The organism is Aeromonas piscicola (assembly GCF_000820005.1).
Lineage (GTDB): Bacteria > Pseudomonadota > Gammaproteobacteria > Enterobacterales > Aeromonadaceae > Aeromonas > Aeromonas piscicola.
The window spans coordinates 382,377-430,083 of the sequence record NZ_CDBL01000052.1; the positions used below are offsets into that span (position 1 = coordinate 382,377).

The following is a 47,707-nucleotide window of genomic DNA, read 5'->3' on the forward strand; positions in this document are numbered from 1 at the left end:
GAGAAACCCTTTCCCGCCTGTCTGGAGGAGCGCAAGCTGTTGATCCCAGGGCGCCGTACCGCCATGGGCCGCCAGCTGACCCAGTGGTTCGAGCAGCAGGGCATATCCCCCAGCATCCTTGGGGAGTTCGACGATGCGGCCCTGATGAAGGCCTTCGGTTTCTTCAATCAGGGCATCTTTATGGCCCCCACCATCTATCGGGAGGAGATCCTGGAAGGGGAAGAGGTGATGCTGATCGGGGAGACCCAGGATCTGATGGAGGAGTATTACGTCATCTTCGCCGAGCGCATGATCCAGCATCCGGCGGTGAAACGGGTGTGCGAGAGCGATTTCTCCTTCCTGTTCGCGGGGCAGGAGGACTTCACCACGATTCAACCGGCAACCCTGTCATTTTAAATCGGCGGGTCACAGAGTATGATTCTTGCCTCGGACGAGAGGGGATGAGATGCAACTGGAAGAGATGGAGGCGAATGCGAGCCGGGCTGTGGCGCTGCTCAAGGCTCTGGCCAACGAACGACGACTGTTTATTCTGTGCCAGCTGCAGGATCGGGAACTGTCGGTGGGGGAACTCAACGAGGTGCTCGGATTGAGCCAGTCAGCCCTGTCACAGCACTTGGCCGTGCTTCGGCGGGATGAGTTGGTGGAGACGCGAAAAGAGGCCCAGACGGTCTACTATTCGCTGCGCAGCCATGAGGTGCGCGAAATGATTGCCCTGCTGCACAAGCTTTACTGCAGCGCAGATAAATAAAAACCGGCACTGAGGCCGGTTTTTTTAGCTTTATACAGCCGAAGCTGATTAAGCCATAGCTTTGATCTGGGCAGACAGGCGGCTCTTGTGACGAGCAGCTTTGTTCTTGTGGATCAGGCCTTTGGTAGCCATGCGATCCATGATCGGCTGAGCGGTAGCAAAAGCAGCAACGGCAGCAGCTTTGTCGCCAGAAGCGATGGCAGCAATTACTTTCTTCAGATAGGTACGGGTCATTGAACGACGGCTGGCGTTGTGTTGACGACGTTTCTCTGACTGAATCGCGCGCTTCTTAGCAGATTTGATATTAGCCAAGGTAAAACTCCTAAAACTGTCTTAGCGAGTGTATTGAAAAGGCCCGGAAATATGCCTTCTCAACCACATATTGTCAAATGATTTGTGCAAATAAACACCGCCCCCCGGTGGTGTGTCTGTTGGGAGGCGGTTAAACTGTCGGCCGATTCTACCAGCATTCTTTCCATTCTGACAGTTCCAGAGGCTTCGTCTTGAGTAAGAAATTGATCAAATCCGGCATGATTGTGTCCGCAATGACGCTGGCGTCCCGTGTGATGGGCTTGGTTCGCGATGTGGTTATCGCCAATCTGCTCGGCGCCGGGGTGGCCGCAGACGTCTTCTTCTTTGCCAACCGCATTCCCAACTTTCTGCGCCGGCTGTTCGCCGAAGGTGCCTTCAACCAGGCGTTTGTTCCCGTGATGACGGAGTACAAGAAAAAGGGCGATGAGCGTGAGGTGCGCGAATTGCTGGCCGCGGTGGCGGGTACGCTCGGTGGCATAGTCACCGTGGTCACCCTGCTCGGGGTGCTGGGCTCGGGCGTGTTGACGGCCCTGTTCGGCTGGGGCTGGTTCTGGGACTGGTTGCATGGCGGGCCGGCGGCCGAGAAGTTCGAGCTGGCCAGCCTGATGCTCAAAATCACCTTCCCCTATCTCTGGTTCATCACCTTCACCGCCATGGCGGGAGCCATACTCAATACCTTTGGCCGCTTTGCCGTCTCCTCGTTTACGCCTGTGTTTCTCAACCTCACCATGATAGCGGCGGCCTGGTGGATAGCGCCCTTGATGGAGCGGCCAGAGATAGCCCTCGCCATCGGTGTCTTCCTCGGCGGTCTGGTGCAGTTCCTGTTCCAGTATCCCTTCCTGCGCCAGATCAACATGCTGGTGTGGCCCAAGTGGGGTTGGCATCATCCCGGGGTGATCAAGATCCGCACCCTGATGATTCCGGCGCTGTTTGGCGTCTCGGTCAGCCAGATCAACTTGCTGATCAACACCATGCTCGCCTCCTTCCTCGCCACCGGCGCCATCAGCTATCTCTATTACTCGGATCGCCTGCTGGAGTTCCCCCTCGGCCTGTTTGCGGTGGCCATCAGTACCGTGATCCTGCCTGCGCTGGCCAAAAAGCATGTGGATGCGGACCCGGCCGACTTCTCCCGCACCATGGACTGGGGGGTGCGCATGGTGATGCTGCTCGGCCTGCCGGCCATGGTGGGCATAGCCGTGTTGCGCGAGCCCATACTGCGAGTGCTCTTCATGCGTGGCGAGTTCGGCATGCACGAGGTGGCCATGTCCAGTGCCAGCCTGCTGGCCTCCACCACAGGCCTGCTCTCCCTGATGCTGATCAAGGTACTGGCACCGGGCTACTATGCCCGCCAGGACACCCGGACCCCGGTGCGGATCGGGGTGATGTCCATGGTTGCCAACATGGTGTGCAACCTCATCTTCATCTTCCCTCTCGGCTATGTGGGGCTGGCGCTGTCGACCGCCTGTTCGGGCACCTTGAATGCGGCCTTGCTGTTCAAGGGCTTGTATCAGCAGTCGGTCTACCGTCCGTCCCGCAATACCGGGCTGTTCTGCCTCAAGCTGCTGGTGGCGACCGTGCTGATGGGGGGGCTGCTTGGCTACCTGTCGCCGGATCTCGCTCAATGGGGCGCCTGGGGCATGGGCAAGGCCAGCATGCAGCTGACCATGTTGCTCTGTCTGGGTGGGGCCGTGTATGGCGTCATACTGCTGGCGTTGGGCATTCGACCAAGACACCTGAGATCGGGTCAGTAGCCGGAGTGACCCTGCTGCACCATACGGGATTGCCTCGGCGGGCAGGGGATCTGGGCAAGATGCCTGAAATCGGGCCATGAGGGCTGACCCTGCCTGCTGGCTGATATATAATCCGCCGATTTCCATGGCAGCAACGCACAAGGCACTGATGGAGCTTATTCGCGGTATTCACAATATCAAGCCCCGTCACCGGGGGTGTGTATTGACCATAGGCAACTTTGATGGGGTCCATCAGGGTCACCATGCTGTGCTGGCACGCCTGCAGGAAAAAGCCGTCCAACTCGGTCTGCCCGCCTGCGTCATGCTGTTCGAGCCCCAGCCCCTTGAGCTGTTTGCCGGGGCTGCAGCGCCTGCCCGCCTCAGTCGGCTGCGGGAGAAGTACGAGGCGCTCAGGGGCATGCAGCTCGATCGCATGCTCTGCGTGCGTTTCAACCATCGCTTCGCCGAGCAGTCCGCCGTTACCTTCATCGAGCAACTGCTGGTGGAGAAACTAGGCGTGCACTATCTGGTGGTGGGAGATGATTTTCGCTTCGGCAAGGGGCGGGAAGGGGACTTCCAGCTGCTGGAGGCGGCGGGGCAGCGCTTCGGTTTCGAGGTGATCAGCACCCAGAGTTTCCAGCTATCCCGCCAGCGGGTCAGCAGCACCCTGGTGCGCGAGGCCCTCAAAGCCGGTCGGATGGCGGAGGTGGAGCTGATGCTCGGCCGCCCCTATACCATCAGCGGTCGGGTGGCCCACGGTGACAAGTTGGGCCGCACCATAGGTTTTCCCACCGCCAATCTGGCGCTCAAACGCCAGGTGATCCCGGTCGGTGGCGTGTTCGCGGTGGAAGTGGTATGTTCCGGCAAGACCTTCCCCGGTGTCGCCAATGTGGGTGTACGGCCGACCTTGAGCGGTACACAAGCCAGATTGGAAGTACATCTATTTGATTTTTCTGGCGATCTATATGGTCAACAGGTCAAGGTGCTGCTTCGCCACAAGCTGCGCGAAGAGCAGAAGTTTGCCTCTTTCACCGCCTTGAAAGAGCAGATCGAACGAGATGCCCTGGCGGCCCGAGCCTGGTTCGGGCTGCCACTACTCAATTTACCCAGCACTCTTTTAGAAAAGAAGGGAACCCAGGACTGATGAGCGACTATAAACATACCCTGAATCTTCCGGAAACCGAGTTTCCGATGCGTGGCGATCTGGCCAAACGCGAACCCAACATGCTGAAACGTTGGTACGATCAGGATCTTTACGGCGCCATTCGCCGCGCCAAAGCGGGCAAGCCCTCCTTTATTCTGCATGATGGCCCTCCCTACGCGAACGGCAGCATTCACATCGGTCACTCGGTCAACAAGATCCTGAAAGATGTCATCATCAAGTCCAAGGGCCTCTCCGGCTTCGATTCTCCCTATGTGCCCGGCTGGGATTGCCACGGTCTGCCCATAGAGCTGAAAGTGGAAGGCATGGTTGGCAAGCCGGGCGAGAAGGTTTCCGCCGCCGAGTTCCGCGCCGAGTGCCGCAAATATGCCAAGACCCAGATCGAAGCGCAGAAGACCGACTTCATCCGTCTGGGGGTGCTGGGTGACTGGGAACATCCCTACCTGACCATGGATTTTGGCACCGAAGCCAACATCATTCGCTCCATGGCCAAGATCGTCGAAAACGGCCACCTGCACAAAGGCTCCAAGCCGGTGCACTGGTGTACCGACTGTGGTTCTGCGCTGGCTGAAGCCGAAGTTGAGTACTACGACAAGAACTCCCCCTCCATCGATGTGCGTTTCAAGGCCGTTGACGAGGCTGCCGTTGCCGCCAAGTTTGACTGCCCCGAAGGCCACACCGGCAAGGGCCCGCTCTCTGTGGTGATCTGGACTACCACCCCCTGGACCCTGCCGGCCAACCGCGGCGTCGCCATGCACGCCGATCTGGACTATGCCCTGGTGCAGGTGGATGGCGAGCATCCGGAGCGCCTGATCCTGGCGGCCGAGCTGGTCAAGGACGTGATGGACCGTGCCGGTATCGAGCAGTTCCACAACCTGGGTTATGCCAAGGGCGCCGCGCTCGAGCTGCTGCGCTTCAACCACCCCTTCTACAGCTTCGACGTGCCGGTTGTACTGGGTGATCACGTCACGCTGGATGCCGGTACCGGCGCCGTTCACACCGCCCCTGGTCACGGTCAGGAAGACTTTGTGGTCGGTCAGAAGTACGGTCTGGAAGTGGCCAACCCGGTTGGCAGCAACGGCGTTTACCTGCCGGATACCGAACTGTTTGCCGGCCAGCACGTGTTCAAGGCCAATGCGGCCGTGGTCGAGGTACTGAACGAACGTGGCGCCCTGCTGCACCACATGGTGTTCAATCACTCCTACCCGCACTGCTGGCGTCACAAGACCCCGATCATCTTCCGTGCCACCCCGCAGTGGTTCATCAGCATGGAGCAGAAGGGTCTGCGCAAGCGCGCGCTGGAAGAGATTGAGCGCATCGAGAAAGATGGAATTGCCCTACATGGCCAGAGCGGCTGGGTACCTGCTTGGGGTAAAAATCGCATTCAGGCCATGGTCGAGAACCGTCCTGACTGGTGTATCTCCCGTCAGCGTACTTGGGGCGTGCCTATCTCCCTGTTCGTTCACAAGGAGACTCAGCAACTGCACCCGGAATCCGTGCGCCTGATGCATGAAGTGGCCAAGCGGGTCGAGCAGGCCGGCATCCAGGCCTGGTGGGATCTGGACAAGGCCGAGCTGCTGGGTAGCGACGCCGACATGTACGACAAGGTGCCCGACACCCTGGACGTCTGGTTTGACTCAGGCTCAACTCACTCCTCAGTGGTCGATGCTCGTCCCGAGTTCAACGGTCACTCCGCCGACCTCTATCTGGAAGGTTCCGACCAGCACCGTGGCTGGTTCATGTCCTCCCTGATGATCGGCGTGGCCATGAAAGACAAGGCTCCCTACAACCAGGTGCTGACTCACGGCTTCACCGTGGATGGTCAGGGGCGCAAGATGTCAAAGTCCATCGGCAACGTGGTTAGCCCGCAAGACGTGATGAACAAGCTGGGTGCCGACATCCTGCGTCTGTGGGTCGCCAGTACCGATTACACCGGCGAGATGACGGTCTCCGACGAGATCCTCAAGCGCTCCGCCGATGCCTATCGCCGCATCCGCAACACAGCCCGTTTCCTGCTGGCCAACCTGAACGGCTTCAATCCGGCAACCGACATGGTGGCTCCGGCTGACATGGTGGTGGTGGATCGCTGGGCAGTGGGTCGTGCCAAGGCGGTACAAGCCGAGATAGTGGCGGCATTCGATGAGTACAACTTCCACGGCGTGACCCAGAAGTTGATGCAGTTCTGCTCCATCGAGATGGGCTCCTTCTATCTGGATGTCATCAAGGATCGTCAGTACACCGCCAAGGCAGACAGCCTGGCTCGTCGCTCCTGCCAGACTGCGCTCTATCACATCGTGGAGGCCATGGTGCGCTGGATGGCGCCGATCATGAGCTTTACCGCCGATGAAATCTGGGCCCTGCTGCCGGGTGAGCGCAGCGAGTTTGTGTTCACCGAGGAGTGGTATGACGGCCTGTTCAGGCTGGATGCTGGCGAGCAGATGGGTGATGCCTTCTGGGCCGAGATCCTGACCGTGCGTGGTGAAGTGAACAAGGCGCTGGAAGCGGCCCGTGGTGAGAAGCGCATCGGCGGCTCCCTGCAGGCCGAACTGACCCTGTTCGCCAAGCCTGCCCTGGCCGAGCGTCTGAATGCCCTGGCTGACGAGCTGCGCTTCGTGCTGCTCACCTCCAAGGCCAAGGTCGTGGTGGTTGACAGCGCACCGGAAGGTTCCGTTGCGACGGAGCGTGATGACCTCTGGCTGAGCGTGGCCCAGTCCGCCGCCGCCAAGTGCGACCGCTGCTGGCACCATGTGGAAGATGTGGGCACCATAGCCGGTCACGAAGAAATCTGTGGCCGCTGCGTCACCAACGTCGAGGGTGACGGCGAAACACGTCAATTTGCCTGATGAACATGACTCATAACAAGAGCGGCCTGCGTTGGCTGTGGCTGGCGGTGCTGGCATTCGTACTGGACCAGGCGAGCAAGCTCGCCGTGGTCAAGCTGCTGCCGTTTGGCTATCCGGGGGTGGAGATCACCCCCTTCTTCAATCTGGTGCATGTCTACAACAAGGGCGCTGCGTTCAGCTTCCTGGCCGATCAGGGGGGCTGGCAGCGCTGGTTCTTCGCGGTGCTGGCGTTTGCCATCTGCGGGCTGCTGATCCACTGGCTGCGCAAGCAGTCGGTCACCCAACGCTGGAGTGGCATCGCCTACTCCCTGATCATCGGCGGTGCCCTTGGCAACGTGTTTGATCGGCTGGTGCTGGGCCACGTGGTCGATTTCCTCGACTTCTACTGGCAGCGTTCCCATTGGCCGGCGTTCAACCTGGCCGACAGCTTCATCTTCATCGGTGCCGCCATGATAGTGCTGGAAGGCTTCCGTTCCGAGAAGAAGAAGGAGGAGGTGGCATGAGTCAGCCTATCGCCACCGGGATTACGGCCAACAGCAGCGTGCTGTTTCATTTCGCCATCAAGCTGGAGGATGGCTCCGTTGCTGACAGCACAGCGCTGCACGGCAAACCGGCCCGTCTGCGGATGGGAGATGGCAGCCTGACCAACACCTTCGAGCAGTGCTTGCTGGGCCTGCAACAGGGTGATGCCAAGAGCTTCACCCTGGCGCCGGAGCAGGCGTTCGGCCTCGCCAATCCCGACAACATCTACCATCTGGACAGAGCCAAGTTCGGCGCCGATGTGGAGCCCAAGGTCGGCACCATCATACTGTTCGACCAGCCCAATGGCAGCGAGCTGCCCGGCATCATACGGGCGGTGGAAGGCATGTCGGTGACGGTCGATTTCAACCATCCCCTGGCCGGTCATACAGTCACCTTCGAGGTGGAGATCCTGGGCGTTGATGACGAGGAAGAGGTGCACTAATGGATATTCTGCTCGCCAACCCTCGGGGTTTCTGCGCCGGTGTTGATCGTGCCATCAGCATAGTCGAGAGCGCGCTGGAGAAGTTCGGTGCTCCCATCTATGTCCGTCACGAAGTGGTGCACAACCGCTATGTGGTGAACAAGCTGAAAGAGGCGGGGGCCGTGTTCGTCGAGGAGCTGGACGAGGTGCCGGACGACAGTATCGTCATCTTCTCCGCCCACGGCGTGGCCAAGACGGTGCGCGAGATGGCCAAATCCCGCGCCCTCAAGGTATTCGATGCCACCTGCCCGCTGGTGACCAAGGTACACATGGAAGTCCATCGCGCCAGTCGCAAGGGCTCCGAAGCCGTGCTGATCGGTCACGCCGGTCACCCCGAGGTGATCGGCACCATGGGCCAGTACGAGAACCGCGAAGGCGGCATGTATCTGGTGGAGACGCCAGACGATGTGGCCAGGCTCAAGGTGAAGAATCCGGATGATCTCTGCTTCGTCACCCAGACTACCCTGAGTGTCGATGAGACTTCGGACGTCATCGATGCCCTGCGCAAGCAGTTCCCCAAGATCCAGGGGCCACGCAAGGACGATATCTGCTACGCCACCCAGAACCGCCAGGATGCGGTGCGGGAGATGGCAGGGCTGGTGGATGCCATGCTGGTGGTCGGGTCACGCAACTCTTCCAACTCCAACCGTCTGCGCGAGCTGGCCGAGAAGGTGGGGGCTCGCGCCTACCTGATCGACGACGCCTCCATGATCGAAACCGGCTGGCTGGAGGGGGTCGAGCGCATCGGGGTCACGGCCGGCGCCTCGGCACCGGACGTACTGGTGCAGAACGTCATCGCCCGCCTGCGTGAGTTGGGCGGCAATATGGTCGTCGAGCACCCGGGTCGCGAAGAGAACGTGGTGTTTGAAGTACCGCCCGAGCTTAGAATTATTTGAGTGCAGCCAGGAAGGCTTAAGAATAAAGTATGATGATATTGACGCCGAGTTTGTCGTGGTGACAGGCTCGGCGTTAAACTTGTAACGCGGTCAATCACCAAGGATGGGATATGATTGGGTTCTTTCGAGGCTTTTCTCTTATTGAGCTGATGATTGTCGTCGCTATAGTCGCGATTCTTGGCACCATCGCTTACCCCTCTTATCAGCAGTACCTGCTGACCAGTCACCGTGTTGATGCCAAAAAGATGTTGCTGGACGCTGCCAACCGGCAGGAAACCTACTTTATGGATTTCAACCAGTATGCCTCTTCAGCGGCTGCTCTCAATATTTCCGAGAACTCTGATTCCGGATTTTACCATCTGGTCATTTCTGCAGCCAACAACACTTATACCGTGTCTGCAACGGCCTCTGGTGCCCAGGGCTCAGATAAGGACTGCATCATTTTCTCCATCGATCAGAATGGTACGAAAAGCGCGCAGAACATCAGTAACAGTGCCAACAGTGATTGCTGGGACTAGCTTATGATTCCACATACGGCCCCACCCAGAACCGGATTCAGTCTGCTGGAAGTGATGATAGCCGCTGTGGTGCTCTCATTTGGCTTGCTGGGCTTGGTCGCTTTGCAGACTACCTCGAAATTTTCTGGCTATGAGGCTCGACAAAGAACAATAGCCAGTTGGCTAGCCACTGATATCGTAGAACGAGCAAGGATAAATCGTTCCGTCTGGGAGTTGCAGAGTACACAAGCCTGGATGGTAAGTGCAGGATCAGCCATTAATAAACCCAATTGCGGCAATGTGGATGGTACCATGGTTAGTTGTAGTCAAAGCGACCTATTTACATTGGATATGTTCAATTGGCAGCAGTCATTATTGGGTGTCGGTGTATCAGGATCCTCGTCTTCAATGCAAAACCCTTTGGGTTGTATTATTCGTGGAAATAATAACGCAATGACAGTGGTATTAACATGGCAAGGTCGAGAGGCATTATCAGATGGTACCTCCGCCATCTCTAACAATGTTCGCAATCTATGTGGTTTTGGTAATATCATGATTCAGTCTCGGCATTATTACATGTTAGAGACCACACTATGAACACCAGAGGATTTACACTCGTTGAATGGTTGATTGCCATGGTTATTGGGATCTTTCTGTTGGGTGGTGTTTTGAGTGTGTTTGTTGCGTCTCGGGCAACGACAGAAGATGTATTCGATCAGAGTGAGTTGCAGGAAAATGGCCGTTTAGCTATGCGTCTTGTTACTCAGGATCTGCGTTGGGCTGGTTTTTGGGGCGATTATACTGGCATGCCTATGCAGAGAGATGTCGGTGTCAGTTTGAGCACTGGTGCCGTTGTTTCTACTACCAGTGATTGTATCGATGAGAGAGGGGAGGGAAGTCTTCCTTCTGCCGCGACGGTCACTCGTGCACTTTGGGTGGGGCGGGTTGATGCCAGTAAAAGCATGAGTGGTTTTTCATGTATTACCGCAGCCTCACGGATCGCTAACTCAGATGTTATCAGTATCAAACGATTAATCGGACAACCCTTAGTGAGCGGCTTTGATACCAATCGATTTTACATGGCCACAACGACTCAAGCTGCCTATATATTTCGTGGGAATGAAGCTGCTCCGACGGAGGCTGCGATGCCAACTCGGCAAATATGGGAGTATCAACATTATATTTATTATCTTGCACTTGGTACAACAGGTATTCCAGAGCTACGCAAGAGGATATTGACTGCAAATGGCGGTTCTTTTTTGATCACGGGGCCAATGGCAGAAGGTATTGAATATATAGTTGTTTTGTATGGTGTAGACACAACCCTTGTACAAGATGGTCAGATTGATAAGTATGTTGGAACTGCCAATGTATCGGCACAAGAATGGAATGAGGGGCGAGTTATCTCTGCCAGGATATTCATTTTGGTGCGTTCTCTACAGGCCTCTAGAAAATATAAAAACAACAATACATATCAAGTAGGTAATGTATCAGTTTCTGGGGGGAATGATGGCTTTCGCCGACTACTGTTGGAAAGTAGTGTAGCTATTCGTAATCCGGCGGTGATCGCGGGAGGCGGAAAATGAAGTCTATAGATGGAATTGCATTGATTGTAGCATTGGTTATTTTAGTACCATTAACACTCATTGCTGTCGTTGTAATGCAATCTAGCGGTATTGACTTAAGAATGGCAGGGGCTTCTGCCAGCATTCAGCAGGCAGAGCATCAAGTAGAAGGGGTTATTGAGAATGCGTTGCAGCAGAATGGCCTATCTACTCGCATTTCAACAATGGGTGCCAGTGCAGCCTTGAGCGTATCCGGCAACAATATTGCTACAACTGTGAATATGACGCGGCGGGCGGAAACAGTATGCAAGCGTAAATTTAATGCCAGTAGTCAGAATGTGATCCCCTCCTGCCGTTATATAGAGATGCAGGCAGGTGTTAATTATGGGAAGAATTCCCGTCCTTTGAGTTGGACAGCAGGTATTGAGCAACCATTGCTCAAATCTGAATAAGGAGCATAGGCTATGCTTAAATATATATTCACATTATTATTTTTTTGCCTGATAGCGGTCATGCCGGCTATAGCAACAAATAGTTACTCTGATGATACTGAACTTTTTATCTATGACTTCTCAAAGGCCGGTGATTTCAGGCCAAAGATACTTATTATTTTTGATAACTCTGGTAGTATGAGTGAAACGATGGAGGTAGTGAAAGAGGAGTATAACCCTCTGACAAGTTATGCTGCATTAAACAGTGATCCTGATACTGCCAATACTAAAAAATATATATATTACTCTACGGATGGTACTGTCCCTGATATTTCTAGTAAGAAACGATTTTCTGATAAAATAAATGCCTGCGCTTCATCAAAAACTCCACTGAGTAATATAGGGTATTTTCAATCTCAGGTTTGGAGTTATTTATTTTCAAGTTTTAACAATAGTGGTGTGCCACGGCAGGGCTCTTGGGTTTCAGTTTCCCCTTATGTAGAGAGTCAAATGTATTTGGTTGACTGCAAACAGGACATTACAGCTAGAAATACAGCAAACCCATTTACTGGGACTTTACCAGTAGGAAGTGTTACCACTGGCTACCCTGTAAATAAAACAGCCAATAACTCAGGCACTTGGTACTATACTGCCAATCTTGCCAATGCAGCTTCTGGTAGCAATACTAGCGTGACGCTTTACTCTGCTAACTATATTCGCTGGTATTATGGCCCTACAGGTTATAGTGTTCAATCACGCTTGAAAATTGCCAAAGATGCGGTAAAGGGAATCATTTCTTCAACTCCTGGCGTCGATTTTGGATTGGCTGTATATAACTACAATGATAGTAATGGTGGCAAAAATGGTGGGCGTGTAGTTAGACGGATACTAAGTAATGATGAAGATATGGGGGGAGGGGTTACAGCTGAGAAAAATTTATTGTCAACAATAGATAGTCTCGGCGCTGAAACAAACACTCCATTATGTGAAACATTGTATGAAGCATATCGTTTCTTTGGTGGTCAGAGCGTTTTTTACGGTGATGATGATGGTTCACGTACGCCAGCAAGAGATACGTTAGCGGAGAATCCTGTAGGAATTTATAAATCACCTTATGACAAGTGCTCTAATAATGGATATGTTATTTATATTACTGATGGTGAACCAACACAAGATACAGCAGCAAATACATTAGTCCAGGGTCTTATAAATACTCTTGGTAGTGACGAAAAAGCGGCTTATGGTACGACGGTTGGTTATGGTTCAAGTGGGAGTAAAAGCTATTTAGCTGCTCTTGCTGGGTATATGAAACACAAGGATGTTAATAGTGGTTCGCCCGGCGTGCAAACTGTTACTACTTTTACTGTAGGGTTTGGTGATGATGCAGTCAGCGGAGCTGGGAATCTGTTGGCTGAGACAGCTAGACGTGGTGGTGGGACTTATTATCCTGCGACAGATTCAACTGCATTAACTCAGGCTCTGAAATCATCTTTATTAGCGATTTTACGGATTAATACGTCTCTAGTTTCTCCAGCTATTGCAACTAATAATTTTGATCGTACACGTAGCCTGAACAATATCTACTATGCCATGTTCGAGCCTGATTCTGGCCCGCGTTGGAAAGGTAATCTCAAAAAACTTATATTTTCAAATAAAGGATATGTTGTAGATGTCAATGATCTACCCGCAATAAAAACTGATGGGACAATTACTGATAGTGCTCAAACCTATTGGTCAGATGAACGTGATGGGAATGTTGTGGTTAAAGGTGGGGCGCAAGCTATGTTGGCAGATAAACCCTCAAGGAGTTTATATGTTATCAATGGTTCCCAAGTGAGGCTTGACGCTCTTAATCGAACTAGTCTGGAAAGTATTGCAGGCAGTGCCTCTTCACTGAATACTCATCTCCAAGTGGCTGACTCAACAGAGGCAGACACATTGATTAACTGGACTCGTGGGGTTGATGTTGACGATGAGGATTTTGATACGACGACGACGACTCGCCGTTTTATTCTTGGTGATCCGTTGCACTCCCGGCCACTTGTTATTAACTATGGTCCACCCTCTGGTAATGTAAATGACAGCCCAGATTTGAGAATTCTTATGGGAACCAATGCTGGTTTCTTACATATGTTCAAAGACTCAGGAGTTAGTATTGATGAAAGCTGGGCCGTCATTCCATATGAATTCATGGCAAATCAACAAGCTCTTAGAAAAAATGTGGAATCGTCAAGCCACATCTATGGAGTTGATTCGTCACCTGTCGCCTTAATTAAGGATGCGAATAAAAATGGTGTTATTAAGTCTTCTGAGGGGGACTTTGCTTGGCTGTTTATGGGATTACGAGGAGGAGGGAAAAGTTACTACGCTTTCAATATATCAAACCCAGATGTGCCAACGTTGAAGTGGAGCATTAATAGTCAGAGTGCTGGTTTTAGCCAGTTAGGGCAAACTTGGTCGGTACCAGAAGTTGCTTTTGTTCCCGGTATTACTGATCCTGTTCTGATCTTTGCTGGGGGTTATGATCTTAACAAGAGCAGTATTGGCTTGGGAGTGAGTGATGGTTCGGGTGCAGGCATATATATGGTAAATGCCAACACTGGCGCTTTGATTTTCAGTGTAACTCCTTCTTCGGGCTCCACGATCAATCTGAGCATGCCCGCGATGGCAGATAGCATGCCTGGCACTGTTGCTACGTTGGATAGTGATGGTGATGGAAAAATAGATAGAATTTATGCTGGAGATACTGGTGGTAATATCTGGCGGGTAGATCTTCCTTCTGCCAACAAGGCTGACTGGAGTGCTTTCAAGTTTGCTAGTTTAGGTTCTGATTCTGTACAGAGTGCAGATCGCCGCTTTTTTACTCAACCAGTCATTGTGCGTACCCTCAATAAGGAAGTGACCCGAACGATAGTAAATGGGATGGATCAATATACTTATAAGGAACGCCCATTTGATGCCGTACTGATTGGTAGTGGAGATCGCAACAGGCCATCCTCTGAGTCTACTGTTCAGAATGCTTATTTCATGCTGAGAGATTATAATGTTGTTGCCAAAGATTATAAAACTAATACCCCAACTGCATTAGTAATTTCTGATCTCTATGATGTGACCAGTGATCCTTTTGTTGGCAAGACCACTGATTATGAAATATTAAATGTGAGAGCTGCAATAACTATTAAAAAGGGATGGATTTACTGGTTAAATGAATCTGGAGAGAAATCCATGGGCGCTGGTGTTGTATTGCAAGGGAAGCTTTACTTTACTTCATTCTTACCTCAGGTTCAGTCATTTCAAGAGTGTACTATCCAATCGATAGGTGCCATGCGTCAATATATGATTGATATGCATTATGGCACTACATTTAGGTATATTGTCGACCAAGATGGAAATGAAACCCCAGTTCGTTATGTAGAGGTTAACAATAAAGTCGCAGACGACCTTGTTGTTCATGCTGGTGATGACTCTAAAGTGCGTATTATTGGTGGTGCTCCGGGCGAAGAGGTTATCCTCAAGGATGAAGGTAATGGTGAGCCCGAGCGTTGTACCGCTGAGGGGGAATGTTCTCAAGGTGCTGATGAGGCTGAAATGGACATGGCACCCAAGAAAATATATTTATATGAAGGAGTACAGTAATGAACGCTTTATATGGATTGTTATTACTTCTTTTATCCTTCTCGGTCATGGCCACTGATATAAAGTGCTATGTAGAACTGGATAATGGGCAGAAGGTGGTTTTGCAGAGTTCTGTGGAAGGCAGCAATCAATCGGAGATTTATAAGCACTTTCAAAAGAAAGGTTTTGAATATAATGGTCAGATAAGCAAGGTAAAGGAGATCTTGGAATGTGTGGCTGTAAGTAGTCCATTTAGCTTGGATGCGGCGTTACACCAAGAAAAAATTCAGCCTCGTTAGTGTTCATGGGCATAGATTAGCTTGAGGTGAGCTGGTGCTACGCCCTGATTGGGCGGTGACAAGATTTATCTGAGGTTGTCCTGTTTCACATAGGGAAAGGGTGGCGTTGGTGCCGATGCTGGTGCCATCCAAACTGTAAGTTGTGGAAATTCTGTTTGCTGTCGCAGTGATCCCATCAGCCAACTGTTGGCTACGTGATAGTAGTGTTTCTCCAGAATTAAGTTCATTGTTGTTATTACTGTCTATGAAGACGAGATAGTAGGCTGGATTATTTTGCACACATTTATTTGATGCATCGGCTAAACAAGCGGTTACCATTTGCTGATTGTCAATCGCTTGGGATCGAGCAAACCTCATATGCTTTAACAGCATTTGTGATTGAAATGACAGGCTATTGTCACTGAGCAGACTTTTGAGGGATGGGATACCTATCCCAAGAAGAATAACCAGTAATGAAATCGTGATCATCAGTTCTAGCAGGGTAAATCCGTTATTTTTCATATGAACCTGAATATGTAGTTCCATGACTCTCTACAGCTTATCTCCCCCGTGGGCTGCTGTCACACTGAACTCCTGACTTGAACTGGCAGATTGCCCCCCTTTTCTTTATCATTCCCCATCATTTTCGATTTTAAGATGCATCGCCATGGCAAAAGCCCTCTCTCTGATGCTTGCCCAGTTGAATCTGACGGTAGGCGCCATCGAAGATAACTGTGACAAGGTGCTGGCTGCAGCCGCCCAGGCCGAGCAGCAAAGTGCTGATCTGCTGGTGTGCTCCGAGCTGGCCCTGACCGGCTACCCGCCGGAGGATCTGCTGCTGCGTGCCGATCTGATGATCCGGGTCGATGCTGTGCTGGCTCGTATCGCGGCCTGGCAGGGCAACTGTGCCATTCTGGTGGGTCACCCCTGGCGTGAGGGGGCTTCGCTCTATAATGCGGCCTCTCTCTATGAGCAGGGCAAGCTGATCGCCCGTTACTTCAAGCAGGATCTGCCCAACTACGGGGTATTTGACGAGAAGCGCTACTTCACCGCAGGCACTGATAGCTGCGTGGTGCCCTTCCGTGGCCATCAGCTGGGATTGCTCATCTGCGAAGACCTGTGGCAACCGGGCCCGGCGCTGGCCGCCAAGGCCGCAGGCGCCGAGCTGCTGCTCACCATCAATGCCTCGCCCTACGATCAGGAGAAACCCTGGATCCGCCATGAGTTGATGACGACCCGCTGTCACCAGACAGGTTTGCCGCTGGTCTATCTCAACCAGGTGTGCGGCCAGGACGAGCTGATCTTCGACGGTTGTTCCAAGGTGTTCGACGGTCGAGGCGAGCTGACACACAAGCTGGCCCCCTTCGACGAAGAGCTTGCCCTGGTGCGTTTTGCCGCCGGGCAGCCGCTGAAAGAACGGGAGCCTGCCGCGTCGCTCGACCCCTTGGCCGAGACCTATCAGGCACTGGTGCTGGCGGTACGTGATTACATCACCAAAAACGGTTTCCAGGGCGCCGTGCTGGGTCTGTCCGGCGGTATTGATTCCGCCCTGACCCTGGCCATAGCGGCCGACGCCATCGGGGCGGACAAGGTGCAGGCGGTGATGATGCCGTTCCGTTATACGGCCCAGATGAGTGTGGAGGATGCCAAGGAGCAGGCCGAGCGGATGGGGGTCGAGTTCGACATCATCTCCATCGAGCCCATGTTCGAAGGTTTCATGAACCAGCTGGCGCCGCTGTTTGCCGGAACCGCCCGGGATACCACGGAAGAGAACCTGCAGGCTCGCTGTCGCGGCGTGCTCTTGATGGCGCTCTCCAACAAGCGTCGTCGCATAGTGCTGACCACCGGCAACAAGAGCGAGATGGCCGTGGGCTATGCCACCCTGTATGGTGACATGGCGGGCGGTTTCGACGTGCTGAAAGATGTGCCCAAGACGCTGGTCTTCAAATTGTGCGAATATCGCAACTCGGTAGATTACGTGATCCCGCAGCGGGTCATCGACCGTCCCCCTTCGGCAGAGCTGGCGCCAGACCAGGTGGACCAGGACAGCCTGCCCCCCTACGACATCCTGGATGCCATCCTCAAGCGCTACGTTGAAGAGGATGCCTCGGTCGCCGATCTGGTGGCAGAGGGATTCGAGGAGGCCGTGGTACGCAAGGTGATCCGCTTGGTGGATCTCAACGAATACAAGCGCCGTCAGGCCGCCGTCGGGCCCCGAATCACGGCCCGCAATTTTGGTAAGGATCGCCGTTACCCCATCACATCCGGGTTTGGCAAACAGAACTGGTAAGGAGTCACCATGAAGAAGATTGAAGCCATCATCAAACCGTTCAAGCTGGACGATGTACGCGAGGCCCTGGCCGAGATCGGCATCAACGGCATGACGGTATCCGAAGTCAAAGGCTTCGGCCGCCAGAAGGGCCATACCGAGCTCTATCGCGGTGCCGAATACATGGTGGATTTCCTGCCGAAGGTAAAGGTGGAGCTGGTGGTGCAGGACGAGGACCTCGATGCCTGCCTGGAAGCCATCCAGAACACAGCCCGCACCGGCAAGATAGGTGACGGCAAGATTTTCGTCTGCGAGGTGGAACGTGTCATTCGTATTCGTACCGGCGAAGAGAACGAAGACGCGATTTGATGTGATGCATGTGCCTCGTAACGCTCAAGAGAACGAAGATGCAACACGGCTGATGTCATGGATGCGCCTCGCTGCGGTGGCCGGCCTGCTGGCTGGCCTGACCGCATGTAGTACCCGGCCGCCGGCCCAGCCGGAAAATCTGTGCCAGATCTTTAGGGAAAAACCCGAGTGGCACAAGGCGGCACTCAAGATGAACGAGAAGTGGGGCACACCGATCCAGGTGGTGATGGCCATGATGTATCAGGAGTCCTCCTTCGTGCATGACGCCCAGCCGCCGATGGGGTACTTCCTCTTCATCCCGACCGGGCGGGCCAGTTCCGCTTATGGTTATGCCCAGGTGAAAGATGAAACCTGGGACGATTACCAGCGGGAAACCGGCAACGGCTGGAGCAGCCGCGACGACTTTGCCGACGCCATCGATTTCATGGGCTGGTACACTAACAAGGCCCAGCGGCTGAACGGCACCTCCAAGTGGGATGCCTATGGCCAGTATCTCAACTATCACGAAGGGTGGGGTGGCTACCGGCGTGGCAGCTACCGCAGCAAGGGGTGGTTGATGAAGACCTCCCGCAAGGTAGAGGCTCGCGCCCAGCGCTACGGCGCCCAGTATCGACAATGCAAGGATCAGCTCTCCAGCGGGGGCTGGTTCTGGTAACCAAATCAGGAGTCAGAAATGCCGTTATTGGACAGTTTTACCGTTGACCACACCCGCATGGAAGCCCCTGCGGTACGCGTGGCCAAGACAATGCAGACCCCGAACAAGGACACCATTACCGTGTTCGATCTGCGTTTTTGCGTGCCGAACCAGGAGATCCTCTCCGAGCGCGGCATCCACACCCTCGAGCACCTGTTTGCCGGTTTCATGCGTGATCACCTGAACGGCAACGGAGTGGAGATCATCGACATCTCCCCCATGGGTTGCCGTACCGGCTTCTACATGAGCCTGATCGGCGCACCGGACGAGGCCCGTGTCGGCGCCGCCTGGCAAGCGGCCATGAGCGACGTGCTGACCGTGCAGGATCAGGCCAAGATCCCCGAGTTGAACGAATACCAGTGTGGCACTTTCAGCATGCACTCGCTGGAAGAGGCCCATGCTATCGCCCGTCACGTGCTGGAGCGCGGCATTGGCGTCAACCATAACGACGAGCTGGCCCTGCCGGAAGAGAAGCTGAAAAGCCTCTAAGTTTGACGTTGCAACGATGAAAAAGGCCGGTCATTGACCGGCCTTTTTGTTGTTTTGAAGGATCAGGAGGGCAGTGGCATAACGCGGTTGCGGCCCAGATCCTTGGCCTTGTAGAGCAGCTTGTCGGTACGTTCGACCAGGGCGTCACCCGTCTCCTGGCCATTGTACTCGCCCACCCCGAACGAGGCCGTGATGTGGTCGATGCGGCGGCCGGACTTGCGATCCAGAATGGACATCTTCTCGATGGCCCGACGCAGACTTTCTGCCATCTGGCGGCTCAGGGCCAGACTGCGCATGGGCACCAGCAGGGCAAACTCCTCGCCTCCGAGCCGGTAGGCTGTGACGCCCTCCTTGCAGGTTTCCCGCAGTCGCTTGCTGAAGGCGCGCAATACCTGATCCCCCAGCAGGTGGCCATATTCGTCGTTGAAGTTTTTGAAACGGTCTATGTCCGACAAAATGAGAGAGAAGGGCCGCTTGCTGCGGATCAGACCGTCTATCTCCAGATCGAAGGCGCGTCGGTTGAGCAGGGAGGTGAGGGCATCCTCGTTGGCTAGCTTGCGAGTCTCATTCAGGGCCTCTCTCAGCTCCTTGATCTCCTTCTCGGCGCTGCTGAGCTGATTGCGAAAATGCATGGTCGACATGCGAACATCCCGCGACTCGCGTACCAGATCCCGCAAGATACCCATGGTATCCTCCAGGCTCAGTCCCTCATCGTCGATGAGGCTCAGCCGATCGAAGCTCTTGTCGAGCATCTCCTGGAACATGCCAGTGTCGGAGATGGCGTCCTGCATGGTATGGCCGAGCTCGTTGGCCATGGCGGCCAGATTGAGTTTCATCGTCTCCATCTGCTGCTCGTCCTGGGCGGCGAGATGCTGGTGATAGAGCCGTTCGCAGGTGATGAGAGAACAGGTGCCCTGCAGCTTGATGGCCTGATCGATGGCCTGATTGAGCTCGGGCATACTGGCGGCCACATAGTTATACCAAAGGGTATAATTATCCGGCGTTGTGGGAATTTGATACTTGATCATCAGGGGAACCGCCTGCTTCAGATAGGCGGCGGATTGGGCGAACGAGTCCTTGCTCATGAGTTCCGTGTCTCATCATGCCTGCAAACTTTGCATAGTATGACAGAGAGATTGGCCAAAAGGCAGCCGATGGATGCCATTAGCTCCCCCCTTCGATATAATGTCTGCGTTATTACCTACCCTAAGGCCTGCTTATGTCTCAAAAAGATCCTTTCCTCCAACGCGAGGCCGAAAAATACGAAAACCCCATCGCCAGTCGCGAGATGCTGCTGGAGCTCATCAAGGGCCATGAAAAACCCATGTCCCGGGAAGAGCTGGCCAAGGCTCTCAAGCTGACCGACGAAGAGCCGTTGGAAGCCTTGCGCCGTCGTCTGCGCGCCATGGAGCGTGATGGGCAACTGGTATTCACTCGCAACCAATGTTATGCCCTGCCGGATCGTCTGAATCTGGTGAAAGGGTATGTACTCGGCCACAAAGATGGTTTCGGTTTTCTGCGCCCGGAAGGTGGTGGACCGGATCTCTATTTGAACAACCGCGAGATGCAGCGCCTGATGCATGGCGACTACGTGCTGGTGCAGCCGACCGAGATTGACCGCAAGGGTCGTCAGGAAGCGCGTCTGGTGCGTCTGCTCAAGTCCCGCGAGGCGGATATCGTCGGCCGTTACTTCGTCGAGAACGGCGTCGGCTTCGTGGTGCCGGATGACAGCCGCATCGGCCAGGACATCATCATTCCCGAAGGGGAAAACAAAGGCGCCCGCCAGAGCCAGGTAGTGGTCGTACGCATCAATCAGCGTGCCACCTCCCGCATCAATGCGGTCGGTACCGTGCTGGACGTACTGGGCGAGAACATGGCGCCGGGCATGGAGATCGAAATCGCTCTGCGTACCCACGGCATCCCGCATACCTGGCCGGAAGAGGTGACCAAGGAGGTTGCCGGTCTGGGCGAACAGGTACCGGAGAAGGCCAAAGAGGGTCGTATCGACCTGCGAGCCTTGCCGTTGGTCACCATAGACGGGGAAGATGCTCGTGACTTCGATGATGCCGTCTTCTGTGAAGCCAAGCGCGGTGGCGGCTGGCGCTTGTGGGTGGCCATCGCGGATGTCTCCTCCTATGTGAAGCCCGGCACAGCGCTGGATGCCGAAGCGTATCAGCGTGGCAACTCCGTTTATTTCCCCGAGTTCGTGGTGCCCATGCTGCCGGAGGTGCTCTCCAACGGCCTCTGCTCCCTGAACCCGCAGGTCGACCGTCTGTGCATGGTATGCGAGATGACCATCTCAGCAGCCGGCCGTATGTCCGGTTACAAGTTCTACGAAGCCGTGATGAACTCCCACGCGCGCATGACCTACAGCAAGGTGGCTGCGATCCTGGATGGCGAGCCCAAGCTGCGTCAGCAGTACGAGCCGCTGGTGGGCCACATCGAGGAGCTCAACAACCTCTACAAGGCGCTCAAGCACGCCCGTCACCAGCGTGGTGCCGTGGAATTCGAGAGCGAAGAGACCCGCTTCATCTTCAACGCCCAGCGCAAGATCGACCAGATAGTGCCGCTGGTGCGTAACGATGCCCACAAGATTATCGAAGAGTGCATGATCCAGGCGAACGTGGCCGCGGCCCGTTACATCGAGAAGAACGAAGCCTTTGCCCTGTTCCGGGTGCACGACCGTCCGGGCGAAGAGCGTCTGACCGGTTTCCGTGACTTCCTGGCCGAACTGGGTCTGGAGCTCAAGGGGGGCCTCGAGCCAGAGCCGAAAGACTTTGCCGAGCTGGCCGCCAAGTTTGAAGGGCGTCCGGATGCGGAGCTGCTCTCCACCATGCTGCTGCGCTCCATGCGTCAGGCCGTTTATCAGGCCGACAACATAGGTCACTTCGGTCTGGCCCTGAAGTCCTATGCGCACTTCACCTCGCCGATCCGTCGTTACCCCGACCTGATATTGCACCGCGCCATCAAGTACCAGACGGCCAAGGAGCAGCAAGGCAATCTGCGCCACAAGTGGACTCCGAGCGGTGGTTACCACTACCAGCTGGAAGAAGTGGATCCCATGGGCGAGCACTGCTCCATGACAGAGCGCCGTGCCGACGATGCGACCCGCGACGTGGCCGACTGGCTCAAGTGCGAGTACATGCTGGATCACGTGGGTGACGAGTTTGACGGCGTCATCGCCAGCGTCACCGGTTTTGGTTTCTTCGTCCGTCTGGCGGAGATCCACATCGACGGTCTGGTGCACGTCAGCACCCTCACCAATGACTACTACCAGTTTGATCCCCTGCACATGCAGCTGATCGGCGAGAACTTCCGCCGTCGCTACCGTCTGGGCGACAAGGTACGCGTCAAGGTGATGGGCGTGAACCTGGACGATCGCAAGATCGACTTCGTGATGGTGGAAGCGCCACTCACCGGCAAGGATGGCAAAGAGGTGGTGCGCAAGCCTGCCAAGGGTGGCCAGCGTCACGATAAACGCAAAGAGGGCAAGGATACCGGCAAATCCGACAAGGGTGGCCGCGCCAAGCCCAGCAACAGACGACCGAGCAAAAAGGCTCGTGATAAGGTCAAGAGCACGAAATGAGTACTGAACTGATCTACGGCATTCACGCTGTATCCGCGCTGCTTGAGCGCACCCCGGAGCGTTTCATCGAAGTGTGGGCCCTCAAGGGCCGGGATGACGACCGGCTGCAACCCCTGCTGACCGAGCTTGAATCCCTCGGTCTCAAGGTGCAGAGCGTGAACCGCAAGACGCTCGATGACAAAGCCGAAGGCAACAATCACCAGGGCATCATGGCCAAGGTGATAGAGGCGCCCAAGCTGGCCGAGCACGATCTGGCCAGCCTGCTGGACAGCCTGGCCGAGCAAAAGGCTCAGCCCTTCCTGCTGGTGCTGGACGGGGTGACTGATCCGCACAACCTGGGTGCCTGCCTGCGCAGCGCCGATGCGGCCGGGGTCCATGCGGTGATAGTGCCGCGGGACAAGGCCAGCGGCCTGACCTCGGTGGTGCGCAAGGTCGCCTGTGGTGCCGCCGAAGTGGTGCCGCTGATCCAGGTCACCAACCTGGCGCGCAGCCTGCGCGAGTTGCAGGAGCGCGGCATCTGGCTGGTCGGCACCGCCGGTGAGGCAGATCACGACCTCTATCAGGCCAAGCTGACCGGCCCCATGGCACTGGTCATGGGCGCCGAAGGCAAGGGCATGCGCCGCCTGACTCGCGAGCATTGCGACGAACTGGTGAGCATCCCCATGGCCGGGGCCGTCTCCAGCCTCAACGTCTCGGTGGCAACGGGCGTCTGCCTGTTCGAAGCCGTGCGTCAGCGTCGTGCCTGAGGCGAACGGGATGGACAGACCCCCGTTTAGCCGGGATCAGGTCATGAATGAGCAGGAGGCCACGCGCCTCCTCTCTTTTGCCCGCCCATTGGCCCTGAGCCCTCGTTCCTGCCTCTGGCATGCCGGTGACCAGCCCGATCTGCTGGTCAAGGTGGAGCAGGGGCTGCTGCGAGCCAAGGTGGTGCTGGCGGATGGGCGCGAGTACATCAAGGAGTTCTATTGGGAGGGGGACGAGTTTATCGACTTCCACCATCTGCTCAGTGGTGAACCCGCCCGCTACAGCGTGGAGGCGCTGGAGCCATGCCGCCTGCAACTCTTCAACCTGAGCGATTTGCGTCAGCTCCCTTGCTGGTCCGCCTGGTATCACCACTTGTTGGCGGTACAGTTGCGTATCAAGGAAGAGAAAGAGTTGCTGCTGTTGACCGAGAGCCCCCAGGCCCGTTATCAGCACTTCCTGCAATGTTTCCCCGAGCTGGATGCCAGGGTGCCGGATCACCAGATAGCCGCTTATCTGGGCATCACCCCCATCAGCCTGAGCCGCATTCGCAAACGGCTGAAGGATCTTAACAAAGGTTAATGCCAGCCCGTTGCTGGCTGGCTATGCTGCCTTTCTCATCATGAGCAAGGAATCCCCATGAACTGGTCCCTCAAGTCTTTTGAACAACTTGACGTCAACGAACTGTATGAACTGCTCACCCTGAGATCCCGAGTCTTCGTGGTGGAGCAGACCTGCGTCTTCCTCGATCTGGACGGGGTCGACAAGCGTCCCGATGTGCAGCACTTGCTCGGTTGGCAGGATGGCGTGCTGGTGGCCTACGCCAGACTGATGGCGCCCGGCGTGGCCAAGGCGAATCAGGTGGTGATCGGCCGGGTGGTGACGGCGCCCGAGGCCAGAGGCGACGGTCTGGGTCACCAGTTGATGCAGCAGGCGCTGCTGGAATGCGAACAACTGTGGCCCAAGGTCAGCATCTATCTGGGCGCTCAGGCGCACCTGCAGGGTTTCTATGGTCGTCATGGCTTCACCGCCGTGGGCGAACCCTATCTGGAAGATGACATTCCCCACATCGGCATGACCTCCTCTTAATATCTTTTAGGCATAACAATGAAATTATTATGTCTTGAGGTAGTAAAGAAAACGGGTGCTCACTGCCATGTTACTGGGTAACCTCTGAGTGATTAATCGGCAACCGTTGATGGATAGGTTTAAAAATGGTTTTTTACCCCATTAATACAGAACAAGATTCAGCGATTGAGCCGTTGAGCCATTTTATCTGCGTTCGCCACACCAGTGGCTGTCGCTGATGGAGCTGTTGCGCAAGCGGTTCGCTCTGGACCTGCAAACCTTCGCCATCATCACCCTGGTGCTGGGCAATCTGGCCCAGGCCTTCTCCGATGTGCTGGTCAAGCTGATCGGCCCCGGTTTCAGCCCCTTCCAATACATGTTCCTGCGCCAGCTGCTGACCCTGCTGGTGCTGCTGCCCTTCATGCTGCGGGTGCCGAGAGCGGCCTGGGGACTGGGTGCCTGGAAATGGCACCTGCTGCGCGGTCACCTCTGCCTGCTCGGTGGGGGCGGCATGATGCTGGCCCTGACCCAGCTGCCGCTGGCTACGGCCAACGCCATCTTCTATGTCTCTCCACTGCTTACCCTGCCGCTGGCGGCCTGGTTGCTCAAGGAGAAGATCAACTCCCGGGTCTGGTTGCTGGGAGGAATGGGCCTGCTCGGGGTCGTATTCGTGCTCAAGCCGGGGGATTTTCATCTGGCGGGGCTGGGTGCTCTGGTGACCGCCTTCACCCTGGCGCTGTTCAACGTGACCGGCCGCAAGCTGCCAGCGGGTATCTCTGTGGTGGCGACCCTGTTCTGGGCCAATCTGCTGGCGTTGCCGCTGACCGCGGGATTGGCGGTGAATCAATGGCAGCCGGTGGACTGGCGTCTGTTGGCGCTGATCGGTGGTAGCGGCGTGATGCAACTGCTCTACCATGCCAGCTGCATCTATGCCTATCGGCAGGTCGAGGCCAACCGCATCGCGACGACCGAGTATTCCGGCCTGATGTTCGTGGTGTTGCTGGGGGTCTGGCTGTTTGGCGAGATCCCGGCCTGGAACCTCTGGGTCGGGGTGGGCTTTATCCTGTTGGCCATCCATTGGCAGCGTCGCCTGCATTAGCGCGCTCTCCTCCATATGACAAACCGGCTGCTGGCCGGTTTGTCATATGAGTAGCTTATGAAGCCGATCCCGGTTGTGACACCGAAAATAGGGTAGCCTGTTCCGCTCTCAGTGACAGGAACCCCGTCGTGACACCCACCCTCTTTGCGGCCATCCTATTGGCCGCGCTGCTGCACGCCCTCTGGAATGCGCTGGCCAAGCGCCAGGCCGAGGGGCGCGTCAGCGTCTTGCTGGTCTCCCTCTGCTCCGGGCTGTTTGCCGCCCCCTTCTTGCCGCTGGTGGGGTTGCCTGTGCCTGCCGAATATCCCTGGCTGGCGCTCTCCATCCTGCTGCATTGCGGCTACTGCCTGTTTCTCGGTCGGGCCTATCGGCTGGGGGAGTTCGGCCAGATCTATCCGCTGGCGCGTGGCAGTGCCCCCCTGGTGACCCTCTTGCTCGGAGCCCTGCTGCTGGGGGAGGTGCCCGGCGGGCTGGCGGTAGCCGGTGCGCTGGTGCTGGTGAGCGGGGTGCTGCTGATGGCCTGGCGCGGTGGCATCAGGCTGGCGCCTGCGGCCCTGCGCGCCGTGCTGATCACGGCGCTGTTCACCGCAGCCTATACCCTCTCCGATGGCGCTGGCGCCCGCTCGGCCGGGGCGCCTGTGCGCTACACCCTCTGGCTGTTTGCCCTGACTGCGCTGATGATGCCGCTGATGATGCGTTGGCAGAGTCGCACCGCCTGGCGCGCGATCGATCTCGCGGCATGGCGTACCGGTGCCCTCGGCGGCGCCCTGTCACTGCTTGCCTACGGCATCGTCATCTGGGCCATGACCCAGGCGCCCATCGGGCTGGTGGCGGCGCTGCGCGAGAGCAGCGTGCTGTTTGCCGTGCTGCTCTCTTGGTGCTGGCTGGGGGAGAAACTGGGGCGGGTACGGCTGTGGGCCGCGCTGGTGATCCTCTGCGGTATCTTGCTGATCCGCCTCGGCTGATTTGTGACGGGGTCAGGCCGGGATAGCCCCGGCCTGACGGTTGGCTCAGGGCGCGACCCGGGTCGTCAGGGTGAAGCCCTCCTTGCAGGGGGCGAGCTGTACCCGCACCTGGCCCAGTTCGGCCAAGGTGCTGACGTGGGTGCCGCCGCAGGGGATGGTGACCTCTTTACCTTCAAGCATGCAGTGCCAGTAGCGCGAATCTATGATTGCCTCGCCGGCCCGGCTGCGGCGGATCTCGCCGCCAGTCGCCAGCCAGTCGGCCAGCTGCTGGTTTACGCTGGTCTCGATCTGCGCCAGTTCCGCCAACAAAGCGTCACTATTGACCCCCTTCTTGCGCAGGCTTTTGCCGATACGGTATTGCTCTTGGGATCCCATGGGCTCGACCCGCGAGGTCTGGATGGCGAGGCGGTCAAAGTCGGGCTGATCGAGTGCATCGCGCTCGCTCACCTCTTTGCGCCAGTAGGGAATCAGCATCCGATTGAGGGCCAGCGCCGCCAGATGGCAGCCGCTGTGTCCCAGGCTCAGGGCGTGGCGGGCTGCGGCATCCACCTTCAGTTCAACCCGTGAGCCCACCGCCAGAGAGTGCCGGCCTGCCAGGGGATGCACCACCACGAAGGCCCAGCCTTCGGCGCCACGCTTGACCGGAATCTCTGTGTCTACGAACAGTTCGCCTTCCGGGCTGATGGCACCCATGCGGCAGGGGCCCACGCTGGTATCGCCGTCATCCCAGCAAACCGTGCCCACATCGCCTGGCTGATCGGGCCAGAGGTGGCTCTGGGGGTGGAAAGGGGTGAGGTCGGTGACCAGCAGGCTGGTGTCGCCGCTCTGGCAGAAGAGCACGCTGGCCTGTTCATGATGGTGGCCCAGCACGAAGCTGGCTCGGGTATGTTCCATGGATGGCTCCTGCTAATCGAAGAGGAAGAGAGAGCCGCAGCATACGCCAAAGTGCAGGCTGGCTCATTAACCAGGGTTAATGAGCCAGCCTGAATCGCGGGTTGTGAGCGCTAGATCATGGCAACCAGCAGGTAGGCGTTGAGCCCGATCACCAGCGCGACGATAAGGCGACCGACTGCCTGGGTCACCGGATGGTTGCGATACTCGCCCATCAGCGCCCGATCGCCGGTCAGGATCAGCAGTGGAATGAGCGCCAGCGCTATACCGAAGCTCAGCACCACCTGGCTCAGCACCAATATTTCGGTGGTGTTGAGCCCCATGGCGATCACCACGAAGGCGGGAGCCATTGTGATGGCACGGCGTAGCCAGAGCGGTATGGTGAAGCGCACGAAGCCCTGCATCACCACCTGACCGGCGAGCGTACCCACTACGGTGGAGGAGATGCCGGAGGCCACCAGTGACAAGCCGAACAGGGTGGCGGCCGCCTGCCCGAGCAAGGGAGTGAGCGTCTGGTAGGCTGATTCGAGTTCGGCCACCTGCTGGTTGCCGGAGCCGTGGAAGGCGGCGGCCGCCATTGCCATCATGGCCAGGTTGACGAAGCCGGCTATGGTCATGGCGATCGCTACGTCCACCCGGGTGGTGTGCAATCGCTGGGGCACTGTGCCTTGATCCTGGGTGTGCTGGGTCAGCGCCGAGTGCAGGTAGATGACGTGAGGCATGACTGTTGCACCAAGCACGCCAGCGGCCAGGTAGACGGCATCGCTGTTGGGCAGGCCGGGGAAGAGGGCCCCTTCCAGCAGGCTCGGCAGGTGGGGGCGGGAGAACACCAGCTCGACGATATAGGCCGCCGCCACGAACAGCAACAGGCCGCCAACCACGAACTCCAACGGCTTCTGGCCGCGGCTCTGTAGCATGAGAATGCCCCAGGTGACCACTGCTGTGATGCCGGCACCTTCCAGCAGGGTGACGCCGAGCAGCAGCTTGAAGCCGACCGCTGCGCCTATGAATTCGGCCAGATCGGTCGCCATGGCGATGATCTCCGCCTGTACCCAGTAGGCCCAGACTGCTGATTTGGGCAGCCTGTCGCGGATGTGCTCCGCCAGGTTCTTGCCAGTGACGATGCCGAGCTTGGCGGAGAGGGTCTGCACCAGCATGGCCATCAGATTCGCCCATACCACCACCCACAGCAGTTGATAGCCGAAGGTGGAGCCGGCCTGGATATTGGTGGCGAAGTTGCCCGGATCGATATAGCCGATGGCGGCGATAAAGGCGGGGCCAAGCAGGGTCAGTTTGAATTTGCGGGCCGGGATGGCCGTGGTCAGCGCGGGTTGCATGGAATCACCCTCCATAAGATTATGGAGATAGAATAGATCTAAATGATAATTATTATCAATTGATGTTTTGTATCATACCCATAGATAAAAACATCTGCGGCGGCCAGTTGCAGTGAGGGATGTGATTTCGTACAATACGCCGCCCTAGAAAGCAGCGTCTAAACACACCATACGTTCCTTGCCTCCGAGGTCTGGCTGCACCTGGGCGGAGGCTGAATTAATCCGTAAGGAGCTAAAATGCGTCATTACGAAATCGTCTTCATGGTTCATCCGGACCAGAGCGAGCAAGTACCCGGTATGATCGAGCGTTACACCGGTGCTATCACCACCGCGGGTGGTACTATCCATCGCATGGAAGATTGGGGCCGTCGTCAACTGGCTTACCCGATCGACAAGCTGCACAAAGCTCACTACGTTCTGATGAACGTGGAAGCAGAGCAAGCCGTTATCGATGAACTGGAAACCAACTTCCGCTTCAACGATGCCGTTATCCGCAACATGATCATGCGCACCAAGCACGCCGTGACTGAAGTTTCTCCGATGGCCAAGGCCAAGGAAGAGCGCTTCGTCCGTCGTGACGACGAGCGCCGCGAAGATACTGTTGAAGCAGCGTCTTCCGAAGAGTAATTCTGGATCACTGAATAGAGGATAAAGGCCATGGCACGTTATTTCCGTCGTCGTAAGTTCTGCCGCTTCACTGCCGAGAACGTTACCGAGATCGACTACAAAGATATCGTTACTCTGAAAAACTACGTCACTGAATCTGGCAAGATCGTACCGAGCCGTATCACCGGTACCCGCGCCAAGTATCAGCGTCAGCTGGCACGCGCCATCAAGCGTGCTCGTTACCTGGCTCTGCTGCCGTACACCGATCTGCACAACAAGTAAGAATCGGCCCGGCACTTAAGCCTAACTCAACTTCCATAGAGGAAAGGTAATGCAAGTTATCCTGCTCGACAAAATCGCCAAACTGGGCGGTCTGGGTGATCAAGTCGCTGTTAAAGCTGGCTACGCCCGTAACTATCTGATTCCGCAAGGCAAAGCCGTTATGGCTACCAAGGCCAACATCGAGACTTTCGATGCTCGCCGTGCTGAACTGGAAGCCAAACTGGCTGCCGGTAAAGCTGCCGCTGAAGAGCGCGCTGCCAAGCTGGGTGAACTGGCTGCTGTTGTTATCGCCTCCAAAGCTGGCGACGAAGGCAAGCTGTTCGGTTCCATCGGTACCCGTGACGTGGCTGATGCCATCACTGCTGCCGGCGTTGCTGTTGCCAAGAGCGAGGTCCGCATGGGCAACGTTCTGCGTAACACCGGCGAGTACGAAGTTGTTGTTCAGCTGCACGCTGACGTTAAAGCAACCGTACAAGTTCAGGTTGTTGCCCTGTAATAGCGATTCGCTGTTGCAAAAAAACCCGCGCATTTGCGCGGGTTTTTTATTTTGGGATCAAAGGGTAAAGTGAGGTTCTGTTCCTCTGGAGGAGATCCTTATGGCAGCCTGGGTCGAAGGTAGGGTCATCGAGCGCATCGAATGGACCCCCACCCTGTTTTCCCTGCGTGTGGAGGCCGAACTCGTCCCCTACAAGGCAGGTCAATTTACCAAGCTGGCCCTCGAGCAGGGTGAGCGCCGCATCCAGCGGGCCTACTCTTTCGTCAATCCCCCCTCTGCCCCTTACCACGAGTTTTACTTCGTCGAGATCCCGGGCGGTGAACTGACCCCTTCCCTCGGTTCCCTGCAAACGGGCGACACTCTGCTGGTGCAATCTCAGGCGACCGGCTTTCTGACCCTGGATGAGCTCCCGCCCGGCCGCGATCTCTGGCTGCTCTCCACAGGTACCGCCATAGGCCCCTTCCTCTCCATGCTGGCGGACGGCGAGGCCTTTGAGCGCTTCGAGAACCTGGTGCTGGTGCACGGGGTACGCAAAGGGGAGGAGCTGAGCTACCGAGCGCTTATCGATGGTTTTTCCGAGCGCCACGGCGAGCGCTTTCGCTACGTGTCCTTCGTCAGCCGCGAGGCCTGGCCCGATGCGATGGAAGGGCGGATCCCGGCGGCCATCGCCAACGGCCAGTTGCAGGAGCGAGTCGGGCTCACATTTTCACCCGAGCTGAGCCAGGTGCTGATCTGTGGCAATCCGGCCATGGTGAAGGAGACCCAACAGACCTTGCTGGCATTGGGGCTGGCCAAGAACCTGCGGCGAGCGCCGGGCAACATCAGTGCGGAGAATTACTGGTAGCCCAATAAACACAGGGGCCATGGGCCCCTGTGTGATGTCTGCTGTGGTTCCGGCTAGTTCTTCTTGCCGTTCCCATTCCCGTTGCTCTTCTGCTTGTTGTGGCCATGACACGGATTGTTGCCACTGTGGATGCTGCGGTTGTAGTGATCGCGATACTTGCCATCCACCTTGTCGCAGTTGAGCTGGATCCGGCTGTCGCCTATGCCGAGATCCAGGCAGTTGTGCTGCCACCGGTCGTACTCCTTCTGATCCCAGTTGATGTCCAGCTTGATGTCGTCGGTGGCGAGCTTGATGCCATCGTTATTGTTGGAGGGCTGCGCCGCTTCTGCGGTTCGATGGGCCCGCTTGTCATTGCGTCGAGGCTGGCCGCTTCGGTTCGACCCGTCATCATGCCGGTGGCGGCTATTTGCCCAATCTGGTCGCAGCCTGTCCATCCAGGGCAGTATCTGATTGAATTCAAACGATTAGCCTTCATTCTGCCGATGGGGGGACTATAATCGGCAGCCAACTTTTCCTGCACAGTATCCCCACTTCATCATGAATACACAGGCTTCTGCCATATTGCGCTACCCCAAGGGGTGGTTCGCTCTGACCACGGTGTACAGTTTTACCGGGTTGGCCATTCTGGCCTCCATCGTCTTCTCCCTGTTGCTGTTTCTCTCCATCGACGACAACCCCCTGATGAAGTGGCTGTTCGGCGGTCTGGCCATCATCTTCGAGCTGGGCAAGTTCTACGTCTGGTACGAATATGGGGAGTGCAAGGCGCGGCGGGATCTGGGCGGCGCCTTCTGGTCACTGCTGTTCTACAGCGTGCTGGCCGCCATCTCTATTGGCGGCAGTATCGGCGGTATCAACAGTGCCACCAACACCATACTGAGCCAGCAAGCGCGTCACGAGCGGGAGCTTGCCCGCTTCGACGAGCAGATCGCCAGCATTGAGCGCCAGATCCAGCTCAACGAGGAGGCGGCCCGCAAGTATATAGAGATGGCGCGCATCTCCAGCGGCGTCAGCAGCTTGCAGCAGGCCAACACCAAGCTCAGGTTGAAGCAGGATGAGTTGCGCCAGGAGCGGGACGCCAAGCCGGTCAACGAGCAGTCCTCCATGCTGGGGCTGATGAGCAGTCTGGCGGACGGGGTGGGCATGAGCATCAGCCAGGTGCAGTTCCTGCTGGTCTGCTTCCTCTCGGTGCTGCTGGATGTGTTTGGCGCCTTCTTCGTCAGCCTGATCGGCGAGGAGAACCGCTTTCGCCGCAGGTGGCTGTGGCAGCAGGCGCGGGAGCAGGCCGCGGCGCGGCAGGCAGCGTCAGCGGCCAATGTGCCCCCGCTGGTGAGCAAGCCGGAACCCGAGCCCGCTGTGGTGGCCCAGGTGCGCTCCGTGCTGGAGAGCGGCGAGCTCAAATGCAGCAAGCGCGGGGTAGCCGAGGCGTTGTCGCTGTCGCTGGAAGAGGTGGACAGGATATTCCAGCATCTGCTGGCTCAGGGGGTGCTGGGGCAGGGCAGCAATCGCCACTACCACCTCAGCGCACAAGCGGGTTGATGATCTGGCCACCTCGGGGTGGCCTTTTTATTGCCGCGTGGGCGGCGCTAATGAGTCAGCACCATCATCAGGCTGAGGAAGGCGGCCAGCCCCCCACCTATGCCGATGATCCAGTAAAACCCCTTGGCCCCCTGTTTGAGCGGGATGCGGAAGTAGAGCAGCAGTGCCCACCACCCCAACGCCAGCAACAGAGGAATAAGAAACATTCGAGCCATGGTGTCCTCGCTGTTATTCTGTTGACCCTTGATCAATCAACAGGATGGATTGTGCAATGACGCAGCTACAGATTACCGCATTCGGCGACCCCTCGGTACTCAAGCTCAACCCTTCCCTCGATAAGGTGCCTGCCGATGGCGAAGTGCGGGTGCGCATCTGCTTTGCGGGAGTCAATCCCATCGATGCCAAGACCCGGGCCGGCCTCGGCTGGGCGGCGGCCCAGAACAAGGACAAGCTGCCCTGGACGCCCGGCTATGATGTGGCTGGCGTAATTGAGAAGGTGGGCCCTGGTGTCACGACGCTGGCAGAGGGAGATCAAGTGTGCGGCATGGTGGGCTTTCCGCTGACGGGTGGCGCCTATGCCGACAGCACTGTGGTGAACGAAGAGGCGCTGGTCAAGCTCGATGGCATCAGCCTCAAGCAGGGCGCAGCCCTGCCGCTGGCCGGTCTCACCGCCTGGCAGGGGCTGTTTGAACATGGCGCCCTCGAGGCCGGTCAGCGGGTGCTGATCCTGGCCGGTGCCGGCGGGGTTGGCCATCTGGCGGTGCAGTTTGCCAGCGCTTACGGCGCCGAGGTGGTCGCCACGGCCAGCCGTGACAATCACGGTTTTCTCCATGGCCTGGGGGCCGATCATCTTGTGGATTACCACGACGGCGACTGGGTCGCGCAGATCCTGGCCCAGGGTGGGCAGGTCGATCTGGTGCTGGATCTGGTGGGCGGCGAGAGCGGCAAGGCGGCGCTGGCTTGCGTCAAGCCCGGTGGCCGCCTGGTGACTGTGCCCACCATCACGGCCCAGCAGATCAAGGATGCGGCTGATGATGCCGGCATAGAGGTGTTCGGCATGCTGGTACACCCCGACAGCAAACAGCTGGCCCAGATGCTGATCCTGCTGCGCCAGGGGGATGTGCACATCACGGTCGGTGGCGAGTTTGCCCTGGCCGAAGGGGCACTGGCCCATCAGGCCATCGAACAGGGCCATGTACGTGGCAAGCTGGTGCTGCGCATGCCTGCCGCCGATGGCCTGCCCGGATGAATGGCATTGCCGAGATGGGGCTGGGCTGGCTGTTTCTGAGCGCCTTTACCTCCGCCACCCTGCTGCCCGGCAGCTCCGAAGTGCTGCTGGGCGCCATGGCGGCCAAGGGGGAGTGGAGCATGACCAGCCTGCTGCTGTGGGCGACGCTTGGCAATACCCTCGGCTCCATGACCACCTGGTGGCTCGGCTGGCTCGCCACCTTCAAGAAAAAACCGGAAGATTTTCAAGGCCGTGGGGAACAAAAAGCCCTCGGCTGGCTCAAACAACATGGTCACTGGTGTCTGCTGCTGGCCTGGACGCCTGTGGTCGGTGATGGCCTCTGTCTGCTGGCCGGTTGGCTGCGTCTCTCCTTCTGGCGCTCTCTCATCCTGATCGGGCTCGGCAAATTATTGCGTTATGCCCTGGTTTTTCTGTTGGCCAGTCACATTTTCTAGCCCCTTTCTTCACTCACGAGGTAACCGTGAACAAACTCATTCCATTAAGTATTCTTCTGGGCTTCACCCTGCCCGTGCTGGCTGCCCCCACCCTGGTGTCGGAGCAGGTCAAGGAAGAGGGCAAGCTCGGCATTCCTTACCAGATGTACAAGCTGGACAACGGTCTGACCGTGATCCTGGCGCCCGACAAGTCAGATCCCCTGGTACACCTCGACGTCACCTATCACGTGGGCTCGGCCCGCGAGCAGGTGGGCAAGTCCGGGTTTGCCCACTTCTTCGAACACATGATGTTCCAGGGCTCAAAACACGTTGGCGATCAGGAGCATATGCGGATCATCAACGAGGCGGGTGGCGACATGAACGGCACCACCAACAAGGATCGCACCAATTACTACGAGACTGTGCCGGCCAATCAGCTGGAGAAGGTGCTCTGGCTGGAGGCGGATCGCATGGGCTTCCTGCTCGATGCGGTCAGCCAGAAGAAGTTCGAGATCCAGCGTGCCACCGTCAAGAACGAGCGCGCCCAGCGCATCGACAACCAGCCCTATGGTCTGGTGAGCGAGAAGGTGGGGGAGGCGCTCTATCCGCGCACCCATCCCTACTCCTGGCAGCCCATCGGCTATGTGGAGGATTTGGACCGGGTCGGGGTGGATGACCTCAAGCAGTTCTTCCTGCGCTGGTACGGCCCGAACAACGCCACCCTGACCCTGGGCGGCGACTTCGATACCCAACAGGCGCTGGCCTGGATCGAGCAGTACTTCGGTTCCATCCCGCGCGGTCCTGACGTGGCCGAGCCGACCCCGGAGCCGGTGAGCCTGCCCGAGACCCGCTACGTGACGCTGGAGGACAAGGTCCATCTGCCGCTGCTCTACATCAGCTACCCGACCGTCGCCCTTGGCGATCCGCAGGAGCCGGCGCTGGACATGTTTGCCGACGTGCTCGGCGGCTCCGCCAGCTCCATGCTCTACCAGTCGCTGGTCAAAACCGGCAAGGCCATAGACGTGGGGGCCTCTCACTACTGCGAGGAGCTGGCCTGCACCCTGACCGTCTACGCTTACCCCAACCCGGCGGTGGATGGCAGCCTCAAGACCCTCAAGGGGGAAGTGGACAAGGTGATCGGCGAGTTTGCCGGTCGCGGCCTCAAGCCGGAGGATCTGGAAAAGGCCATCAGCAGCTATCGCGCCTCGGCTATCTGGGGGCTCGACAGCGTCTCCGGCAAGGTGAGCCAGCTCGCCATGGGCCAGGTGTTTGCCCAGGATCCCAACTATGTGTTCAAGAGCCTGGATGCCATCGGCAAGGTGACACCTGAGCAGGTCAAGGCGGCCTATGACAAGTTCATCGTGGACAAGCCGGCCGTGGTGCTGAGCGTGGTGCCCAAGGGCAAGACGGATTGGCAGGTGACCAAGCCGAACTTTACCCCCGCCAAGCGCGAGCTGCCCGATTACAGCCAGCATGGAGAGCCGCTGGCACTGCGCCCGGTCAAGGACAACTTCGATCGCAGCGTGCAGCCCAAGGCGGCGGATGCAGTCAGCGTCAAGGTGCCCGCCATCTGGCACGGCAAACTCGACAAGGGGATAGAGATCATCGGCACCCAGAGTGACGAGATCCCGGCCGTTTCCATCATGATCGCCCTGCCGGGCGGCATGCGGGCCGAAGGCAAGGGGGAGCTGGGGCTCGCCAGCCTCACCGCCAGCGTGATGGGACAGGGCTCGGTACGCCTGACCGAGGCCCAGCTCAGCGACGAGTTGCAAAAGCTCGGCTCCAGCGTCAGCGTCTCCAGTGCCCAGTACAGCAACCTGGTCACCATCAGCAGCCTGACCGACAAGCTGCCCCAGACCCTGGCGCTGGTGCGCGAGGTGTTCGAGCGGCCCGGCATGCGGGAGGCGGACTTCGAGCGGGTCAAGGCGCAGATGCTGCAAGGCATGAAGCAGAGCGAACAGCAGCCGGAGTGGCTGGCAGGCCAGGCGTTCCGCGAGCTGGTCTATGGCAAGCAGAACCGCCTCGGCCAACCGGGTGACGGTGTGCTGGCCGACGTCGAGAAGCTGACCCTGGCGGACGTGAAGCGCTTCTATCAGAACTACTACAACCCGACCAACGCCAAGGTGGTGGTAGTCGGGGATGTAGCTCAGCAGCAGGTGGAGGATCAACTCGGTTTCCTGACCCAGTGGAAGGGCGCCACGCCGGTACTCGGCAGCCTCAAGCCCAAGGGGGAGCAGGCCAAGCCAGGCATCTATCTGGTGGACAAGCCGGGGGCGCCCCAGTCGGTGATCCGCATCGGTCGTCGCGCCATGGCGTTTGATACCACGGGGGATTACTTCACCGCCGGGCTGATGAACTTCAACCTGGGGGGCAACTTCAACAGCCGCATCAACCTCAACCTGCGGGAAGACAAGGGCTACACCTACGGTGCCAGCTCGGGCTTCTCCGCCAATCGCGAGGTGGGCACCTTCGCCACCGGCGCCAATGTGCGGGCCGATGCGACCGTGGATGCCATTCGTCAGTTCCTCAAAGAGATGGACAGCTACCGCGCGACCGGTCCGACCCCGGTGGAGCTGGCCTACATGCGCAGCGCCGTCTCCCAGCAGGATGCGCTCTCCTACGAAACCCTGGGCCAGAAGGCAGGCTTCCTGCTGCAGATGATCATGTATGACCTGAAGCCGGACTATGTGCAGGCCCAGAACCAGCTGATCAAAACGGTGTCACCCGAGGTGCTCAAAGCCAGTGCCGCCCGTTGGCTCGATCCGGCCGACATGGTGATTGTGGTGGTGGGTGACAAGCAAAAGCTTGAAAAACCCCTGAAGGAGCTTCATCTTCCCATCTATCCGCTGCAGCTGCCCTGAGGGCGCTTCATAAAAATAGTGTCGCCCCCCTGAGGGGCGGCCACACATGAGCCGTGAATATGACTACTACTAGCTTGTCACTCACCGAGTTGTTGACCGCCCTGGGTTCGCCGGAACGGCTGACGGCCCTCAAGGGGATCCGGCGCGGGATCGAACGTGAATGTCTGCGTATCACGCCGGAAGGGGCCCTCTCCCAGACGGATCACCCCAGGAGTCTGGGCTCGGCCCTGACCCATGCCAACATCACCACCGACTACTCGGAGAGCCTGCTGGAGTTCATCACCCCGGCAACCGACTCCATCGACAGCCTGATGGAGCAGTTGGGCGACATTCATCGTCACGCCATCCACCATCTCGGTGATGAGCGGATCTGGCCGCTCTCCATGCCCTGCTTCGTCGGCGACGAGGAGAGCATACGGCTGGCCCAGTACGGCAGCTCCAACATAGGGCGGATGAAGACCCTCTACCGGCAGGGGCTGAAGAACCGTTACGGCAGCCTGATGCAGGTGATTGCCGGGGTACACTTCAACTTCTCCATGCCGGACAGCTTCTGGTGCGAGTGGCAGGATCTGGTGGGCGAGGGCTGCTGCAGCCAGCGCTTCATCTCCGACAAGTACATGGGGCTTATTCGCAATGTCTACCGCTTCGGCTGGCTGGTGCCCTATCTGTTTGGCGCCTCACCGGCCATCTGTGACTCTTTCCTCAAGGGGCGCAAGAGCAGCCTGCCGTTCCAGAAAACCGGCAAGGGCACCCTCTATCTGCCTTACGCCACAGCGCTGCGGTTATCCGATCTCGGCTACACCAACAGCGCTCAGGCAGGCTTGAAGATAAGCCACGACAGCCTGCCCGACTATGTGAGCAGCCTGCGTCGTGCCATCAACACCCATGATCCCGACTTCGCCAAGATTGGGGTCAAGGTAAACGGCGAGTACCGTCAGCTCAACGACAATGTGCTGCAGCTGGAGAACGAGCTATACGCCCCGATCCGGCCCAAGCGCACCCCGCACAGCGGCGAGAAACCCTCGGATGCGCTGGAGCAGCGCGGCATCGAATACATAGAACTGCGCACCGTGGATGTGAACCCCTTCACCCCGTTCGGCATAGATGTGGATCAGATCCGCTTCTTCGATCTGTTCCTGGTCTGGTGCCTGCTGCGCCCGTCTCCCGTGCTGGGTGACGAGGAGATTGCCCGCAATCGCCGCAACCAGAACAAGGTGGTGCTGGAGGGGCGTCGCCCCGGCCTGGAACTGGAAGACGAGCAGGGCAACCCCATCGGCCTCAAGGAGTACGGACTCCAGCTGTTCGACGAGCTGGCTCAGGTGGCCGATCTGCTGGATCGCTGCTGTGGCCGCAACCGCTACCGCGAGACGCTGGCCATGCACAGGGAGAAGCTGCTCAACCCCGAGTTGACCTACTCGGCCCGTTTGCTCAAGCAGTTGCTGGAGAGCGGTCAGGACAACGGCTGCTTCGGCGACGAGCTGGCGAGCCGCTACCGGGAAGAGATGCTGGCCGGCGAGCTGCAGTACTGGGATCAGGCCTACTTCGCCGCCGAGGCGCGGGAATCCCTCGCCAAGCAGCGGGAGCGTGAACGCAGCGACAGCCTGTCGTTCGACGACTTCCTGGCCGACTACTTCGGTACCCGCCAGACCACGACCTGATCCGTCCGCCTTTCGATCCGCAAGCCGCTCCTGGGAGCGGCTTTTTTATTGCGTCTCTCCCGCCTCTCCCATGCATTTTTCCGTGGGCCAGATCGTTCGAAAATGGCATCCGAAAATAAGTGTGAGTCAGCCTCCACTTCAGCAGGGCGGGTGGGGCTTTTATTGTCAATCTGCTCACATTTCCCCCTTTTGCAGCTTGAGTCTTGCGCCGTGGAGGCCTAACGTCACGACAACTGAAACGATTCAGCTTTCACGAAAACCATTCACAAGAACAAGAGACACGAGGATAAATCCATGTTGAAGAGACTCTCCATTGCCGTTCTGCTCGCCTTGGGCGCGAGCTCGGGCCAGGCCGCCGAATTCCTGCTGACCGACTCCCAGCAGGGACTGGATGTGGGGGACTGGAAGATCACCAGCGACAAGCTGGGGATCAAGAGTCCGGTACCCTTCTCCGTCGAGAAGAAGCGCCTGCACGGCGGACGTCAGGAGGGAGTGGATCTGCTGATCGTCGACAACGGCGTGATGAAGATTACCCTGGTGCCGACCCGCGGCATGGGGATCAAGGAGGTCAAGGGGGCCGATGTGCGCCTCGGTTGGGATTCCCCCGTCAAGGAGGTGGTCAACCCGGCCTTCATCGATCTGGAGAGCCGCGCCGGTCTCGGCTGGCTCGATGGCTTCAACGAGATGCTGGTGCGCTGCGGTTACGAGTGGACCGGTCACCCTGGGGTGGACGATGACGGCCGACTCAAGAGCCTGCATGGCCGGGTGCAGAACATACCGGCGTCCGTGGTCAGCGTGACCATAGATGAGGAGCCGCCCTATGCCATTCACGTGCTGGGTCGGGTGGATGAGCGCACCTTCAAGATGAGCGAGCTGGTCACCTAGACCCAGCTGAGCGTAGTGCCAGGTCAGGCAGAATTTGCCCTGCAGGACAAGCTGACCAACCACGCGGATTATGAGAACGAGTACCAGATCATCTATCACAGCAACTTCGGGGCGCCGATCCTGGAAGAGGGGGCGCAAGTCAGCACCCCGGTGAAGCAGATCTCCCCGTTCAACGATTATGCCAAGGCGGGGCTGAAGAGCTGGCAAACCTATCTGGGGCCGACCAAGGGCTTCGACGAGATGGTGTTCAATCTGGTGCCCTACAGCGACGCCGAGGGCAATACCCTGGCGGTGCTGAACAATCGGGCGGGCAGCGCCGGTGTGGCGGTTGGTTACAACACGCACCAGTTGCCAGTGCTGACCCTTTGGAAGAACACCGACACCCGGGCCCAGGGTTATGTGACGGGTATCGAGCCCGGCACCAGCTATGCCTACAGCACCAAGTACCAGCGTCCGCTGGGACTGGTTCCCAAGATCCAGCCGGGTGAGACCAAGACCTTCGATCTGACTTATCGCCTGCTGCGCAATGGGGAGGAGGTGAAGCAGGCGCTGGCAGAGGTGGACAAGATCCAGGCCGGTCGTCCCACAGAGCTGCGCGAGCAGCCGCTGGTCAAGCTGCCCTGAGTGGCAAGCAAACAGCAAAAAGCCGCTCTTGAAGCGGCTTTTTCATGTCCGGCGAGGGATCAGACATGGTTGTACATGGCCTCGATCTCGCTTTGGTACTTGGATTCGATGATCTTGCGGCGCAGTTTCATGGTGGGAGTGATCTCCCCCAGCTCCATGGAGAAGGCGCTCGGTAGCAGGGTGAACTTCTTCACCTGTTCGAACTTGGCCAGCTCCTTTTGCAGATCCTGGATGCGGGCATCGAAGAATTCCATCACCCGGGAGTTGCGCAGCAGCTCCGTCTTGCACTGGTATTGCAGGTTGATGGAGCGGGCGTACTCCTCCAGCGATTCGAAGCAGGGCACGATCAGCGCCGAGACGAAGTGACGGGCATCGGCGACGATGGCGATCTGCTCGATGAAGCGATCCTTGCCGATGGTCCCCTCCACCAGTTGCGGTGCCACGTATTTGCCGTTGGAGGTCTTCATCAGCTCCTTGAGGCGTTCGGTGAAGTAGATGTTGCCGTCGCTGTCGAGCTCGCCCGCATCGCCGGTGCGCAGGAAGCCGTCCTCGGTCATCACCTCGGCCGTGGCGTCTGGCTTGTTGTAGTAGCCGCGCATCACGGTAGGGGAACGGACCAGCAGCTCGTTGCTCTCACCCAGCTTCACTTCTATGCCACTGAGGGCCGTGCCGATGGAGCCCAGCTTGAACTGGTGGTCTTCGTAGCAGCAGACGGTGGCCGTGGTCTCTGTCATGCCGTAGCCGTACTTGAGGTTGAGCCCCATGGCCTGGAAGAAGAAGTTCACGTCGTCGGCGAGGCGAGCACCTGCCACCGGCAGGAAGCGGGTGCGACCACCGAAGCGGGCACGCAGCTTGCGAAACACCAGTCGCTCCGCCAGCCAGAGCTGGGCGTAGAGCAGCGGCGAGGTCGCCTTGCCGGCCTGACGGCTGGCGACCAGCTGCTTGCCGACGTCGGTGGCCCAGCCAAACAGGGCACGACGCAGGCGTGGCGCTTGAGCCACCTTGGCCTGGATCATGGCGTAGGCCTTCTCGTAGAGGCGCGGCACGGCGCACATCACGGTCGGCTGCACCTCGCCGATCACATCCATCACCTTCTGCGGATCGCGGATATAGACGTTCTCGGCACCGCAGTAGAGCACGTAGTAGGTCCAGGCGCGCTCGAACACGTGGCTGAGCGGCAGCATGCACAGCGACACATCCTGTTCATTGAGGTCGAGGCGGCTGTTGTGCATCTCGAAACAGGCGGCGATGTTGGCAAAATCGAGCATGACCCCCTTGGGTTCACCCGTGGTGCCCGAGGTGTAGATCAGGGTCAGCAGGTCGTCCATTCGGTACTGGGTTTCCCGTACTCGCAACTCCTGCTCGCTGGCCTGATGGTTGCCGGAGACCAGAAAGGCCTGGAAGTGGCTGGCCGCCGGGCAGTCACGCAGGTTGACCTTGCCATCGAGGGCGACTATCTGGCGGATCTCGCCATCCTTCAACAGGGTGAGCGCCTGATCGAACTGGGCCTGTTCACCGACGAACAGCAGACCTATGTTGGCATCGCGTACGATATAGCGCAGTTGCTCAAGGGTGCTGGTGGGGTAGATGGGCACGCTGATGCCGCGGGCAGCGAGGATGCCGAGATCGGCCTGGGTCCACTCCGGCATGTTGCGGGCGTAGAGGCCGACCATTTCGGTGGGCTGGTGGCCGGCGCGGATCAGCGCCTGGGCGCAGTAGTCCATGGCCTGTCCCAGGGTACGCCAGCCGATGGCACGCCACTGGCCATCCTGTTGTACGCGCAGGGCGGCCTTGTTGCCAAGCCGGGCGATACGTTCACGCATCAGTCGAACCAGATGGAGTTTCGGCATCAGTCAAACATCCTCAAGTAACAGTTGTACGCCCGCAGGGGCACTAAAAATCGCGCTGGAGTTTAAACTCTAAGATTACAGCTTACAAGTGTGCGCTGTTTGTCTTGGATCACAAAGTCAGCAATCTGGGCAAGCTTGGGGCATGATGGTCGATGACCAAGCGGAGCCATTCAGGGAGGGTGAACAATGAGTATCGGGATCAAGGGGATGGTCACAGGGGCATTGCTGTTGCTGGCCGGGGCTGGCGGGCTCTGGTTTGCGCTGGGGGATATGGCCAGCGAGCAAGACAACCCCTGGCTGATCGGCGCCGATGGGTACGCCAAGGCGCAGCAGCTGGCCCTGCACAAGGGCTATCCGCTGCTCTATGTGATCGAGCGCGCCAAGTGCCGACGCTGCAAGGTGCTGGACGCCACATTGTGGCAGTCACAGGAGATGGCGCCCGTGCTGGCCAGGCTGATCAAGGTGCGGCTCAACCCGGATGCGGGGGATGGCAGCGAGCACATACTGCGCCGCTTCCCGCAGGTGGCGACCCCGCCCGGCATCTATGTGCAGCAGCCGGGGGAACCGCTAAAGCCCATCAAGATAGTGGTGGACCTTCAGCAGATCTGGATGCCGGGCGTCACCTGGCGGCGCGGCTTCTTCATGCCGTTGTCGGCGGCCGGCTTTGAAGCCGTACTGCACACCACCCAGAGCCTGCAGGATCCAGCTCTCGACAATGCGCCGCTGCTGTAGGGCGGAGGTCTAGCCGAAATCGAACAGGCGGGACATGAGCACGGCGTCTTCCCGATCCTGGCCGGTGCCATAGTAGTCGGCCCGGCGGCAATACTCGGCAAATCCCTCGCTCTCGTAGAGACCGATGGCTGTCTTGTTGCTGTCGCGCACCTCCAGGAACCAGGCCTCGGCCCCCTTTGCCTTGCTGCGCGTCAGATATTCCTTCAGCAGCGCCCGTCCCAGCCCCTTGCCCTGAAAGTCGGGGTGCACGCAGATGTTCATCAGCGAGCTGTCGCCCGCCACCAGATCCGATATGTAGAAACCGGCGGGGCGGCCATCCAGCAGCATCAAGCCATTGAGATAGCGCGGCCCGAAGCAGGAGATCAGATTGGCCTGGCTCCAGGGCTCCTTGTGGGCGGCCTGTTCTATGGGGTAAATCAGCTCGAAATCTGTCTCGAGCAGGGGACGAAACTCAGGCATGGTGGCTCCGGGTCGGGGCGGCGGAAGGAAAGGGGGCAGATCCGGGCAACACGATCGCTTAACCGAGGCGCGATCTGAGTTGCTGCCACAGCGCCCGTTTCTGGGCCGGTGTCGGCGTGAGCGGGCAGACCAACGCATCGGGCCAGGCGGGATCGGCCTGTTCCAGCCAGAGCTGGGGGGGCTTGTGCCCGGCGGGCAGCGTGGTCAGCAGCGTCACCTCGTCGACGCCTATGCCGAGCAGCTGGCACAGATCCGCCAGCAGGGTCGGGGCGGGCAGGCGAGGGGCCTGGATCCAGAGCTTGCCAGCCGGCGGCGTGTCGAGCTCAGGCTGGGCCAGTTCGACGGAGGGCAGATCCCGAGCCGGGGCTGGCTCGGCAGCCGCCTGGTCGCCTGGGGCGGCATGGGCCCCCAGCAGGGCCGGGCGGCGCAGTTGCCAGCACTGTATGCCCATTCGGGCCAACAGGGTTTGACGCATCAGGTCGGGCGTGAGGCCGCTTTGCTCAAGGGATGGCGCCTGATGGGTGCTCTGACGCACGGGATCTTGCATGGGCTGTGGCTCTGTCTTGATCTGCATTGGTGAAAAAAGCTCTGCGCAGGGTACACTCGAACGCGTTTTGCTGCATCTTTTGCGGTATGTTTTAGCCAGGAGTAGTGGCCCCGCGCCCATGCGCCCGCCGGTTTTTCCCGCAGGTGGCCTCGACACAATACAATAAGCAGAACAGGGAACATTCGACCGAGTCGCGGGTGTGCCGGTTCCAGACAACCCCAGTATCGGAAGTGCGCTTATGCCACCTTTAGCACCACAGAATCTTCGCCTTGCCCCCATTCATGAACGCTTGCCACGCCTGTTGTCGGCCCTTGGCGAGGGATTGTATGAGCGCCAGGATGCCCTGCGGCTCGGTCTGCTGGCCGCCCTCAGCGGCGAGAGCGTCTTCCTGCTGGGCCCGCCCGGCATCGCCAAGAGCCTGATCGCCCGCCGTCTCAAGCTGGCCTTCCATGAGGCGCGGCACTTCGAATACCTGATGACCCGCTTCAGCACGCCGGAGGAGGTGTTCGGGCCCCTCTCCATTCAGGCGCTGAAGGAGGATGGCAAGTACCTGCGGCTGACCACGGGCTACCTGCCGGAGGCCGAGGTGGTGTTCCTCGACGAGATCTGGAAGGCGGGTCCCGCCATCCTCAACACCCTGCTCACCGCCATCAACGAGCGACAGTTTCGCAACGGCGACAGCCAGCACCCCATCCCCATGCGGCTGCTGGTGACCGCCTCCAACGAGCTGCCGGCGCCGGACAGCGGGCTGGAGGCGCTTTACGATCGCATGCTGGTGCGGATCTGGATGGACAGAGTGCAGGAGAAAGCCAACTTCCAGGCCATGCTGGCGAGCGACGGCCAGTCTCACCAGAACCTGCCCCCCTCTGTGCAGATCCACAGCGAGGAGTATGAGGCCTGGCAGGTGCAGATCGACCAGGTGCGGCTGCCCGACGACTGCTTCGAGCTCATCTATCAGCTGCGCCAACAGCTCGACAGCCAGCTGGCCCACAGCTGCTACGTGTCGGATCGGCGCTGGAAGAAGGCGGTCAGGCTCATCAAGGCGAGTGCCTTTTTCAGCGGCCGCGACGAGGTGGCCCCCCTGGATCTGCTGCTGTTCAAGGATTGCCTCTGGCACGACGATGCCTCCCGCACCGCCCTGCTGGAGATGATGACCGAATTCTCCCGCCTCTATGGCTACCAGCAGCTGGCCATGACCCGCCAGCTGATGGGGCTGCGGGATCAGTTCAAGCAGCTCAGGAGCGCAGTGGCCCAGCGCCTGTGCTGCAAGGCGAAGCAGCGCCAGCAGTGGTTCGGACGCCGCGCCCGCGGCATCCAGATCCCGCTGGCCAATGCCCGTCCGTTCGGCAAGCTGGTGCACTTCAACCTGCTCACCCCGGCGGCGCTGGATGGCGACGATCCGGAGCGGCTGATTGAGACCCTGGTGTTCGATCGCACCCTGCTGTCGCACTGGCACCCCACCGGCGAGGCGCTGGTGGGCTGGCCCCTGGGCAATCCAAAGGAGGGGCACTACGAGCTGGTGCTGGACGACGAGCTGCGGCTGCAGGTGCTGGACCTGCAACGCCAGCAGATACCGCTGGTGCTGGTGGAGCGCACGGCCATCCCCGAGGTGGTGATCGCCCCCTGGCAGGTGGCGCTCACCGGACTGCTGGCCGAGAGCGGCCTGCTGCAACAGGAGCTCAAGCGTCAGCGCAGTCTGTTCGAGCGCCATCAGCAGCACCTCTTCATCGGCCGCCACTGGCTGCAGCAGGTGGAAGACAGTTTCTTCGTGCTGAACCGGGATCTGGAGCAGCTGCGCAGCGAAATCACTCACTGGCACGATCGTCTGCCGAAGCTGGACGCCTGAGTCATGCACACGGGCGAGGCAATAAAGTGGATGGCGCCAGGCGCGGTGAGCCGTTACGGGAGGCGCCATGCTTGAGATCGGCATGATGGACCTGGGTCTGCTCATCGGCGAGGGGGAGCTGGCGGGGGAGATGGCGCTGCTGCTTGCCTCGGCGCCCAAGATCTCCGAGTTCATCAAGCGTTCCCCGCTGCAGGGCAAGCTGCTGCAAAAGCGCATCCGGCGCTGGAGCGAGCAGCTCGGCGAGGAGATGCGCCACAAGCCGGTGCCGGTGGCGCTGGAGCAGGAGTACCGCTTGTATCAGGCGCACAAGGGTTTGCCGCTGGCCGAGCTGATGGGGCGCCTGCCAACCCTGCTGGACGGGCTGGAACAGTTCAGCCCCTTCGCCGGCGAGGCGCGCAGCCTGGTGCGCCAGATCATGGCCCACCCCACCGACAGTCAGCGGCTGTTGCTGATGGAGAAGTGGCGCACCAGCCTGGTGGGCAGCCTGTTGCAGCTGCAGCAGCAGATCGCCGAGGCGGAGCGGGAGAAGCAGCGCCAGGAGATCGAGGATCAGCTGCTGGCGAGCCGCACCCTGGCCGATGCGCTGGATCCGAACCAGATCTCCGCCGGAGGCCTGTGGGATCTGGCCCAGGGCAGCTGGCACAAGCGCAGCCTGGTGCTGATCAAGCAGTACGCCCGCATGCTGCAGCGCGAACCCCTGCTGGCCGAGATAGCCAACCTGCTGGGGCGCAGCGAGCAGGACAACCGGGCCAATGAATCCCCGGTGCCGCCGGTACAGGTGCACGAGCTGGAAGAGGTGCAGACCGACGACGTGCCGGACGATCTGGTGGGCATACACCCCGCCAGCGATCTGATGCGGCTGTTGCCGAGCGAGGCCGTGATGCTGGCCCTGCCCGAGCTGGAGCTGGAGTTCTATCGCCGCTATCTGGAGCGGCGCCTGCTCAGCTACCAGTCGCGGGGCACCCTGCCGCGCCAGCGCCTGCTGCTGCGCACCCCCGAGCTGGGGGGCCATCAGCTGCAGCAGCGGGGCCCTTTCATCGTCTGCATCGATACCTCGGGCTCCATGGGTGGTTATCCGGAGGAGTGCGCCAAGGCGCTGTTTCTGGCGTTGCTAAAGGTGGCGATGGACGAGAAGCGGGGCTGCTATCTGATGCTGTTTTCTACCGAGGTGGCGACCCTGGAGATCACCGCAGACACGGGTCTGGACAAGGCGGAGCGCTTCCTCTCCATGAGTTTTCACGGCGGCACCGATCTGGTGCCCTGCCTCGAGAAGGCGTTGATCAAGCTCGATGATCCCGCCTTCACCAGGGCCGACGTGCTGGTGGTTTCCGACTTCATCGCCCAGAGCCTGCCGCACGCCCTGCTGGATCGGATGAACCGCCAGCGCAAACAGCAGACCCGTTTCCACGCCGTCGCCATGTCCCGCCACGCCAAGCCGGCGCTGCTGCGGGTGTTCGACAACAGCTGGCTACTCGACTGCGGCCTGCGCGGTCGCCTGTTGCGACGCTGGCAGAGAAAATAGATTTTAATATTTTATCTTTTTAGATAGTCGTCACAATATAAAAACTTGCTTCAGTGTAGTGTTTTTTAGCACGAGATATAAAATATTGGCAGATCGTATAATCAAGGCTTTTCATTAGTGGCCTATTGTTGTTAGGGGAGACAGGGTAATAAGGTTTTTTATCAATTAACCTCTATTTGGTAATGTTCTAAATAAATGTGGGTTGTATTTTTATGAAAATTAATATGGTCTTTTTATTGCCGATAAAAAATGAGTTTCTTACCTCTAGAAACGCATCTTTCTCTTACTGTTGGTAGGCCAAATAAATTGGCCTATGGCCCTTGTCCTAACTGACATGCGATAGACGGAGGAGATATCACGCCTCCTCCGTCTTTTAGTCCTAGAACCATGCTGCTCGGGGTTAAAACTCTCTTAACTGAAGAATATTAGCTAATTGAGGCCCCTTAGTTTCCCATTACATTAATGAAATAGGGCGTTGCGACTTTCTGGCAACTCCCATACGTGACGGATTCGCCAACGTTGCGTTATCTTTCGAATATTTCGCTCGCATTTCACCCGTAAGAGTGAATAAGCGAGTGATAAATTCGCTATCGCGAATAGCTCCAGTTTCATGCATTTCTACCAACACTTTAATTTCTTTAATTTTATTTTTCATCTTACAGTATCGCTGATTAATTTGAGACGGTGGTTAATTTCAATCTGTTGATTC

47 protein-coding genes and 1 pseudogene are annotated in these 47,707 nt (G+C 58.2%); 37 read left to right on the plus strand and 11 right to left on the minus strand.

Annotation, left to right across the window (positions count from 1 at the left end; all coding sequences use genetic code 11):
• Positions 1-396: LysR substrate-binding domain-containing protein (locus tag BN1128_RS12405; RefSeq protein ID WP_042869366.1), on the plus strand; the 396-nt coding region annotated here is incomplete at its 5' end.
• A gap of 49 nt (positions 397-445) precedes the next feature.
• Positions 446-748 (plus strand): ArsR/SmtB family transcription factor, encoded by a 303-nt coding sequence (locus tag BN1128_RS12410; protein WP_042869139.1) that lies wholly within the window; start codon positions 446-448, stop codon positions 746-748.
• A 48-nt stretch (positions 749-796) separates the two neighbouring features.
• On the opposite strand, the gene rpsT is transcribed toward BN1128_RS12410, so the two are convergent.
• Positions 797-1,060: a 30S ribosomal protein S20 gene (gene rpsT, locus BN1128_RS12415; RefSeq protein ID WP_005892298.1), complete on the minus strand. Its 264-nt coding sequence runs from the start codon at positions 1,058-1,060 to the stop codon at positions 797-799.
• A 191-nt stretch (positions 1,061-1,251) separates the two neighbouring features.
• On the opposite strand from rpsT, the gene murJ reads away from it, so the two are divergent.
• From murJ to BN1128_RS12475, 12 genes are all read left to right on the plus strand, one after another.
• Positions 1,252-2,811 carry a murein biosynthesis integral membrane protein MurJ gene (gene murJ, locus BN1128_RS12420; RefSeq protein WP_042869142.1) on the plus strand — a complete coding sequence of 520 codons (1,560 nt, stop codon included), beginning with the start codon at positions 1,252-1,254 and terminating at the stop codon, positions 2,809-2,811.
• A gap of 148 nt (positions 2,812-2,959) precedes the next feature.
• The gene (gene ribF, locus BN1128_RS12425; RefSeq protein WP_042869144.1) at positions 2,960-3,934 is read left to right on the plus strand and encodes a bifunctional riboflavin kinase/FAD synthetase; all 975 of its coding nucleotides are present in this window, start codon (positions 2,960-2,962) and stop codon (positions 3,932-3,934) included.
• Positions 3,934-6,795, plus strand: a complete 2,862-nt coding sequence (ileS, locus tag BN1128_RS12430) for an isoleucine--tRNA ligase (protein WP_042869145.1) — start codon at positions 3,934-3,936, stop codon at positions 6,793-6,795. The genes ribF and ileS overlap by 1 nt, the downstream gene beginning before the upstream one ends.
• Positions 6,795-7,298 carry a signal peptidase II gene (lspA, locus tag BN1128_RS12435; RefSeq protein ID WP_042869148.1) on the plus strand — a complete coding sequence of 168 codons (504 nt, stop codon included), beginning with the start codon at positions 6,795-6,797 and terminating at the stop codon, positions 7,296-7,298. The genes ileS and lspA overlap by 1 nt, the downstream gene beginning before the upstream one ends.
• Before the next feature lie 8 nt (positions 7,299-7,306).
• Positions 7,307-7,759 carry an FKBP-type peptidyl-prolyl cis-trans isomerase gene (gene fkpB / locus BN1128_RS12440; RefSeq protein ID WP_209428566.1) on the plus strand — a complete coding sequence of 151 codons (453 nt, stop codon included), beginning with the start codon at positions 7,307-7,309 and terminating at the stop codon, positions 7,757-7,759.
• Positions 7,759-8,694 carry a 4-hydroxy-3-methylbut-2-enyl diphosphate reductase gene (gene ispH / locus BN1128_RS12445; protein ID WP_042869153.1) on the plus strand — a complete coding sequence of 312 codons (936 nt, stop codon included), beginning with the start codon at positions 7,759-7,761 and terminating at the stop codon, positions 8,692-8,694. The genes fkpB and ispH overlap by 1 nt, the downstream gene beginning before the upstream one ends.
• A gap of 110 nt (positions 8,695-8,804) precedes the next feature.
• Positions 8,805-9,212, plus strand: coding sequence for a type IVa pilus pseudopilin TppA (gene tppA / locus BN1128_RS12450; RefSeq protein WP_042869155.1), 408 nt, complete (start codon positions 8,805-8,807; stop codon positions 9,210-9,212).
• A gap of 3 nt (positions 9,213-9,215) precedes the next feature.
• A complete protein-coding gene (gene pilV / locus BN1128_RS12455; protein WP_042869157.1) occupies positions 9,216-9,788 on the plus strand; it encodes a type IV pilus modification protein PilV in 573 nt (190 codons plus the stop codon).
• Positions 9,785-10,777, plus strand: coding sequence for a PilW family protein (locus tag BN1128_RS12460; protein WP_082030406.1), 993 nt, complete (start codon positions 9,785-9,787; stop codon positions 10,775-10,777). Before pilV ends, BN1128_RS12460 begins: the two co-directional genes overlap by 4 nt.
• Positions 10,774-11,208 carry a pilus assembly PilX family protein gene (locus BN1128_RS12465; RefSeq protein ID WP_042869159.1) on the plus strand — a complete coding sequence of 145 codons (435 nt, stop codon included), beginning with the start codon at positions 10,774-10,776 and terminating at the stop codon, positions 11,206-11,208. Before BN1128_RS12460 ends, BN1128_RS12465 begins: the two co-directional genes overlap by 4 nt.
• A gap of 12 nt (positions 11,209-11,220) precedes the next feature.
• Positions 11,221-14,823 carry a pilus assembly protein gene (locus tag BN1128_RS12470; RefSeq protein WP_042869161.1) on the plus strand — a complete coding sequence of 1,201 codons (3,603 nt, stop codon included), beginning with the start codon at positions 11,221-11,223 and terminating at the stop codon, positions 14,821-14,823.
• A complete protein-coding gene (locus tag BN1128_RS12475; protein WP_042869163.1) occupies positions 14,823-15,101 on the plus strand; it encodes a TapY2 family type IVa secretion system protein in 279 nt (92 codons plus the stop codon). Before BN1128_RS12470 ends, BN1128_RS12475 begins: the two co-directional genes overlap by 1 nt.
• A gap of 3 nt (positions 15,102-15,104) precedes the next feature.
• Here BN1128_RS12475 and BN1128_RS24660 read toward each other — a convergent pair whose 3' ends face one another.
• A complete protein-coding gene (locus BN1128_RS24660) occupies positions 15,105-15,626 on the minus strand; it encodes a GspH/FimT family pseudopilin (RefSeq protein WP_244464586.1) in 522 nt (173 codons plus the stop codon).
• A gap of 121 nt (positions 15,627-15,747) precedes the next feature.
• On the opposite strand from BN1128_RS24660, the gene BN1128_RS12480 reads away from it, so the two are divergent.
• The 4 genes from BN1128_RS12480 to luxS all read left to right on the plus strand — a co-directional run bounded on the left by BN1128_RS12480 (position 15,748) and on the right by luxS (position 18,901).
• A complete protein-coding gene (locus BN1128_RS12480) occupies positions 15,748-17,370 on the plus strand; it encodes an NAD+ synthase (protein ID WP_042869165.1) in 1,623 nt (540 codons plus the stop codon).
• A 9-nt stretch (positions 17,371-17,379) separates the two neighbouring features.
• On the plus strand, positions 17,380-17,718 hold the full coding sequence (gene glnB, locus BN1128_RS12485) for a nitrogen regulatory protein P-II (protein ID WP_005308848.1): 339 nt from the start codon (positions 17,380-17,382) through the stop codon (positions 17,716-17,718).
• 61 nt (positions 17,719-17,779) lie between these two features.
• Entirely contained in the window at positions 17,780-18,373 is a 594-nt protein-coding gene (locus BN1128_RS12490; protein ID WP_276203889.1) for a transglycosylase SLT domain-containing protein, read from the plus strand.
• Positions 18,374-18,391: 18 nt separating this feature from the next.
• A complete protein-coding gene (gene luxS, locus BN1128_RS12495; protein ID WP_042869168.1) occupies positions 18,392-18,901 on the plus strand; it encodes an S-ribosylhomocysteine lyase in 510 nt (169 codons plus the stop codon).
• A gap of 62 nt (positions 18,902-18,963) precedes the next feature.
• Here the strand turns inward: luxS and BN1128_RS12500 are convergent, their stop codons facing one another.
• A complete protein-coding gene (locus BN1128_RS12500) occupies positions 18,964-19,986 on the minus strand; it encodes a GGDEF domain-containing protein (RefSeq protein WP_042869170.1) in 1,023 nt (340 codons plus the stop codon).
• A 134-nt stretch (positions 19,987-20,120) separates the two neighbouring features.
• Between BN1128_RS12500 and rnr the strand changes: the two genes are divergently transcribed.
• The 6 genes from rnr (at position 20,121) to BN1128_RS12530 (ending at position 26,360) form a co-directional block, all read left to right on the plus strand.
• Entirely contained in the window at positions 20,121-22,487 is a 2,367-nt protein-coding gene (rnr, locus tag BN1128_RS12505) for a ribonuclease R (RefSeq protein WP_042869173.1), read from the plus strand.
• Positions 22,484-23,233: a 23S rRNA (guanosine(2251)-2'-O)-methyltransferase RlmB gene (gene rlmB, locus BN1128_RS12510; protein ID WP_042869175.1), complete on the plus strand. Its 750-nt coding sequence runs from the start codon at positions 22,484-22,486 to the stop codon at positions 23,231-23,233. The genes rnr and rlmB overlap by 4 nt, the downstream gene beginning before the upstream one ends.
• 10 nt (positions 23,234-23,243) lie before the next feature.
• Positions 23,244-23,810, plus strand: coding sequence for a Crp/Fnr family transcriptional regulator (locus BN1128_RS12515; protein ID WP_042869177.1), 567 nt, complete (start codon positions 23,244-23,246; stop codon positions 23,808-23,810).
• 57 nt (positions 23,811-23,867) lie between these two features.
• Positions 23,868-24,317, plus strand: coding sequence for a GNAT family N-acetyltransferase (locus tag BN1128_RS12520; RefSeq protein ID WP_042869178.1), 450 nt, complete (start codon positions 23,868-23,870; stop codon positions 24,315-24,317).
• Between the two features lie 217 nt (positions 24,318-24,534).
• Positions 24,535-25,395, plus strand: a complete 861-nt coding sequence (locus BN1128_RS12525; protein WP_042869180.1) for a DMT family transporter — start codon at positions 24,535-24,537, stop codon at positions 25,393-25,395.
• Positions 25,396-25,523: 128 nt separating this feature from the next.
• Positions 25,524-26,360, plus strand: a complete 837-nt coding sequence (locus BN1128_RS12530; RefSeq protein ID WP_042869182.1) for a DMT family transporter — start codon at positions 25,524-25,526, stop codon at positions 26,358-26,360.
• Positions 26,361-26,405: 45 nt separating this feature from the next.
• Here BN1128_RS12530 and BN1128_RS12535 read toward each other — a convergent pair whose 3' ends face one another.
• The gene (locus tag BN1128_RS12535) at positions 26,406-27,254 is read right to left on the minus strand and encodes an alanyl-tRNA editing protein (RefSeq protein ID WP_042869184.1); all 849 of its coding nucleotides are present in this window, start codon (positions 27,252-27,254) and stop codon (positions 26,406-26,408) included.
• Between the two features lie 110 nt (positions 27,255-27,364).
• Positions 27,365-28,588, minus strand: a complete 1,224-nt coding sequence (locus BN1128_RS12540) for an Nramp family divalent metal transporter (RefSeq protein WP_042869186.1) — start codon at positions 28,586-28,588, stop codon at positions 27,365-27,367.
• Positions 28,589-28,825: 237 nt separating this feature from the next.
• Between BN1128_RS12540 and rpsF the strand changes: the two genes are divergently transcribed.
• From rpsF to BN1128_RS12560, 4 genes are all read left to right on the plus strand, one after another.
• Complete coding sequence (rpsF, locus tag BN1128_RS12545; protein WP_005313395.1) at positions 28,826-29,215, plus strand: 30S ribosomal protein S6; 390 nt, start codon at positions 28,826-28,828, stop codon at positions 29,213-29,215.
• A 30-nt stretch (positions 29,216-29,245) separates the two neighbouring features.
• Positions 29,246-29,476: a 30S ribosomal protein S18 gene (gene rpsR / locus BN1128_RS12550; RefSeq protein WP_005313392.1), complete on the plus strand. Its 231-nt coding sequence runs from the start codon at positions 29,246-29,248 to the stop codon at positions 29,474-29,476.
• Positions 29,477-29,525: 49 nt separating this feature from the next.
• The gene (gene rplI / locus BN1128_RS12555; RefSeq protein ID WP_005313386.1) at positions 29,526-29,972 is read left to right on the plus strand and encodes a 50S ribosomal protein L9; all 447 of its coding nucleotides are present in this window, start codon (positions 29,526-29,528) and stop codon (positions 29,970-29,972) included.
• Positions 29,973-30,072: 100 nt separating this feature from the next.
• Positions 30,073-30,816 (plus strand): ferredoxin--NADP reductase, encoded by a 744-nt coding sequence (locus tag BN1128_RS12560; protein ID WP_042869189.1) that lies wholly within the window; start codon positions 30,073-30,075, stop codon positions 30,814-30,816.
• 53 nt (positions 30,817-30,869) lie between these two features.
• Here BN1128_RS12560 and BN1128_RS12565 read toward each other — a convergent pair whose 3' ends face one another.
• Positions 30,870-31,250 (minus strand): hypothetical protein, encoded by a 381-nt coding sequence (locus tag BN1128_RS12565; protein WP_244464587.1) that lies wholly within the window; start codon positions 31,248-31,250, stop codon positions 30,870-30,872.
• Positions 31,251-31,353: 103 nt separating this feature from the next.
• Here BN1128_RS12565 and BN1128_RS12570 point away from each other — a divergent pair, with 103 nt between their 5' ends.
• Positions 31,354-32,352: a hypothetical protein gene (locus BN1128_RS12570; RefSeq protein WP_042869191.1), complete on the plus strand. Its 999-nt coding sequence runs from the start codon at positions 31,354-31,356 to the stop codon at positions 32,350-32,352.
• 47 nt (positions 32,353-32,399) lie between these two features.
• On the opposite strand, the gene BN1128_RS25395 is transcribed toward BN1128_RS12570, so the two are convergent.
• Complete coding sequence (locus tag BN1128_RS25395; protein ID WP_162265158.1) at positions 32,400-32,567, minus strand: hypothetical protein; 168 nt, start codon at positions 32,565-32,567, stop codon at positions 32,400-32,402.
• A gap of 56 nt (positions 32,568-32,623) precedes the next feature.
• Between BN1128_RS25395 and BN1128_RS12575 the strand changes: the two genes are divergently transcribed.
• The 5 genes and pseudogenes from BN1128_RS12575 (at position 32,624) to BN1128_RS12595 (ending at position 40,042) form a co-directional block, all read left to right on the plus strand.
• Positions 32,624-33,601: an NADP-dependent oxidoreductase gene (locus tag BN1128_RS12575; RefSeq protein ID WP_209428561.1), complete on the plus strand. Its 978-nt coding sequence runs from the start codon at positions 32,624-32,626 to the stop codon at positions 33,599-33,601.
• A complete protein-coding gene (locus BN1128_RS12580; protein ID WP_042869194.1) occupies positions 33,598-34,035 on the plus strand; it encodes a YqaA family protein in 438 nt (145 codons plus the stop codon). Before BN1128_RS12575 ends, BN1128_RS12580 begins: the two co-directional genes overlap by 4 nt.
• Before the next feature lie 26 nt (positions 34,036-34,061).
• Complete coding sequence (locus tag BN1128_RS12585; RefSeq protein WP_042869196.1) at positions 34,062-36,875, plus strand: M16 family metallopeptidase; 2,814 nt, start codon at positions 34,062-34,064, stop codon at positions 36,873-36,875.
• A gap of 59 nt (positions 36,876-36,934) precedes the next feature.
• A complete protein-coding gene (gshA, locus tag BN1128_RS12590) occupies positions 36,935-38,533 on the plus strand; it encodes a glutamate--cysteine ligase (RefSeq protein ID WP_042869198.1) in 1,599 nt (532 codons plus the stop codon).
• A 294-nt stretch (positions 38,534-38,827) separates the two neighbouring features.
• Positions 38,828-40,042, plus strand: a pseudogene (locus tag BN1128_RS12595) (aldose 1-epimerase family protein).
• A gap of 59 nt (positions 40,043-40,101) precedes the next feature.
• On the opposite strand, the gene BN1128_RS12600 reads toward BN1128_RS12595, so the two are convergent.
• Entirely contained in the window at positions 40,102-41,892 is a 1,791-nt protein-coding gene (locus BN1128_RS12600; protein ID WP_042869200.1) for an AMP-dependent synthetase/ligase, read from the minus strand.
• Between the two features lie 186 nt (positions 41,893-42,078).
• Between BN1128_RS12600 and BN1128_RS12605 the strand changes: the two genes are divergently transcribed.
• Entirely contained in the window at positions 42,079-42,624 is a 546-nt protein-coding gene (locus BN1128_RS12605; protein WP_042869203.1) for a thioredoxin domain-containing protein, read from the plus strand.
• Positions 42,625-42,633: 9 nt separating this feature from the next.
• On the opposite strand, the gene rimI is transcribed toward BN1128_RS12605, so the two are convergent.
• Together rimI and BN1128_RS12615 are read right to left on the minus strand one after the other, a co-directional pair.
• Positions 42,634-43,083: a ribosomal protein S18-alanine N-acetyltransferase gene (gene rimI, locus BN1128_RS12610; RefSeq protein WP_042869205.1), complete on the minus strand. Its 450-nt coding sequence runs from the start codon at positions 43,081-43,083 to the stop codon at positions 42,634-42,636.
• 58 nt (positions 43,084-43,141) lie between these two features.
• Positions 43,142-43,630, minus strand: a complete 489-nt coding sequence (locus tag BN1128_RS12615; protein ID WP_042869372.1) for a hypothetical protein — start codon at positions 43,628-43,630, stop codon at positions 43,142-43,144.
• A 238-nt stretch (positions 43,631-43,868) separates the two neighbouring features.
• On the opposite strand from BN1128_RS12615, the gene BN1128_RS12620 reads away from it, so the two are divergent.
• The gene (locus tag BN1128_RS12620; protein WP_042869207.1) at positions 43,869-45,476 is read left to right on the plus strand and encodes an ATPase RavA domain-containing protein; all 1,608 of its coding nucleotides are present in this window, start codon (positions 43,869-43,871) and stop codon (positions 45,474-45,476) included.
• Between the two features lie 67 nt (positions 45,477-45,543).
• A complete protein-coding gene (gene viaA, locus BN1128_RS12625; RefSeq protein ID WP_042869209.1) occupies positions 45,544-46,998 on the plus strand; it encodes an ATPase RavA stimulator ViaA in 1,455 nt (484 codons plus the stop codon).
• A 454-nt stretch (positions 46,999-47,452) separates the two neighbouring features.
• On the opposite strand, the gene BN1128_RS25400 is transcribed toward viaA, so the two are convergent.
• On the minus strand, positions 47,453-47,653 hold the full coding sequence (locus BN1128_RS25400; RefSeq protein ID WP_156140258.1) for a hypothetical protein: 201 nt from the start codon (positions 47,651-47,653) through the stop codon (positions 47,453-47,455).
• Positions 47,654-47,707: the final 54 nt, after the last annotated feature.

Bases quoted from the DNA above. Each gene is read 5' to 3' on its own strand.
- BN1128_RS12410 (WP_042869139.1), top strand. From the start codon at position 446: ATGCAACTGGAAGAGATGGAGGCGAATGCGAGCCGGGCTGTGGCGCTG.
- ribF (WP_042869144.1), top strand. From the start codon at position 2,960: ATGGAGCTTATTCGCGGTATTCACAATATCAAGCCCCGTCACCGGGGG.
- ileS (WP_042869145.1), top strand. From the start codon at position 3,934: ATGAGCGACTATAAACATACCCTGAATCTTCCGGAAACCGAGTTTCCG.
- lspA (WP_042869148.1), top strand. From the start codon at position 6,795: ATGAACATGACTCATAACAAGAGCGGCCTGCGTTGGCTGTGGCTGGCG.
- ispH (WP_042869153.1), top strand. From the start codon at position 7,759: ATGGATATTCTGCTCGCCAACCCTCGGGGTTTCTGCGCCGGTGTTGAT.
- tppA (WP_042869155.1), top strand. From the start codon at position 8,805: ATGATTGGGTTCTTTCGAGGCTTTTCTCTTATTGAGCTGATGATTGTC.
- pilV (WP_042869157.1), top strand. From the start codon at position 9,216: ATGATTCCACATACGGCCCCACCCAGAACCGGATTCAGTCTGCTGGAA.
- BN1128_RS12460 (WP_082030406.1), top strand. From the start codon at position 9,785: ATGAACACCAGAGGATTTACACTCGTTGAATGGTTGATTGCCATGGTT.
- BN1128_RS12465 (WP_042869159.1), top strand. From the start codon at position 10,774: ATGAAGTCTATAGATGGAATTGCATTGATTGTAGCATTGGTTATTTTA.
- BN1128_RS12470 (WP_042869161.1), top strand. From the start codon at position 11,221: ATGCTTAAATATATATTCACATTATTATTTTTTTGCCTGATAGCGGTC.
- BN1128_RS12475 (WP_042869163.1), top strand. From the start codon at position 14,823: ATGAACGCTTTATATGGATTGTTATTACTTCTTTTATCCTTCTCGGTC.
- BN1128_RS24660 (WP_244464586.1), bottom strand. From the start codon at position 15,626: ATGGAACTACATATTCAGGTTCATATGAAAAATAACGGATTTACCCTG.
- BN1128_RS12480 (WP_042869165.1), top strand. From the start codon at position 15,748: ATGGCAAAAGCCCTCTCTCTGATGCTTGCCCAGTTGAATCTGACGGTA.
- glnB (WP_005308848.1), top strand. From the start codon at position 17,380: ATGAAGAAGATTGAAGCCATCATCAAACCGTTCAAGCTGGACGATGTA.
- BN1128_RS12490 (WP_276203889.1), top strand. From the start codon at position 17,780: ATGCGCCTCGCTGCGGTGGCCGGCCTGCTGGCTGGCCTGACCGCATGT.
- luxS (WP_042869168.1), top strand. From the start codon at position 18,392: ATGCCGTTATTGGACAGTTTTACCGTTGACCACACCCGCATGGAAGCC.
- BN1128_RS12500 (WP_042869170.1), bottom strand. From the start codon at position 19,986: ATGAGCAAGGACTCGTTCGCCCAATCCGCCGCCTATCTGAAGCAGGCG.
- rnr (WP_042869173.1), top strand. From the start codon at position 20,121: ATGTCTCAAAAAGATCCTTTCCTCCAACGCGAGGCCGAAAAATACGAA.
- rlmB (WP_042869175.1), top strand. From the start codon at position 22,484: ATGAGTACTGAACTGATCTACGGCATTCACGCTGTATCCGCGCTGCTT.
- BN1128_RS12515 (WP_042869177.1), top strand. From the start codon at position 23,244: ATGGACAGACCCCCGTTTAGCCGGGATCAGGTCATGAATGAGCAGGAG.
- BN1128_RS12520 (WP_042869178.1), top strand. From the start codon at position 23,868: ATGAACTGGTCCCTCAAGTCTTTTGAACAACTTGACGTCAACGAACTG.
- BN1128_RS12525 (WP_042869180.1), top strand. From the start codon at position 24,535: ATGGAGCTGTTGCGCAAGCGGTTCGCTCTGGACCTGCAAACCTTCGCC.
- BN1128_RS12535 (WP_042869184.1), bottom strand. From the start codon at position 27,254: ATGGAACATACCCGAGCCAGCTTCGTGCTGGGCCACCATCATGAACAG.
- BN1128_RS12540 (WP_042869186.1), bottom strand. From the start codon at position 28,588: ATGCAACCCGCGCTGACCACGGCCATCCCGGCCCGCAAATTCAAACTG.
- rpsF (WP_005313395.1), top strand. From the start codon at position 28,826: ATGCGTCATTACGAAATCGTCTTCATGGTTCATCCGGACCAGAGCGAG.
- rpsR (WP_005313392.1), top strand. From the start codon at position 29,246: ATGGCACGTTATTTCCGTCGTCGTAAGTTCTGCCGCTTCACTGCCGAG.
- rplI (WP_005313386.1), top strand. From the start codon at position 29,526: ATGCAAGTTATCCTGCTCGACAAAATCGCCAAACTGGGCGGTCTGGGT.
- BN1128_RS12560 (WP_042869189.1), top strand. From the start codon at position 30,073: ATGGCAGCCTGGGTCGAAGGTAGGGTCATCGAGCGCATCGAATGGACC.
- BN1128_RS12565 (WP_244464587.1), bottom strand. From the start codon at position 31,250: ATGGACAGGCTGCGACCAGATTGGGCAAATAGCCGCCACCGGCATGAT.
- BN1128_RS12570 (WP_042869191.1), top strand. From the start codon at position 31,354: ATGAATACACAGGCTTCTGCCATATTGCGCTACCCCAAGGGGTGGTTC.
- BN1128_RS25395 (WP_162265158.1), bottom strand. From the start codon at position 32,567: ATGGCTCGAATGTTTCTTATTCCTCTGTTGCTGGCGTTGGGGTGGTGG.
- BN1128_RS12575 (WP_209428561.1), top strand. From the start codon at position 32,624: ATGACGCAGCTACAGATTACCGCATTCGGCGACCCCTCGGTACTCAAG.
- BN1128_RS12580 (WP_042869194.1), top strand. From the start codon at position 33,598: ATGAATGGCATTGCCGAGATGGGGCTGGGCTGGCTGTTTCTGAGCGCC.
- gshA (WP_042869198.1), top strand. From the start codon at position 36,935: ATGACTACTACTAGCTTGTCACTCACCGAGTTGTTGACCGCCCTGGGT.
- BN1128_RS12600 (WP_042869200.1), bottom strand. From the start codon at position 41,892: ATGCCGAAACTCCATCTGGTTCGACTGATGCGTGAACGTATCGCCCGG.
- BN1128_RS12605 (WP_042869203.1), top strand. From the start codon at position 42,079: ATGAGTATCGGGATCAAGGGGATGGTCACAGGGGCATTGCTGTTGCTG.
- rimI (WP_042869205.1), bottom strand. From the start codon at position 43,083: ATGCCTGAGTTTCGTCCCCTGCTCGAGACAGATTTCGAGCTGATTTAC.
- BN1128_RS12615 (WP_042869372.1), bottom strand. From the start codon at position 43,630: ATGCAAGATCCCGTGCGTCAGAGCACCCATCAGGCGCCATCCCTTGAG.
- BN1128_RS12620 (WP_042869207.1), top strand. From the start codon at position 43,869: ATGCCACCTTTAGCACCACAGAATCTTCGCCTTGCCCCCATTCATGAA.
- viaA (WP_042869209.1), top strand. From the start codon at position 45,544: ATGCTTGAGATCGGCATGATGGACCTGGGTCTGCTCATCGGCGAGGGG.
- BN1128_RS25400 (WP_156140258.1), bottom strand. From the start codon at position 47,653: ATGAAAAATAAAATTAAAGAAATTAAAGTGTTGGTAGAAATGCATGAA.